Below are 57671 nucleotides of genomic sequence, written 5' to 3'. Positions count from 1 at the left end.
GTGAAAACTCCACCTTACTTTGCTGTGCAAACTTTGCCATCCATGCAATGTTATTATCTAACCGAGTTTGGTAAATACACGCACAAGGCAGACTCACCTGTTGTTTTGCAACACACCAACCACTATGAGCAAGCTCATCACCGTTACCCAAACCTTTATTGCTAGTATCAATACTATTTCTACTGTTCATTACTGATTGCTGCATAACTAAAACTCTTATCTAAAATCATAAAGTTAGACTACAAGCTCACAATTAAGATCAAAAAACCATCAAATGTTAATGTAATTGTTGTTGCATTTTGCTTGAAAGTAATGTTAATTAATAACAAGTAAATAGTCAACACTTGTTATTAATTAACAAGAAATAATAATCAACGTTTAAAAATACAGGATGAGGTATATCAACATGAATATTAAAAACCGTCGCCAAGCCACGCTAAACAGGAGCGTAATAGCAAAAACAGTAGCCACTATTCTTTGTGGGTATACCAGCTTTGGGGTGCTTGCCGCTGATGTAAGTTCAGTTGTAAATGATGAAATAGAAACCATCGAAGTACGTGGTATTGCTGCCAGTAACAAACAAGATATTAACAACAAACGGTTTAGCACTGGGGTAATGGACTCAATTACCGCTGAAGACATTGGTAAACTGCCCGATGTAACGATTGCCGATACGCTGCAGCGTATCCCAGGGATACAAATTCGTCGCTCCGCTGGCGAAGGTTCAACGATTAACGTACGCGGTATGCCGCAAGTAACCACTCTGTTAAATGGTGAGCAGTTTTTAAGTGCGGGTTCAATTACCACTCTGCAACCCGATTTTACCGATGTACCAGCCGCATTACTCTCAGGTATCGACGTGCTTAAATCACCGCAAGCAGATACTCTAGCCGGTGGTATTTCTGGTACATTGGATTTAAAAACACGCAGACCCTTTGACCTTGACCAAGGCACAACGTTTTCACTGACAGGGGAAGCCACTCGCGGTAGTTTATCAGAACAAACTGACCCTAAATTAGTCGCATTTGCCGGTTACAACAACGATAAATTTGGCATTATTGTCACGGCGGCTTATGACGAAAGCACCTTAGCAAATTACCGCAATGGCACCATTTTAACCTCTTCAGAAATACAAAATGAAACCGATCGTGATTTTAACGGTGACGGTGATTTTAACGACAGCTTTTACAGCCAACGTTTTTATGGCGTAATGGACCGTGAGACTGAACGTGATCGCTTAGGCTTAAACACGACTATTCAATATCAAATTACCGACACATTCACGTTTACTGGTGACTTGTTTTATACAAAAATGGATGACGCCGATCGTAAGCAAGGGGTGATGGTTGATAATGCCCGTGGTTCTATATGGGCGTATTCTGATAGCTTTATTTCCCGTTTAGATAATGATCAGGGCGGACAAATATACACAGTCAACGAAGCTAACTTAAAAGTTCGCCGTGTTAGTGCCTACTCTGAGAGTTTAACGAACGATCGTGAATCAACCAACGCCAGCTTTTTATTCGAATACCAAGGTGATGGGCCACTTTCTGGTGAGTTTAGGTATATTCATGGCTCAGCTGAGCGCAGCCATACTGAAAACGTTGCCCATGGCTTTTTGACCTCCGGCGCGCAACATGGTTTACTGAAAAATCATGGCGATGGCATTACCCCTGTTAACCCTAATGGTTACGGCCCAGAAGACGTTGATGTGAGCTTTTCGCGCAGTGGCGAATACCTCACCCTTGGTTTTGCTGAAGGCTTTGGCAATGATATAAGCCAATATAATCTCGTTTCAACCTACTCTGAAAATAACTTTGAAGAAGAGGCCACCCTTGATGTTGCCCGTATCGATGGCCATTATGCCTTTGAGACAGATCACCTACAGAATCTTGATTTTGGTCTGCGAGCATCAAAACGAGACGTAGAGCGCGAAACCTATATTCTCGTTGCACCATTTACCACCGGCGACATTAGCGCAGACGTAATGTGGAAGGATTCAGGTGCCTCATTGGGTGATACCAACGGCGATGGCGAAAATAGCGTTGCAGGTGGTGATTTAACGCTCGGTAAAACCAACTTCTTTAGCGATATGCCTAATGGTTGGGTTAACCAAGTGAATGGTTTAGGCCCAGGTGGAAGTGGACACAGCTTTTACTTAATCGATCCTAAAGTAATGGACGATCCAATGGCATTTCAAAATGCAATTTACCCGGGTAACAAACGCTTAGCTAATCCGTCTCGTACCTATCAAGTAGAAGAGCAAACCCAAACCGCCTATTTTAAAGCTAACTTTGCTGGCGAATTAGGGGATTTAAGTTATACCGCTAATATTGGTGCGCAATACATTAAAACTGAACTCGACATGCTACAAAACCAACTCGGTTCAGCACGCCCCTGCTCCCTATGTACTGCCAGTGAAAAAACCGGTGAAAAGTGGCTAAATAGAGATTATTCAGACTTTTTACCCTCTATGAACTTTAATTTAAATGTCACCGATGACGTGATTTTACGTGCTGGTTACGGCAAGACCATGACCACGCTTGATATTGGAAAGCTTGCCGGTGGTATCAGTGTTGGTCGAACGCGTGCTGGTGACGTACTTGCCGCCGAACTTGGCGTTAGTCCTGATTTATTAGTTGCCGTACAAGGCACACAAAATGGTAACCCTGATCTAGAGCCATGGCGCGCAACTAACTATAACTTATCTGCTGAATGGTATTTTAATGACAGTGGCTTATTAAGTATTTCAGCATTTTTAATGGATATAGAATCCTTTGTTGAAAACGGCATTGTCATGCAAGGTTTACCTGATATTGATGGCGTTACTCGCCGTGAAGTACCAGTAAGTACCGAAATTAATGGCCAAGGTGGTGACATAAAAGGGTTTGAAGTCGTTTATCAGCAAGCATTTGACTTTTTACCGGCACCATTTGATGGCTTAGGGACGTCAGTTAACTTTACTTATGCGCCAAGTGACAGCGCTAACGTTGACGTTTATGGCGAAAGTTTACCAATTCAAGATAATTCAGAGAAATCAGCCAATGCCGTACTTTGGTACGAAAAAGGCCCATTACAACTGCGCCTTGCAGCTAATTACCGTAGCGATCGCTTAGACAGCTTAAGCTCACCAATGGGTGAAGGTGTCATGCCATTTTGGACCGACAGTACTTTATATTTTGATATGTATGCCGGCTATGAGTTTGCAGAGGACATGAGCATCTATACCTCAGTGAGTAATTTAACCGAGGAAAAAGAAGATATTTATGCGCAATGGTCAGATCATGTGATCACTCAAAACATCTTTGAGCGCCGTATAACCTTTGGTATTCGTACTCGCTTTTAATTGTAAATCAATTAGATAGTAACAAATTTGGTACACTTCTGCCCAGGAGATAAAAGCTTAATACAGAATTAGAGTAAGTTTTTATAAACAGCACAGCGCTGTTTTGTCAAATACAAAAACCAGTACTGTTGATAACGCTGTACTGGTTTTTTACTTATCCCTGCTGTTGAATATACTCCAATGCAGTCATTTTTTTATAACTGACATTTGGGTGCATAACATGTGTAGGCTCGGGATCAACCACTTCAATAGGGATATCGTAGCTACGAGAAATATCCAGTGCCATTTGGGTAATATTGACGCTAAACGACGTGCCCATAAATACAATTTTGTCAGCCATAGTCATACGCTTTTGTGCTTCACTAATACGGTAAAGCTCGGTGTAATATTCATCAAATAAAAGTACAAATGGCTTTAACGATTGATTCAGCACAGGCTGGTGGTTTTCAATTTTGAACAACTCTAGTAACGAATGGTGCAAACGGCTTTCGTCTACGTGATCCCAAGGGGTTGTTTGTGGTGTGACATCATCGCCCTGATGATGAAACAGCGTCATTTGATCAAGCCGGCCATGAATGGCAATGTAATTAGCATTCCCTGCTTTGCCGTCTAGGCCATCAATGTTTTGCGTGATTAAGTTTTTATCACTCAGCCAATGATGTACTTCATTAGGGCCATGGTTACGATATGTGGCAAAGCGATGGTAATACCACGATAAAAACTCTTTTGGATTATTTTCATACATTGCGCGAGTGGCCATTTCCATCGGCGTATAATTTTTACTGCCAATGGTCCAAAACCCATCTTCACCACGAAAAGTAGGAATACCACTTGCGGCGCTTACTCCAGCGCCTGTTATATAAAGTGTGTTCATCATAGCTCTTCTACTTTATAGCCAAGCACCTTAGTGGTTACTTGTTGTTGATTATCCATGCCACCAATGCGATATAAGATGCCACCATGCTCAAGTAAACCACGGTGATCCATGCTTGGAGTTTTAAGCGACGAGTGTATTTTCCAACGGTTATTCGCTATATCAAAGCGCCATACGTGGCCGCTTGCGGGTGCAGGCTTACCGTTATAACCCATGCCATTATAGTTGTACGGATTGGCTGAACCACCAAGCATATAAATAGCGCCATTATAACTACTTGCAGCCATACGGTAATGAGCAGTGCCTGTTGGGTGCTCCAAAGTACGCCAATCAATTTTTAATGGATTACTCTCATCAATCGTGCCTTTTAAGCATTGCGCAACCGCGGCAAAGGAGCGGCGTTTATCAGCATTCGCTTGAGTTTTAACGCCATCACAAATAACAATGGTATTGCCACTAATGGCTGCTGCTTGGCCAAATACCGGCTCACCTAAAAACGGCGAGGCTTGCTGCCATGTATCTGTTTGTATGTCGTATACTTGCACTAAATTTACGTTACCATCATTGTGCCAGCCACTCACTAAATAGATATAACGCTGCTGATAGCTCAATGCGACGCTGTCATCCACCGGCACCGGCATATTGGCAAGTTGAGTATAGCGGTCATTTTTTAAATCATAACGATAGACATCTGGGCTAGATATTTCTGTGTGATCACTATTTACTGTATAGCCACCGAACACGTAGGCATATTCACCCAATCCAACCGCGGTGCTCGCTAAACGCCCTTTTGGTTGCAAACTACTAGGGACTGGAGATTTTGCTTGCCATTGTTTATCACCAAGCTTTAAAGCCCATACTTTGTTATGCACGCTGTGGCGATCTTTATTTGCACCTAAGCCCATAAAGCTTAAAAAATACGCTTGTTCATCAACAACAACTTTTGCGACGGCATTATTTGCAACAGGCTCAGGTAAGGCGGGTAAGCTTGCCAAGGCAAGGGAAAAAAGTAGGCTCATAAATATCATTCACTGATCAAGTATTGATTAAGAATAACATTTATGTGCCTTTGGAAAAAACCTTAATAAGCCACACTGATGCGCTGATTAATATGCGCGGCATTTTGCGCTTCATCTATCATAGCAATGGCGTAATCTGTAACCGATATTTTACTCTCACCCTGCTCATTAGTAAAAAACGCATCGCCACCAATACGGTACGAACCTTCACTTGTGCCCGGGTAAATAACCGCCGCAGGGCTTACAAACGTCCATTGCGTAGTTGTTTTTGTCGCCCTGAATATCTCCAAAGCTTCACCTTGTGCAAGTGCCTCAGCTTTATATTCTGCAGGAAAATCAGCTGATGATACTAATGTAACACCAGGTGCTGCCTCTAAACTGCCTGCCCCACCAACCCACAATAAACGAGTACTGCTACCTGACAATGCAGTTAATAAACGCTTGGCCGTTTGCGCTACTAATTCATGATTACCCGCTGCACGTCCGCCAATTGAGGCAATCACTACATCAGCACCAGCAAGTAAAGGGGCTATATCATCATCTGACTGTAAATCGAACGTATTTAGCGTCACGTTTTCAGCGGTTAATTTATCAGGGTTTCTTACAATTGCAGTTACTTGGTGGTCACGAAGTAACGCTTGTTTGGTGAGCTCACCGCCAATCCAACCTGTTGCGCCTAAAATAGTAATATTCATATTTGTATCCTCAAAAAGTATTTATCATCTGACTGAGTAGCAACCTCAGCTGTTGATAATCAGTTTACTTGTTTACTAATTGATGATAAATAAACCTTATAGATACACATTAGTTCACTTTAGGATACTAATGGACAAAATAATTGCAATCCAAAGCTTTGTTGAAGTTGCCCGTTGTGGCAGCTTTACAAAAGCAGCTGACAACTTAGAGCTGAGCCGCTTACAAGTCACCCGCCACGTACAAGACATTGAACAGTGGCTAAGCTTGCGGTTATTTCATCGCACCACACGTCAAGTCAGTTTGACCAATCAAGGCGAAGAAGCACTTGCTTATTGTAAAAAAATACTCAGTACCGTATCGGATTTGCAAAGCAGAGCCCATAGCCATAATAACGAGCTCGTTGGCACAATTAGGGTGGCAGCGCCTATTGGTATTGGGCAAAACATGCTGTTTGATGCAATCGAAGAATTTGTTGCAATGCACCCAAGTACGCAGTTTCAACTGGTGCTCTCTGACAGCTTATCGCAATTGGTCGATGAGCGTGTAGACATTGCTTTACGTTACACTCATCAACCCAATGAACAGCTCATTGCTCGTAAATTAATGTTTATAAATACAGTTATGTGTGCATCTCCTGAGTATTTAAAAAGCAAAGGTGACATCACAACACCGCAAGATTTATTGCAGCATAATTGTTTGCTACACACAGGCAGTGCAACATGGCATATTTTAGGCGAGAATTCGGATGAAAAAATCAGCGTTAAAGGCAATATTAGCGCCAATGATATGTCGGTATTATGCAAGGCTGCAATTAAAGGGATCGGGGTAGTAAATTTGCCTTGTGATTTAGCACAAGAATATTTAAAAACAGCACAATTGATTAAAGTACTGCCTAACTACTCAACCCCAGGAAGCCATTTATGGGCCGTTTATTTATCGCGTAACTATCAACAAAGTTTGGTGAGAGCGTTTATTGATTTTTTAGCCCAGCGTTGGCAACACGATATACTATAAACCTCAGCAGCATTAAACTGCTGAGGCCAATAGGTTTAACGTAGCACGATTAACGGTAACTGCGTATTTTCAATCATTTTCAGTGTGTTACTACCGAGTATTACTTGCCTAAGCTTAGAATGTGCAAAAGCACCAATGACAACCATATCAACAGCATGGTTTTGTTTATAAGCCATGAGTGAATCAAAAATATTGCCTGTTAGATAACTCGCTTCAACCTCAAAGCCATGCTCGACTAACAATGCTTCCGCCGCTTTAAACTTACTATGCTGATCGCTGACATTATTTTTAACCGTCACTAAGTGGCACTTTAAGCCTTGCAGTAACCCGCCTTCAATTATGCGTTGTACCGCTTTGTCTGCTGTTTCTCTACCATCGTAGCAAAGTAAAAAGCTATCAGGTTGTTTAAAGTCTTGATTGGTAATCAACACGGGCGTATGAACTTGACGAATAATATGCTCAATATGCGAGCCCAGCGCTTTAAACGATGTACTGTGACCTTGTCCACAACGGCCAAGTACGATTAACCGAGCATCCGCTTCCAAGTCACAAATGGCATCTGTAATGGTGCCATGGCGCTGCCTGCTTTCAACCAATTCATGGCCTTGTGCAACCGCTCTTTGTGTAGCATGCTCAAGTAACTCTTTGCCTAATTGCAGCGCAAGTTTGCTCTGCTGTTCATCAAGTTCAGTCATTTGCTCAAGCAATGCAGAACGTGCACCAAAGCCAATCGCACCGCTGAGATTCTCATAATGCGCTTTTTGGTCCTTTTCAATAGCGTGTAAAAACACCAACGCCTTAGTTAATTTATTGGCAGCCCAAATGCCCGCATTACACACCGATTGCGTGTAGTTTGAGCCATCAATACAGGTAATTACTTTATTCATTTTTAACTCCTTAATGGCCAGCCATGAGTTTTTCTACTTGCTGTGGATCGTTATGAACGGCAAATTTGTCAACCATAGTCGCGGTCGCCTCACTCATACCGATTATTTCAACTTCAGCGCCTTCACGTCTAAACTTGATCACTACTTTATCTAGTGAAGTAACCGCGGTGATGTCCCAAAAATGCGCATGGCTTAAATCAATCACTACTTTATCAACCACTTCTTTAAAATCAAACGAGGCGAGAAATTGCTCACTTGATGCAAAAAACACCTGACCGATTACATTATATGTACGCTGCTTATCATTTTGCTGAGTTTGCACCACCATAAAGCGGCCAATTTTATTCGCAAAGAATAACGCTGACATCAATACCCCAACAAACACACCTATGGCTAAGTTATGAGTGGCTACAACAACAGCAACCGTTACTATCATCACCAAATTGCTCGATAACGGATTCGTTTTCAGATCCCGTATTGAGCTCCATGAAAAGGTGCCTATTGATACCATGATCATCACAGCAACCAATGCAGCCATGGGGATTTGTTTTAACCATTGGTCTAAAAACACCACCATGAACAATAAAAATACCCCAGCAGTAAAGCAAGATAAACGCCCTCGCCCACCAGATTTAACATTAATAATGGATTGGCCAATCATGGCACAACCTGCCATTCCACCCATTAAACCCGCGCCAATATTAGCGATACCTTGGCCTTTACACTCTTGGTTTTTATCACTCGGCGTATCTGTTAAGTCATCAACAATGGTTGCTGTCATCATCGACTCTAATAAACCAACCACAGCTAAACCTATCGAGTAAGGTAATATTATCCGTAGTGTTTCAAGGTTAAGCGGTACATCTGGCCATAAAAAGATGGGTAATGTATCAGGCAGCTCGCCCATATCGCCAACAGTGCGAATATCCATGCCCATAAACATCGCAAATACGGTAAGTGTCACAATGCACACCAGTGGAGAAGGAATTGATTTACCAATCACAGGTAAGTAAGGGAATAAATAAATGATCCCTAAACCCGCGGCAGTCATAGCATAGACATGCCAAGTCACGTTAGTAATCTCAGGCAATTGCGCCATAAAAATGAGGATTGCCAAGGCATTTACAAACCCTGTTACCACAGAGCGCGATACAAAACGCATTAAGCTACCAAGCTTAATAACTCCCGCCAAAATTTGAATAACCCCGGTCAATAGCGTCGCAGCCAGTAAATATTCAAGGCCATGGTCTTTTACTAACGTCACCATTAATAGAGCCATCGCACCGGTTGCCGCTGAGATCATTCCAGGTCGTCCGCCCACAATGGCAATAATAACCGCAATACAAAATGAGGCATACAAGCCCACTTTAGGGTCAACCCCTGCAATTATAGAAAACGCGATAGCCTCAGGAATTAACGCCAATGCAACCACAATACCCGCAAGTAAATCCCCACGAATGTTAGCAAACCACTCGTGCTTAAATTTTTCGAACATAGAAAACCTTATTTTTTGATATCGAATTTATCAAAAGCTGTGCAACAAACTTCCCACCTAATAACCCGCCAAAACCAAAGGGAGCTTCTTAAGTAAAAATACACACATTAATTAAATTGATAAAATTCGCACAACCATAAATCCATTACTGCAACACATAAACGCAATACATAAATGTAATGACTGAAAATGAAAAGGGTCGTTTAATTTTTTGGATGGTGCATAAGCGCACCTGCTGAAAAACAGTAACTGATAACCACTAAAACATGGCAAAGAAAAGAGGGGAAAACCTAGGGCGGCGTAATGCGCAAAATACATACCTTTAGCAATAATAATTGACGAAATAATAGGTTAATTAATCTGCAAAATCAATTGAAAATATGCTGTTTTGTGCCAGCGAGGTTAAATGCCGACTAAATAATGAGTAATCGTAATTAAACGTTACTCGCTTGCATGCGCTTGAGCTATTTTGTAGTACTCCTATATTACCTGTTCTATATTTAGCTATGTTCTACTAACTGCTCAGTGTATTTAAACAAGTGTTTAAATACGTTTACGCACAATTAATACATGGAGCTACACATGGCTAAAGTACTAATGATCACCGGTGACTTTGTAGAAGACTATGAAAACATGGTGCCATTTCAGGCATTACTCGCAATGGGGCATGAGGTTGATGCTGTCTGCCCTGATAAAAAAGCGGGTGATACAATAACAACGTCAATTCATGATTTTGAAGGCGACCAAACCTATATACCCAAGCCACCTCAAGATGCAGAATTCAGCGTTTCACAGGGGCTTAATATCAAGGCATTACTTTGCAGGAATGGCACTCCCTTTTAAGAAGTAACAACGATGAGAGTAAGTTCCTGTGAAGCGCCCAAAGGGTTGGTTTAAAAGCGATTTATACTGCGTTATTGATTTTAACAATAGAACCACTATTACTTGCAATCAATGCCTTGCCTAAATCGCTTTTAACTCCAACTGAAACTCGCATCTTGAGGTGGTTTGGGTATACAAAAAACGCGGCCATAATTTTGCGCTCAATGCGACATTTGCCGAGCTTAATGTAAATGACTACGATGCACTGTATTTACCCGGTGGTCGTGCCCCTGAGTATTTACGTTTGAACGAAAAAGTAATCGAAATTATTCAGTACTTTGCCAAGGCTGATAAACCTATCGCTTCTATTTGCCACGGCCCACAGTTACTCACAGCAGCTGGAGTCATAGAAGGTAAACAAGTATCTGCCTATCCTGCATGCCAGCCTGAAGTAAAAATGGCCGGTGCAGAATATGTTGAATTACCTATGGATGGCGCAATTACCGATGGTAAATTAGTCACAGCGCCAGCTTGGCCTGCGCATCCTGCCATGCTTAAGCAATTTGTGGCATTATTATAATCTATAATCGCAGCCTCAAGAGGTAACCTATGTGCCAACTATTTATCAATGCCGACAGCCAATTATGGACTTGCCGTACTAAATCTTTACGTATTGATGGGGTGGTTACCTCCATTCGTCTCGAGGAATTCTTTTGGGATATTTTAGCAGAAGTCGCATTTCGCGATCAGATGAGCGTTAATCAAATGATCACTAAACTCTATCTTGAATCTCTAGATGCTGATCATGACATCGGTAACTTCACCTCATTTTTACGGGTCTGCTGTTCGCGTTATTTATCGCTGGTCGCTGACGGTGATCTAGCCAGAGAAGATAACCAAGCCCTCAACGACCTCGATGCTCAAAGTGTGCTTGAGCAAGAACAGCTTCGCGCAGCTCTACGTAAAAGCCGCTTTGGTGTTGATACATCAAAGTCATCTATCAACTAATTTTGTTTGGAAATAGCCATAGCGGCTAATGTAAAAAACCGAAATACGTTAATTATCTAACCCCTGCATCCATAACGTTACCAACTGCTGAGCAGAAATAGCCAAAGCTGGCGCCTCATTATTATGTGCTTTGCTAGTAAAAATTTTCTGCGCGACTTGTCGACCTACACGTTGAGAGGCTGAGACTTTATCTACACGTTGTTGATAAAACGTCATTAAAGCGAGCTCTAAATCATCATGCTTTTCTAAAACCCGAACAAGATGCCAAGCATCTTCAAGCGCCTGACACGCCCCCTGGCCTGAAGTAGGAAAAGGAGCATGAGCCGCATCGCCAATAATAAGCACGTTGTCTTGGTGCCAATATGGCAACCGGTCAATATCGTGTACAAAAATTAACTTGAGTGAATCTTTATTATAAGATTTGAGAACCTGTTGCACCTCAGCTGGCCACGTTGAAAAACGCTGATGCATTTCCTCATACCAATCACAAAGCGGTCGTGTTTTATCAATATCGGCACTCCACCCAGCAGCCCAGTAACAAAGGTCACCTTTGACAGGCACAATACCAAAGCGCTCGCCAGCTGTATGAAAATCATGGATCACATTATCTAAAGTGCCCAGCTTTAACTTGCTAATCGCAATAATATTAATAAATCCCTGATACTGAGGAGTCACTTTTTCAGCATATAAAAATTGTCTTACCACTGAATTCATCCTCCCATCAGCACCCACCACTAAATCAAAATCTTGTTTTAGTTGGGCAATATCTGATACGGTTATTGCGCTGTTAAAATGTATGTTTACCCCTAAATCAGCTAATGTGCGGTCCAGCACACTCATAAGATCACGGCGTAAGATACTGACACTAGAAAAGCCACTCAGCGTGTTTATTTTCGCAATATCAAATTCATTTTGCACTGCGCCATGCTGATCGAACTGACGCATATACACAGGCATACCACCGAGTGCTTGGATCTGTTCATATAAACCCATTTTCTGTAACACAAACATCGCATTAGGCCATAGTGTGACCCCCGCTCCAATCGTCGAAATTTTACTATCGCGCTCAAATAAGCTCACCTGATAGCCTTTTTGTGTAGCAAGAATAGCCAGCGCTACACCACCGATACCCGCACCCACAATAGCAATTCGTTTACCGTTCATATTATTTACCTCAATAATTAACTAAGTAGCCATTATTACTAAGCCATTATTTAAGATAAATAAGCTATAATTGCGTTATCAATCCCATATTTTGAGTTAATTAATGATAGATAAAATCGAACTGCAATGGTTAATCAGCTTTCAATGCGTTTATGAACAATTGAGCTTTAAACTCGCTGCCGAGCAATTGCAATTACCTACATCGAATGTCAGCCGTCATGTTGCGTTATTAGAGCAGCAACTTAATTTAAGGTTATTACAACGTACCACCCGAAAAATGGTGGCAACCACAGCGGGTAAACAGCTTTACCAATCTATCAGCCCACTGATACAGGCAATGGATGATTCGCTAGAAGAGCTATCTTTGCATGGAGAGTCTCTTGCTGGGCACCTTAAAATCATCATGCCTGATCTGCCTTTTTTAGCTGAAATTAGCGCAGAGTTTTGCTCTATTCACCCACAAATACAATTAAGTTGTGATACCCAATTAAACCCTAGTGAAGGGTTGCTAGAAGGGTTTGATTTAGTGCTACGCTTTGGCCGCGGACCATTAGACAATTCAGGCTGGATTGCTAAAGAGCTGCTGCGCTGGCCCAGTTGCATTGTTGGCGCGCCACAACTGATCAGTAATGGACCTGTACCGCACTCGCTCGATGAGTTAGCTAAAGTCCCGTGTATTACGAGTTTATCTGTACTGCAGGGCATGCCTTGGCGCTTTAAACAGCAACAAGCAGCGCACGTAAAATCAAACTTTAAAGTAAACAGTGGCAACATGGCCAAAGCCGCTGCACTCAAAGGGCTAGGCTATGCAATTTTACCCACTCACGCATGCCAAGAACATATAGAAAACGGTTCATTGATCAACATTAAACTCGACCATGAGCCAGAAGATCTGGTGCTATATGCATTCTATGCAGGCAGAAAATACCCGCTAGAAAAGGTAAAAGTTTTTTTAGAATTTTTAAAGTCTAAATGCGCAACACTGCAATAGAATTACGTGATGTACACACAAGCTAAACACGGAAGTATAAAAACAACCTTGGTATATTCTGGGTCGCACCACCCAAAGTAATTGATAATTATTTGCATTCAATTATACATTACCATATAGTTTGCATGTCTCTAATTTATAGCCTACCTCAGGTTAGTCAATTCTTAACAAGGAGTTAAAATGAAAAGCATCGCTACACCTCTTACATTTCTTTTATTGCTTAGCGCAAGTCACCTACAAGCACATGAAATTTGGTTAGAAAAGCATAACAATACGCAGGTTAAATTATTTTTAGGTGAACCTGGAGAGCCGGAATCTGGTGATGAAATTGCAGGTCTAAAAAATACAAAAATCTATATTAATGAAAAAAAAGACTCCTTTCCTATCACACAACATTCAACTCACTGGAGCGCAAATGTTGCACATACTGGCGATATACTTGCTACAGTTGATGACTTATGGCAACCATGGGATCTCGAAGAAGTACCTGTATGGCAATTCTGGAAATCACCTAAACAGCAAGCCGCTAAGTTATTTGCTAAAGCGGGGAGAAATAGTACGCAAAGTAAAGTAGAATTTGAGTTTGTGCCTATAGAGCCACAGAGCAACACGCTTACCCTAACCTATAAAAACTCCCCTGTCGTTGAACATGATGTAACCGTTTTAACGCCAAGTAAGACTAAAATAAAAATGACAACCAACAAAGACGGTCAAATCACAGTAAAAACCGAACAAGTTGGTTTATATGTCGTATCAAGTGATTACCCAGTGAACGGTGAAGCTGTGATTGCTGGCAATAAAGTTGATAGCACTTACAATATTACTAGCGTGACGTTTCAAGCAAACTAATAATAAATAACATCCTAGTAAGCATGAATGTAAGTTAATAGTCTACAGGTTGAGCATAAGCTGCCTGCGCTCAATCTGTAGATATTCGGCTCAGATATTGTCATTAATTTACATTGGGCGGCGGGGCTTGATTACGGATAAATGCGGGTATATCAAAAATATCAGAGGCTTGCGGTTGAGTGATCACTGCTGCCGATTGTTCTGTTTCGCTGCTAGGTGCTTTATCGAAAGGATCAACAACCATCTTCGCGCTTGCCCCTGTCGCTATAATCAATAATTCATAATTGCTGGCTAAATTTTCGATTTTAGACACTCCGCAAATCACCAGCGCATTTGGGCTTACTTGTTGGCGGACCGTGTCGGTGATAAGGTTATAACTGCCCAGTGAAATCTCATCTTTACAATTAACTTGCACAATAACACCCGAGCTAGATGACATATCCACTTGATTAACTAAGGGATTATTAAGGGCACTGTCAAGTGCAGTGGTAAATTCGCCTTCGCTATCACATTTGCCCACGCCTAAAACTGCATCGCCTTGGCAATCCATGATTTTAGCAAAGTCGTTTAAATCAACATTTATCAAACCTTGATAGCACAGCATATCGATCAATGACTTAATTAGTGAGTGTAATATTTGATTGCTGTGTTTAAATGCGTCAAACAAGCCCACATCATTACCTAAAACCTCAATAAGTTGATCGTTTGGAAGCATAATCACCGCATTGGCATGCTCTTTTAGCGTGTTCAACCCTGCTTGTGCAACGTTTGATCTAAGCTGCCCTTCACTGCTAAAAGGCAATGTAGCAACAAATATAATGGGTTTACCTTGCTCACTAGCAAGTTGTGCAATGTAAGGGCTAGCGCCAGTCCCAGTACCGCCACCCAACCCTGTTGCACACAGTATTATATCGCAGCCATTAATGAGCGTTAAAAGCTGCTCTTTACTCTCTTCTGCCGCTTGCAGTCCAACTTTGGGATCGGCCCCTGCACCATAGCCATGAGTGAGCTCTGCACCTATTAGTACTGCTTCATCACTTTGAGTATGCTCAAGCACTACTTTGTCAGTATTAACACTAAATAACTTTGCTTGTTTACTCTCGCGCTGCTCATAAATACTGTTTAACGTATTACAGCCACAACCACCAATGCCAAATACACCAATAGATAAACCATCTTGTTGCTCAATTAGTTGAAACATAACATCTCCTTCATCTTTAAAAGGAGCATAACAAATGGGTGCGTCAAAAATTGACGCGCCCAAGTTAATTAGCGTTATTGATAGTTACTAGCAGCCGCTTTAAGCTTTGTAGTGATTCTTCTCCTAATTTGATCAGGCTTTATCACTTCAAGCCAATGAGCACATTTAAATAGCTCATCGGTTAGCTGCTCTGTATCAATCGTTTGGTAGGTATGTAATACGCTTTTATCGTCAACCTGTTGCTTATCAGTCAGCTCGCCAAGCTCAATAAACCCTTGATTAACCGCCGAATGATTAGGTACTTTTACGACTAACTCAATCGCCTCTTGCTTCATACCTTTATTAATCGCGCTACGTAACGATTTCAATTGCTCAATACTGGGCTCTCGTCGTGTTTTTTGCAGGATATGAACATTGCGAATGCGATAAATCGGCATTTGATAGCATTTATCGTGAAGTGACCCCACCATAAACTGCGCCATTAACACACCGCCTTGTTCAACCAAGTTATAAAAACTCAATTCAGCAAATTTTAACCAATGTGCCTCATCGTACAGCAATCTATAAAGCTCAGCGCTCACTGCACGCTTATGCTTAATCGCATGCTCAATTTGCGCCACTAACTGAGTATCAATATTCACTTTTAACGAAGGTTTAGGCAGGGTTGCAAGCCAATCGGGCACATGACCATTAAAACGCTTAAGCGCCTGCTCCGCTTTAATACGTACAGACTGTTTAACATCGCTCGGTACAGAATCCGGTAGTAACTGCTCCAACAACAAGTAATGCTCCGCCACTTCGCTGCTCATTACTTTTGCGTTACCACCTCGCCACTGCGCATTGATGGACCAGCCATAGGGCTTACTGCGGGTATCTTTTTCAAGACCGAAGCAACCTGCTCGTATAAAGATTGCAGGTCACGTTGGAGCATACGGGTTGAAATATCAAAGCCACGTTCAATCAATTTTTGTTGTAGTTTTTGAGTCGAAAAGCTCTGAGGATTAATTGGAATCAGTTCTAAAACAGAGAGTATTCTGAACGTGCCCATTAGAGACCCTTTCTTTAAAATCATAAGTAATTGCAATAAATGAATAAACTATATTTAGTTATAATTACAACTAAGCAAATATGTACTACAAACTAAAATCGTAATTGATAGGGAATAATTTTAATGCACAGTAAAAGCGTTTTCTCCAATATCGATACCAAAGATCATACCGAAAAAACGTTATTTTTTTGAGGTTTAATTATGAGTATATAAGGGTTTTTTATTGATAATAACAAACGAGCAGTATGGTTAAGAAGGCCGGAATTTTAGTTTCGCAACCTTATTTAACATAAGACCAATCAATAAACTAACCCGTTAGCCTTACATATTTCTCTGCCAGTTCATCGATACTTTCGCGATGATTAGGATCGGGCTTTATACAGTCAATTGGGCACACACTTACACAAGTCGGTTTGTCGTAGTGGCCTACGCATTCAGTGCATTTTACTGGGTCTATTTGGTAAATTTTAGCGCCCATATAAATAGCTTCATTTGGGCACTCTGGGTCACACATATCACAGTTAATGCATTTACTATTTATCAGTAAAGCCACTTTCTAACCTCATTAATTAGAGCTTGTACTTCTAGCACAAAATTACAGCCGCGAATTATGCTTTTATTGCAGTTTTTGGTTATTGATCTGAATCAATATCACATTAAATGTTTTAGCTAGAGCAAGTTAGACTCATTTTTTACTTGCAGTTTTTGTACTAAAAAATCAACCGCGGCTTTTACTTTTGGCACTAAATAGCGTTGTTTTTGATAGAGCAAATACACGGCCATTTCAGCATTTTGACTAATGGTGAGTGGGTGCTCAAAGTTAAGCTCCTGCAACTGGCCAGACTCAAGGTATGAAGCCAGTGCCCAGCGAGTTGACATTAAAATACCTTCCCCGTTGCAGGCCTTTTTTGCCAACCACGAACCATTATTTGAAATTACAACCGCAGGCCCTGAAACATCATGCCATTGATCATTAATATGACATAACCAAGGAGTGGGCCCAAAAGGTGCTTTAAAATAAAGTCCTTTATGTTGTTTTAATTCCATGACATCCGTAGGCGTGCCGTATTTGTTCAAGTAAGCAGGTGAAGCTACAGGAATAAAGCCATTATCCATGAGTTTTATTGCGAGCACTCGCTCATTGGGTGCGTACCCGCCACGAATAGCAATATCTACATCATCACGGCCCAGTGTTGATAACTCATCACTTAAACTGACATCTAATATAATTTCAGGGTATAGCGCGCTGAATTCATCTAGCAATGGGAGCAATATTTTGTCGCCAAAACTTACCATAGAACTGATGGATAAGCGTCCCATTGGGGTTGTTTGATAGCTTCGTACGGTTTCATTACTTTGTGCTAACTGAGCTAAAATTTGCTGCATATCATTATAATATATTTGCCCTACCTCAGTTAATTTCACTAACCGGGTTGAACGCTTTAATAATGTTGCACCTAAGCTTTTTTCTAAATCGGCAACTCGGCGTGATAACGAAGACGGCGGCACCTTAAAAAAATGAGCGGCTTTAGTAAAGCTGCCGGTTTCGACCACTTTACTGAAATAACGAATTGCGCGCAGTTGATCCACATTACTCTCCAAAAATTAACTCATAACACTTTACCTATTATTGTTTAAAAAGCAAAAGTGATTCGCTTTTATCCCTATATATACATAGATAAAAACAAGTAATAATAGTTGTAACTTAAATTTGTAGCGGTTTTATTTAGCTATTAGCGCTCATCATTTTAATAATGGAATGTAACTTATGATCACTTTGCACGGTTTTGCTGCCAGTAACTATTACAACTTAGTTAAACATGTATTGCTATACAAACAGGTTCCATTTGAAGAGCACCTTGTTTATGGGGGCAGTGAAGAGCTGATGGCACTTAACCCTGCAGGTAAAGTGCCTGTTATTACAACACCTGAAGGGCATAATATTTCAGAGTCGAGTGTTATCTGTGATTTTATTGAGCAGGCTTACCCTAGCATTGCGCTCTACCCTGAGGATGCGACTGAACGTGCCGTTGTTAAACAAATAATGAAAGTAGCAGAGTTGTATTTAGAGCTACCAAGTAGACGATTTATACCCTACGCGCTTTCTGGCACAGATATTCCTGATTCAGTTAAAAACGAAGTTCGCCAAGTTTTAAACCGTGGCGTAATGGCGCTACGTCACTTATGTAAATTTTCACCTTGGCTTAGGGGTGAGCAGTTCAGTATGGCCGACATTTATGTGTATTACGTAAATACCATTGTGAATAGCTTTGCAACCAAACAACTTGATTGGGATGTACTTGCTGATATACCTGGAATGAAACAGTGGGAAGAGGCTATGCGCCAATCAGATATTACCCAAGCGGTTGAAGATGCTCGCCAAGCCAATTTGCCCGAGTTTATGCAAAAAGTAACCGCACAAATTCAAGCTGCGCATGCCAGTAAATAACATAGCAACAAGCCTTTAAACTTTCTAAAAGGTTTAACACATTTAATTTTTTGCAGGAGCAAAACTATGTCAAATAACAATATTCAACTTACATCAACTATTAGCGAAGACAATAAACTTACACTGGCATTACACAATATTGAAATACCAACACCGGGTGCCGATGAAGTGGTTATTCGTATTGAAGCAGCACCATTAAATCCATCCGATTTAGGGGTTATGTTTGGCGCTGCCGATATGTCTACGGCAACTCAGTCAGGCACTGAGCAATCGCCGACTATTGTTGCTGATGTACCCGCACAAGCCATGCCTTCATTAGCTAAGCGAGTAGGTAAAGCCATTCCTGTAGGTAATGAAGGAGCCGGAACGGTCATCGCAGCAGGTTCATCAGAGGCAGCTCAAGCACTTATGGGTAAAACAGTGGCTGTTATTGGTGGTGGTACATATCGTCAATATTTATCTGCCAACGTACAAAGCTGCTTAGAGCTTAAAGAAGGAACAACCGCGAAAGAAGGTGCGTCATCTTTTGTAAACCCACTTACAGCACTGGCAATGGTTGAAACAATGCGCGCAGAAGGGCATAAAGCAATTATACATGCGGCTGCGGCATCAAATCTTGGTCAAATGCTTAATCGTATTTGTATTGCAGATGGTATCGATTTAATTAATATCGTACGTAAACCAGAGCAAGAAACGCTATTGCGTAACATGGGTGCCAAATACGTGGTGAACTCAAGTAGTGAAAGCTTCATTGCCGATTTAACAGCTGCAATTATCGAAACAGGTGCCACCATTGCCTTTGATCCTATTGGTGGCGGCCAATTAACAAGTGACATTCTTAATTGTATGGAAGTCGCTGCAGCAAAAGACATGAAAGAACACAGTGTGTATGGCTCTGATACTTTTAAACAAGTGTATATTTATGGCGCATTAGATCGCGGTCCAATTACCCTTAATCGTAATTTTGGTTTTGCGTGGGGCGTAAATGGTTTCTTACTATTTAATGCATTAGGAAAGCTTGGCACAAATACCGTGGTTGCAATGCGTAAACGTATCGCCGATGAAATTACCACCACATTTGCAAGCAATTACACTCACGAGGTGTCATTAACGCAAGCATTGCAGTTACAATCATTAGAAGCTTATTCAAAACAAGCAACGGGTGAAAAATACTTAATTACCCCGCAGCAATAACCTTAATAAAAGCTCACTGTTACTTCATGTAACAGTGAGTATCTAATGCAATCATTAATCCTCACTGATACTATTAAAGACGCGTTAAAAACATAAAGTTTTATTTGATAAGTGGCTCTAATGGCATCTAATTACTCCCTCGACGATTTACGTTATTTTTGTACCATCGTTAAACTCGGAAGCTTTAAACAAGCAGCAGCAAGCTTGGGGGTTTCACTATCAACTTTGAGTCGTAGAGTAAATTTACTCGAGCAATCTTTACAACTTCGGTTACTCAATCGTGATGCTCATCGTGTGACTTTAACTCATAGCGGTGAAACCTATTTCGAACGATACAGTAAAGTATTTAATGAACTTGATGACATCGAGCAAACATTGCGTGACGACAAACATCAAGCAAAAGGTAAAATTAGGATCACAGCCCCTATCTATAGCGGTAAACAATTTTTAAGCGCGTTATTTTGTGATTTTTTATTAAAATACCCAGATATCCAACTAGACCTACGCTTTTCAAATGAGCTTATTGATATCGAAAAGCACGGAATTGATATTGCTTTTAGAGTTAGAAACCCGGCCATCGATAACTGGGTAGTCAGGCAATTAAAGCTGACACGAAATGTACTATGCTGCCATACAAATCAGCCACACAGTCACATTACTCATCCTTCACAATTAGTTAAGGATCCAAAAGTGACCTGCGTAGGTTTAACGCCATGGCAATTAAAAAATCAATTAACGGGTGAACAGTTTAGCTTTGCACCTACTGATCATATAAAGCTACATGTTGACGAAATTCAGATGATGGAAGAAGCCGTAAAATCAGGAGTGGGCATTAGCTACATGCCCGATTATATCGCGCTCCCCTTAATTGAGTCAGGTAAACTAAAGCGTATTTTGCCTGATTGGCATAGTGAAGAGCAGCCGTTTTCAATGCTCTACCGCGATAGAGAACACATCCCCTACCGCGTACGACTATTAATAGAATATGTACTGCAACACTTTTAATGTATGTTGCAGTGATTATTTTCACCACCACAAAGACAAAACTCAGCACAGCAGTGGCTAAAATACAAATTAAAAGCTAAGCCTAAGCACCACAACACCAAGCAGTGCAGCCGTCAATCCAATGATCTCTTGACGGCTAAATGACTCTTTTAAAACAATGCGAGAATAAAGCAAAATAATCAGAATATTCATTCCTGAAATAGCTGAAACTAACCCCGTACTTCCAATCGCGAAGGCTGATATGATAGCCACCATTCCAGCGACATTTGTCAAACCTATGAGTAATCCACACGCAAACGTTTTTGATGCAGACCACCCATTATGTGAGCTTTCGTCTTCATCATGATGTTGTGTACGCTTTAAAAACCAACTCAAAGCAAACAATACACTTCCACAACCAAACATTGAGGTTAAGGTCGCAAATGTATCCGCTTCTAATAAGGTCGACTGCTTGCCCATTAAGTCATTAAACGCAAAAGCTAATGCAGCCAGTAACCCCCACTGCGCACCTTGTAAATTACTCCAAGAAATATCATTCGAGTATCGAATAATATATAAGCCACCAAAAATGATAAAAAAGCCGAACAGCTGAAAGCTCGTAAGTGTTTCTTGCCACAGTAGAAAGGCAAATAAAAGAACAAATAAAGGGGTCAGCCCTGATAAAATACTGATCAATGACGCTTTACCCACTGAAAACCCTTTATGCAAAAACCCATTTGCAGCAAAAGAGCCAGCCCCAAGAGCCAAGCCCACAGCTAAATCAGGCCAGCCATACCATGTTTGGTCAAGAACAAAAGTGCCTATGGTACTGATAACAAAGCCAACAAAAAACACGCCAAACAGCAGTAAATTGCGATTAATCTTTTGTTGAGATGTCCATTGATACATTACCCCCCGCAGACCAAAAAATACGGTGGCGAGCAATGCAAAAATTATCCACATAGTCATTTCCTAACGTTCTGATTGATGAAAATGCGCGGTGAAAAGCATTTCGCCCTATCACATAAGCGCACGTACAAAATAAGACCGCCAGTATAGGGAAATTTTAAATTTTATAAATAAGCATAAATGAAACGCTAGATTCCATAAATAAAATCTACATAATTAATAATTGAATTTAGAACAGATAAAAATCTCAACACGGTGACTCTTAATCAAACTAACCTAACATTAAATAACATACTAATTTTGAGGTTTAACTTACATTACAACATCAAATATAACACACCCCTTGACATTATATTTTTAAGCAATATGATTGCTTAAAACAAAGAGGAAATAATGTTTACTTTAATTTCAAAACTGCAAAAAACAAATCTCACCTTCGACATTTAAGCCGAGTGTATTAATACACTCGGCAGTTTCACTGTATCTATTAAAATCTAAAATTTAGTTTACTTTTTGTGGGGATTACTCCGTGTTTCCTTCGCTGTTCGAGCATAAAAAATTTATCAATCCTAAATTAAAATATAAAATTAATTTAGGGAGCACAGCAATATTATTGCACCCGTTAAAGCTAGCGCATTTGTTACAAAAAGTTGAGTACTCTGAAAGACCTTGGTCTAAGTTCAGTCCACACGTGCAGGTTAATAGTACTGTGGTTATTAGGCACACTGTCACAGGTTATAAATACCGAATTACATTAGTAGCGCCAGAACAACATGGTGTAACTCCAAATGCTGTTTCATTTCATTCTCTTATTGGGATCGCTCTTTTAGGCCATAAAGTAGGTCATATATTTGAGTGTGTTGAAGGTGGGGTTACTCACTGCTGGGAAATAATAGCAATTAATGTTAAGGAGAAAATATAGAATAAATCATTTCAGTTTTTTATTTTAAATTTTTATATATTTGATTGGAGTTATTTATAATGAGTAAAGAAAAACCTAAAAAACAAGCTAAACACAGCTTAAAAGAAAAGCGAAAGCTACGTAAAGAAAAACTAAAAACCCCTGAAAAATAAAACTCAACCTTAATAAAGTCGCAAACTCGGAATTGTAAAATTCCGAGTTTTTTAGCACTTTAAAATAAGTTAAACTTTAGCATTAAATATTATAATAAAATTAAATAACTGAAAATAGTTATACTCTAAATGGGTTACGCGTGTCTTGGTTTTCGTCTAGATTACGCATTAAAATCGCATGCGCTAAATCAATAGTGTCAGGTAATGGAATTTTTACAACGTGGCCTGAGCCTTTAGCATCTGTTATACAATCGCCCTTTTTGTTCTGCATCATTTCAAGAGTAAAACTAACATTCCCTTTTGGCGTCATTAGCTCTAATGAGTGCCCAACACAAAATTTATTTTTTACCTCTATCTCAACTAAACCATCAGCATGTCGCCCTATTACTTCACCAACAAATTGTTGTTTGTCTGATACAGAATGACCGTATTCATAGTTTTGATAATCTTGATGAGCATGACGTTTTAAAAACCCTTCGGTGTAACCGCGATGTGCTAGGCTTTCGAGAGTTTTAAATAGATCAGCATCAAAGGGGTTACCCGCAACGGCATCGTCTATCGCTTTACGGTAAACCTGTGCGGTGCGGGCAACATAATAAAATGACTTAGTGCGGCCTTCTATTTTAAGGCTGTGTACACCCATTTTTGTTAATTGCTCAACATACTGCACTGCGCGAAGGTCTTTTGAGTTCATAATATAAGTGCCATGCTCGTCTTCAAACGCGGGCATATACTCACCTGGGCGGCCTTGCTCTTCAAGCATAAATACGTCGTTACTTGGGCTTCCCTCTCCTAAAGTGGGTTTCACTGTCTTAGGATCTATTTTATGAACCATTTCGCCAGTTTCGTTTTCCGTACCGGGTTTAACGTCATACTCCCAGCGACAGGCATTGGTACACGTGCCTTGGTTAGGGTCGCGTTTATTTATATACCCTGAAAGCAGGCAACGCCCTGAATACGCCATACATAACGCGCCGTGCACAAATACTTCAAGCTCAGTTTCAGGGCATAACTGACGAATTTCAGCGATTTCTTCAAGCGATAACTCGCGCGATAAAATGACTCGTTCAATGCCTTGTTTAGCCCAAAACTTAACGCTTGCAAAGTTTACTGCATTCGCTTGTACTGATAGATGAATAGGCATATCGGGCCATTTTTCACGAACTAGCATGATTAAACCAGGATCCGACATGATCAAAGCATCTGGCTTCATCGCAATCACGGGCTCTATATCACGTAAGTACGATTTTACTTTGGCGTTGTGCGGTGCAATGTTTGAAACCACATAAAACTTTTTATTCAATGCATGGGCTTCATCAATACCTATTTTTAATGTTTCAAGATCAAACTCATTGTTGCGTACGCGCAAACTATAGCGTGGCTGGCCGGCATACACTGCATCAGCTCCGTAAGCAAACGCGTAACGCATATTTTTTAAACTGCCAGCAGGAGAGAGCAACTCTGGTGTAAAAGTATTTGAAGGGGTAATTAACGACATGTGCGCTCCATACATCGAACTGAGTACAAATCAGTTGCATGAGTAATAAAGCGCGGCAGTATAAGGTTAGTTATATTTACCTATGTTGATCAAGATCATAAAACGCGGTTTTCTATTTTAGCTGATTGGCAAATTGGCTTACTGCATCAACCACTAGTTGTGCGCCTTTTTTAATGTCATTCATTACACTACCTGACTCAGTCGATAAATCGAGCCCCTCTTGCGCCTTGCTTTTACCTTGTTCAATGGCCGCGACTGTCGATTGAGTTAAGTTTTGATTTTGTTGAACAACCTCAACAATTTCTTCGGTGGCTTTACTGGTTCTTGAGGCTAATTGACGGACTTCGTCAGCTACAACCGCAAAGCCACGACCTTGCTCACCTGCTCTTGCCGCTTCTATCGCAGCATTTAAGGCGAGTAAATTGGTTTGATCTGCGATACTACTGATACTTTGCACTATACTAGCTATTAATTGTGATTGCTTATCTAAGGCTGATATTTCATCGCCGGCTTGCGCCATTTGCACCGCAAGTACATTCATAACTTTAACCGTTTGCTCAATAACCGCTTCACCTTGTTTGGCCAAGCTTTCTGTTTCTGTTGAAGTGCTATAGGCAATATCGGCTGCTTGTGCAATAGCAAGCTCTCGCTCAACCTGTTCAGTAATCACTGTTGCAAACTTAACTACCTTATATAATTCATTATGTTCATTAAAAATAGGATTATAAGACGCCTCTAACCAAACAGTACGGCCATGTCGATCAACTCTTTTAAAACGGTCGGCGACGTATTCCCCTGCTTTTAGCTGCTGCCAAAATGCAGCATATTCAGCTGAATTAGCTTCCTCAGGCTCACAAAACATGCGATGGTGCTGCCCCAGAATTTCATTTTCTGAGTAACCCATTCCAGCTAAAAAATGCGCATTTGCTTTGAGCACAATGCCATCGGTATTAAACTCAATAACGGCCATAGAGCGATGTAACGCATTTATTAAGTCTTGATGCTCACGAGAAGATTCAATAGTACGAGTAAGCACTGTAGAGTGAAGTGTAAACTCAATTAAAACTTTATTTTCATCAAATATAGGCTGTAAAATACTTCTCAGCCACACCTGTTCACCACTAGCATTTACAAGTTGTAAGGCGCCTACCCAGTGCTCTTGTTTTTCAATTGCATTTTTTAATCCCTTAAAGTGAACAGTATTTCTAGCATTATCAGGTACAAAGTTAAATAATTCTTTATTAATCAGTTGCCCGTGAGAATACCCCAATGCAAGTTCAAAGTTTGTATTTTGATGGCTTATTCTACCTGTGCCGTCAATCTCCAGTACTAGCATCTCCTCATCTAAGCTTTTTTTAACTTGTTGTTGCCTAAATAGCTGACTTTTCATGTCATCAATTTGGCGTTGCAGTGCACGATTAAAAAACATACTTTCATCCTAATAAAGAAAGTTGAACTGGTTGCTACTACTAGCCCAAAAGAATATAAAAACTATAGTTTATACTTATCAAAATGTCTTTCAGACTCAAATAAGCTTTGTAGATTAAAATCAAATGTGACTGAAATAGGTGGCTTCGTTTTCAATCGATCACTACACAATTTACATATAACAAACCTAGAAAAGCTATAATATTAATAAAAAACAAGGGTGTAAAATATATTTACTGACAACAAAATACAAGAATAATTTATTTTTATTTATTATAATTATTACTTTTTAAAAACTTATTTTTTACATCATAAAATTGTCATTGAATCCTTATTTAATAAAATTAGGATTTTTCAACTAAAACGCGTATAATTCGCGCCCGTTAATATTCACACTTTTAATCAAACATTATTGGAGCATAAAGATGGCTTTAGAGCGTACTTTCTCAATCGTAAAACCTGATGCAGTAGCTAAAAACCACATTGGCGCTATCTACAACCGTTTCGAAACTGCTGGCCTTAAAATCGTTGCAGCTAAAATGGTTCACCTTTCACAAGAGAAAGCTGAAGGTTTCTACGCTGAGCACAGCGAGCGTCCTTTCTTTGGTGCTTTAGTTTCTTTCATGACGTCTGGCCCAGTAATGGTTACCGTTCTTGAAGGCGAAAACGCTGTTCTTAAAAACCGCGAAATCATGGGTGCTACTAACCCTGCTGAAGCACTAGCAGGTACTTTACGTGCAGACTACGCTGATAGCATCGACGAAAACGCTGTTCACGGTTCTGACGCTGTTGAATCTGCTGCTCGCGAAATCGCGTATTTCTTCGCTGACGAAGAGCTTTGCCCACGTACTCGTTAATTCGAATGCACTGAGCAAAATAAAAAGGGCTTTCGGGCCCTTTTTTAGTGATTAGCTAAACAATTAACAATGTTTAGCTAATGACTAAACTGGTCGAATTGTGTACAATTCATCCCCGTAAATTTTATCACCACCGTCACTGATTGAGGTTGTTTCATGACCGAGCAAAAAAAGATTAACTTATTAGATTTAAACCGAGATGCAATGCGCGAATTATTTGTATCATTCGGTGAAAAGCCATTTCGTGGCGATCAGGTGATGAAATGGATTTATCATTTTGGCGTTGATAACTTCGACGATATGAGCAACGTAAACAAAAAGCTAAAAGAAAAGCTAAAAAATGAATGCGAAATCGTTGCACCTGAAATTTCAGTACGCCAACAAGCGAGCGATGGCACTATCAAATATGCGCTAGTGCTTGAAGGCGGCCAAGAAGTAGAAGCCGTGTGGATCCCAGAAAAAGAACGTGCAACTTTGTGTGTATCATCACAAGTTGGTTGTGCATTAGAATGTACTTTTTGCTCAACTGCGCAACAAGGCTTTAATCGAAACCTCAAAGTATCTGAAATTATCGGCCAAGTGTGGCGCGTAGCCAAAGATATTGGTCTTGATGGTAATAGTGAAAAACGCCCAGTCACCAACGTTGTGATGATGGGTATGGGCGAGCCGCTACTTAACGTTAAAAATGTAGTCCCGGCGATGGAACTAATGATGGATGATTGGGGTTTTGGTTTATCTAAACGTCGCGTTACATTAAGTACCTCAGGCGTTGTACCTGCGCTTGATTTATTGAAAGAAAAAATCGACGTTGCCTTAGCAATTTCATTGCATGCACCAGATAACGCACTGCGTGACATTTTAGTTCCAATTAATAAAAAGTACCCGATTGAAGAGTTTTTAGCAGCGTGTCGTCGTTATATTGATGGCTCAAAAGCGAATAAAGACGTCACCATTGAATATGTAATGCTCAATGGTGTGAACGACAGTACCGATCAAGCCCACGAACTTGTTAAAACACTAAAAGGCACACCGTCTAAAGTGAACCTTATTCCGTTTAACCCATTTCCAGGTAATGAATACACTCGTTCAAGTAATAGCCGTATCGACCGTTTCTCTAAGGTACTGCAAGCTGGCGGCATTACGTGTATTGTGCGCCGTACTCGAGGGGACGATATCGACGCAGCATGCGGCCAGTTAGCTGGCGATGTTGTAGACCGTACCAAACGTATGGCGAAGAAGAAGATGCGTGATGAAAACGCAATATCGGTAAATATCCAACAAGCTTAAACGCCAAAAGCGCTTGTGTTTAATGCATTTAATTATAAAAAATTGATGCAACACAAGTGCTTTTCGGTAAGATAGGCGAATATGGATAATAATAAGAGATAAGGTAATGCGATCTTTACTTGCTGTAACGGCCAGTGTCATAGCGCTTAGTGGCTGTGTGACTGAAAACAGTTACGAAGGCAATGACAAGCCTGTTGTTGAAAATAAAATTAATAATACCGGGGCAGCTCGCACTCGCATTGCACTGGCATTAGAATATTTAAATACAGGTAACAGCTCGCAAGCAAAATATAACCTTGAACGAGCCGCTGCATTTGCTCCCGACCTCCCTGAAGTACACTACTCTTTTGCATATTATTATCAACAAGTAGGCGAAAATACGCTTGCCGACAACGCTTATCAAAAAGCAATAAAAATAGACCCAAATGACCCTAATACCCGTAATAATTATGGGGTGTTTTTATGTGGTATAAATGAATATGATCGCGCCACTGAGCAATTATTAAAAGCAATCGAAATACCAAGCTATATTCGCGTTGCCGAAAGTTACGAAAACCTTGCTTTATGTGCCATTGAGTTTGATGACTTTGATAATGCTGAGAGTTACTTTAGATCAGCGATAAATCATAGCTCAATGCGTGCTTCACCTTTAATTGGCTTGTCTGCTTTATACTACGCAAAAAGTGATTTACACCGAGCTCAAGAAGTACTCAAACGCTTTGAAAAATCAGGACAAGTATCGTCTCGCTCTTTATTTTTAAGCTATTTAATTGAGCAGCGCATGGGGCATATTGAAAAAGCCGAAACTACCGCAGCAACAATTCTACAAACATACCCAACGTCTAACGAGGCAGTATTAATTCGCGAACAACAATTTAAGCGAAGTGAGTTTGAAATACTGCGTTTGCAATACCGTCAAGCAAAGTTAGATGAGCTAAAAGCTGACAGCCCACAGGGGGTTGTAAGCTCAGAACCTAAAATCCGTATTGTAAAAAAGAAAAAAGCGCCAGTAGCCAAGGCGCAAACAATAAATAATCAAACTGCGGCTATGAGCACTACACTACCTGTAGTAAACGAGCAAATTACCTCAAGCAGCGCAGATGTAGCTGCAAGCATAGTCGCGAGTAGTTCAGCCCAGCAGCAAACTCAGCCTGAAGTCTCACAGCCACAGGCATCAGTGACTGAAACTGCGGCTAATATCCCTGCTGCTATTGATATATCTGCAGCCAAGGTCGATACCAACGCGGTGCTAGGCGCGTTGACAGTCGCAAGCGCGTCACAAAGCACAGTAAAACCTCCAGCTAAAAATAAAAGTGAAGTAAATGATACTAAAGCGGTAATGTCAGCTTTAGCTATCACGCCTGCTACTGAGCCAAATGTTAGCGCGAGTACCAAGCCCACGACAGGGTTTTACACCTCAGAAGTTAAAACCCTAAACGTGTCGGCAACACCCGTGCCCACGGTACATTTGGCAACGCCCAAAAAAGAGGCTCAAAACACGCTACCCGCAACACAACAAGAACCTAAAGACGGTGTTAAGATAGTGTCGTTTGGCTCACCGAACGCAGATACAAAGCCCGTTCAGAGTAATACATCAGCGACCTCATTTTCATCAAGCAGCAGGCAGTTAAACGAAGGTGAAAAAGTAGTATTCTATCAGCCGACCAAAAATACCGCTGTTTTTGCAAATCAAAATAGTCGCTATGCCACAGTGCCAGATGTAGAATTTAGTGATAATAGCTCGCTCAACCAAGCACCTATGCTTAATCCACAACTCCCACAGCTGACGACGCCGTACCATGTTTTACAAGATGGTGAAAACCTCTTTAGCATTTCAGTGCGATACAATGTTAAACTACAAAAATTACTCCAATGGAATGGACTAAGAGAATCTGATCGGGTGGTCAACGGGACGAAGATTTACCTTAATGACCCCAATATTTATTATAAAATAAACGCGGGCGATACTTTATACAGTATTGCCACTGAGCGTCGCTTGTTAATTGTTCAGTTAATGCGATGGAATAAATTAAGCCCAGATGTCGCACTCAAACCTGGGCATAGACTATTACTAGTGGACCCTGAATCATACGCATTATGAATGATGAAAATACAGAATCAGCAGAGCTAAGCCTTGGCCAAACTTTAAAGCAAGGCCGAGAAGCTGCGAATGTTAGCCTTGAACAGCTAGCAAAAAAGTTAAAGTTATCGGTGTTGCAATTACAACGTCTAGAAAATGACGAACACCATTTATTAGGCCCCGCCACATTTGTTAAAGGTTATACTAAAAGTTATTGTCGGGAATTTAATTTAGATACAGCAGCAATTATGGCTGCGTTTCCTGAATCACAGGAAACACTCAAAAAAACTAAAATGCAGAGCTTTTCTAAACGCACAGAAAAAGAAGCACATGATAGTCGATTAATGCTCGTCAGTTATGCCATTTTAGCGGTTGTTATTGGCTCTTCAGCGTTATGGTGGTGGCAAAACTCAACGCCATTAAATGAGCAAGTTGTTACTCAGTCTTTATCTGGCTTTAATGACAACGACAACAGCATTGAAAGTGCCGCGCCGGAGACTGCAAATCTTGTCACTGAAAATCAAGAAGAATTAGCTGGCCCAGATGAACTAGTTAATGAAACCGAGCTTGATGCGCAGCCACAAGAATCCTTGTCAGAGCCGCAAGTATCAGAGCAAACACCCGCTGTGAGTGAAATTGCAATCGAGCCCGCTAATATAGAGCAGGCTCAACCTGAGAATGCAGGATTAAGTACGATTGTTATGCATTTTAACGAAGAAAGCTGGGTCGAAATTCATGATGGTGACGGTGAAAAAGTAGCTTTTGGTGTAAAAAAAGCAGGCTATGAAATGACTGTCACTGGCAAAGCGCCTTTTTCAGTAGTATTAGGAAAACACCAAGCTGTTGAGGTAAACCTCAATGGCGAAAGCGTCGATATTTCGCATTTTCCCAAAAACCGTTTAGCAAAATTTAATTTACCGTTAGCAGAGTAGTCGCGATGTTCTCAGAATCTCCAATTAAACGCAGAAAATCAACCCGAATTAATGTCGGTAATGTTCCGGTTGGTGACGGTGCACCAATAGCCGTGCAATCAATGACCAACACCGATACCATGGATGTTGATGCAACCGTGGCACAAATTCAAGCAATACAAGATGCTGGGGCTGATATTGTTCGCGTATCGGTGCCAACTATGGACGCAGCCGAAGCGTTCAAAAGCATCAAAGAACAAGTCACTATCCCACTGGTAACCGATATTCACTTTGATTACCGGATTGCACTTAAAGTGGCACAATACGGCGCAGATTGTTTGCGTATCAACCCGGGTAATATCGGCAGCGAAGAGCGTATTCGCGCCGTAGTAGACTCTGCCCGTGAGCACAACATTCCGATTCGTATCGGGGTAAATGGCGGCTCACTTGAACGTGATTTACAAGAAAAATACGGCGAGCCAACCCCAGAAGCATTGCTTGAATCAGCGATGCGCCACGTTGAAATTTTACAACGTTTGGACTTTGATCAATTTAAAATATCGGTAAAGGCGTCTGATGTATTTTTAGCCGTTGGCGCATATCGCCTGCTTGCTAAAGAAATCGACCAACCTTTGCACTTAGGTATTACTGAAGCTGGCGGCATGCGTTCAGGCTCAGTAAAATCGGCGGTGGGTCTTGGTATGCTACTCGCTGAGGGTATTGGTGATACATTACGTGTGTCACTAGCAGCAGATCCAGTACAAGAAATAAAAGTGGGCTTTGATATCTTAAAGTCATTACGTATACGCTCTCGCGGTATTAACTTTATTGCATGCCCGAGCTGCTCGCGCCAAGAGTTTGATGTAGTAAGCACCATGAATCAGCTAGAAGAGCGTCTTGAAGATATTATTGAGCCGGTTTCAGTTTCAGTCATCGGCTGCGTGGTAAATGGCCCAGGCGAAGCGTTAGTGAGTGATATTGGTTTAGCAGGTGCAAACCGCCGCTCTGGGCTTTATATCAATGGCGAACGTCAAAAGGCACGTATCGACAATAATAATATTGTTGAACAGCTTGAAGGCTACGTTCGTGATTTTATCGCCAAAAAAGAGCAGCAAACTCCGATTGACATAAAAATCGTCGAATAAAGTTAATATAGTCGGCAAACTGGGTGGTTTGCCGCACGCATGCCAGCTATAATAGCGGGTCAATTTTTAGCATTTTTGTTGTGGCGGTTCTGTGCCACAAATACAGTTTTAGGATTTATCAGTGGCAAAACAAATTCAGGCAATACGTGGAATGAACGATTGTCTGCCGGGCGATACCCAAGTTTGGCAGAAAGTAGAAAATATCTTACGCGAGACAGTATCATCGTTCGGTTATCAAGAAATCCGTTTTCCAATTGTAGAATCAACCGACCTTTTTAAACGCTCTATTGGTGAAGTCACTGATATTGTGGAAAAAGAAATGTACACTTTTGCTGATCATAATGGCGACAGCTTAACCCTTCGCCCTGAAGGCACCGCTGTTTGTGTGCGTGCTGGCAACCAGAACGGTTTACTGTATAACCAAGAGCAACGCCTTTGGTATATGGGCCCAATGTTTCGTCACGAACGCCCACAAAAAGGTCGTTACCGTCAATTTCATCAATTTGGTTTAGAAACATTTGGCATTGCAACAGCCGACATCGACGCAGAAGTTATTTTACTGACTGCACAACTATGGCAGCAATTTGGTATCAGTGAGCATGTTCGCTTAGAACTTAATTCACTGGGCTCAAACGAAGCTCGTGCACAATATCGCGAAGCACTGATCAGCTATTTAGAGCAGCATGTTGATGTACTTGATGAAGATTCAAAACGCCGCATGCATTCAAACCCACTGCGCGTTTTAGACAGCAAAAACCCAGACGTACAAGCCATTTTAGTTGATGCGCCGAAACTGTCTGAGCATTTAGATGCTGAATCAAAAGAACATTTTGCAAATTTATGTGAACGTTTAGACGCAGCTGGCGTCATATACACGGTTAATGAACGACTTGTACGTGGCCTTGACTACTATAACCGCACTGTATTTGAGTGGGTTACAGACAGCTTGGGCGCGCAAGGTACAGTGTGTGCCGGTGGCCGTTATGATGGTTTAGTTGAACAACTGGGTGGTAAATCATCTCCCGCTGTTGGCTTTGCTATGGGCCTTGAACGTTTAGTGTTACTGTTACAAGCTTTAGAATGTGTAGGTGACATTCGCCGCAGTGCTGATGTATATTTGGCTGCAATGGGCGATAAAGCCAGCATGCAAGCACCGATAATCGCGGCTAAATTACGCGCTGACGTACCAGGGTTAAGAGTAATGGTACATGCAGGCGGTGGTAACTTTAAAAAACAACTAAAACGTGCAGATAAAAGCGATGCCGTTGTTGCACTGATTATCGGTGAAGACGAATTAGAACAAGGCGTAGTGACTGTAAAATATTTACGTGAGCGTAAAGAACAAGTCACCTTAGAATTAGAACAAGTTAAAACGCTTTTAGCTGAGCTAGTACAAAGCTAAAACACTCGAGGTAAGAATGGATATTTATTCAACAGAAGAACAACAAGCAGAAGCAATTAAACGATTTTTCCGTGAAAATGGCGTATCTCTAGCACTCGGCATAGTGATCGGTTTAGGTGGCCTTTATGGTTGGAAAGCGTATAACCAAAATCAAATCACGACCGCTGAAAGTGCCTCTGATGCCTACACTACACTGGTTGAAAGTGGTGAAGTATTAGGTGCAGCAGATACCTTTATCGACGAAAATAAAGACACAAATTACAGTGTATTAGCCGCATTTGTTGCAGCCAAAGAAGCCGTAGAGAAAGACCAACTTGATGTTGCCAGTGAGAAATTAAGCTGGATTGTTGCTAACGTAAACAATGGCGACCTTAAAGCCACAGCAACAACGCGCTTAGCGCGCGTACAATTTGCTCAACAGCAATATGATAAAGCACTCAATACTTTAAGTGCGCCTCTTGAAGATACATTTGCAGCAACAGTGTCTGAAATCAAAGGTGATATTCACTTTGCACAAGGTAACACAGACCAAGCACGTACTGCCTATCAAGCAGCAGCGGATGCTGGCGGTCTTGAAAATAACCCATTATTGCAAATCAAACTTGATGACCTAGCAGTAACTAGCCCAGCGGCATAAGGGGTTACAATGAAAAAGTTAACAGCGGCAAGTATCGCACTTTGTATGGCAACCCTAATGGGTTGTTCATCTAGTGATGATGAAGAAGAACTAGTATTGCCTGAAATCGTTAATCAATTTGAGACTGACGTAGTTTGGCAAGAAAGCATCGGTAACGGCGTTGAACATTACTTCTCGCGCTTAACACCTGCTATTTATAAAGATCGTGTTTTTGTAGCCAGTCGTGATGGCGATATTGAAGCGCTATCTCTTGAAAATGGTGACACGATCTGGGAAACCGACATTCGTGAAAACTCAACGTTTTGGCCATGGGAAGCTGATATCAGCGCTAAATTATCCGGTGGTATTTTACAAGCCTATGGTAAACTATTCATTGGTTCAGAGCACGGCTACCTAGTTGCCCTTGACCGTGATACAGGTGACATTGCTTGGCGTAAAAAAGTGCCCGGTGAGGTACTTGCATCGCCAGCAGCCGGTGATGGGTTAATTTTTGTAAACCTAGGCTCAGGTAAACTATTAGCACTTCACCCGGATACTGGCGAAGAACGCTGGAGTCATGAACAAGAAGTACCGCCTTTAACCTTACGTGGGCAAAGCTCGCCAACAGTTGCTAACGGTGGTGTATTAATTGGCCTTGAAACAGGTAAATTAAGCGTATTAATTTCTGATAGCGGTTACTCTGCGTGGAGCGCTGAAATCGCAACACCAAAAGGTTCATCAGAATTTGAGCGCTTGGTTGATGTAGATACACGTCCAGTAGTTAGCGGCCCATATGCTTACGCTATTGCCTATAATGGTAACTTAGCAGCCGTTGATATTCGTTCAGGTAATGTTGTCTGGAAACGTGAATACAGCAGCTATCGTGAAATTTCGATGGATGTGCAAACCATTTATGTCGTTGATAGTGACGGTGTTGTTTACGCATTAGATAAAACCTCTGGCATTGAACGCTGGAGTCAACCAGCCCTTCGTGGTTGGTATTTAACAGGGCCTGCGGTAGCAGGGAATTATTTAGCCTTAGGTGACCAAGAAGGTAACTTACACTGGTTAAATAAAGAATCAGGCGAACTTGTATCGCGTGAAGACTTCGACAGTTCAGGCTTTTTTATTGAGCCAATTGTTGCAGACGACAAACTGATTTTATACACCCGAGATGGTGAAGTTAGCGCGGTAAATATACCTAACTAACTTGCTAATACTAAATGTATTTTTATAAGGCTTCGCACTGCGAAGCCTTTTGTTGTTTTTTAAAGAGGTAGTTTATGCTTCCCGTGATCGCTCTAGTTGGGCGACCCAATGTGGGCAAATCCACATTATTTAACCGTTTAACACGTACTCGTGATGCACTCGTTGCCGATTTTCCAGGCTTAACACGAGATAGAAAATATGGCCAAGCTAATTACGATGGCTATGAATTTATCGTGGTAGACACGGGTGGTATTGATGGCTCTGAAGAAGGCATTGAAACCGAAATGGCCGATCAATCGTTACTCGCGATCGAAGAAGCTGATATCGTTTTATTCTTAGTTGATGCGCGTGTTGGTATGACGGTTGCTGATCAAGCAATCGCTAATCACTTACGTAAGCAAGAAAAGAAAAGCTTTGTTGTTGCCAATAAAACTGACGGTATTGATGCCGACTCAAACTGTGCTGAGTTTTATCAACTATCATTAGGCGAAGTACATCATATTGCTGCGGCACATGGTCGTGGTATCACTTTGCTACTTGAACAAACGTTGCAGCCTGTTATTGCTCAGCTTAGTGCTGAGAATGATGACGGCACTGACAGTGACGACGAGCTCGTTGATTTATATTCAGAAGAAGACGGTGAAACAGATCAGCAAGCATTCGCTGATAAACCTGTAAAGCTAGCAATTATTGGTCGCCCCAACGTTGGTAAGTCAACACTGACTAACCGCATACTGGGTGAAGAACGTGTTATTGTTTATGATATGCCAGGTACAACCCGCGACTCCATTTACATACCGATGACTCGTAACGATAAAGAATATGTGCTAATCGACACTGCCGGTGTGCGTAAGCGTAAAAAGGTAAGTGATGTCGTTGAAAAGTTTTCTGTGATCAAAACCTTGCAAGCAATTGAAGACTCTAATGTGGTCTTGATTGTAGTTGATGCGCGTGAAGGAATTTCAGATCAAGATTTAAGCTTACTCGGCTTTGCACTTAACTCAGGTCGTTCATTAGTGATTGCCGTAAACAAATGGGATGGCCTTGATGATTATGTGAAAGATCGCATTAAATCAGAGCTTGATCGCCGCTTGGGCTTTATCGACTTTGCACGCTTACACTTTATCTCTGCACTGCATGGTACAGGTGTTGGTCACTTATTTGAATCAATTGACGAAGCATACGAGTCTGCAACTAAACGTATTAGTACAGCTATGCTACGCCGTATCATGGACATGGCACAAGCCGATCACCAGCCGCCTCTTGTACGTGGCCGTCGTGTTAAGCTTAAATATGCCCATGCAGGTGGTTATAACCCACCGCGTATCGTAATTCACGGTAACCAAGTTCACGACTTACCAGATAGCTATAAACGCTACTTGATGAACTACTACCGTAAAGCATTAAAAATCATGGGCACACCAATCAAAATTGAATTTAGAGAAGGTGATAACCCATTTGCAGGGCGTACTAACAAAGTAACGCTTTCACAAAAACGTAAGATCCGCGCGTTTAGTAAAGAAAACCGTAATAAATGATATAGCTGTAAGCTGTAAGCTGTAAGCTGTAAGCTGTGATAATTGAACCTTGTAGAGTACGTCTCTACAAGGTTTTTTTATGGCTTACTATAACTCTGCCCACCATTTCATTTTGATTACGATGAGAATGAAAGATGTGGCCCTCTGGCGGGGTGAGCTGTAATGGCATTTAAAAATGCCTCTAGTGCTTTCATTTCTTCTGCGGTTAGTGATAACGGCTTTAAAATGGATGATGTTTCAGGAAAAAACACATCACTCTTGTCATTAGGGATCCTAACGCCACCTACATTATAAATATTGATGACACCTGCCATACTTGCAAATAAACCATTGTGCATCCACGGTTTAGTATTCATCACCCCACGTAAACTAGGTGTTTTGAACTTACCTACATCATCAGGCATACCAGTAATATTAAATAACCCAAGATCTTCATACTCTCTTTTATAGTAAGTCAGGCCAATATTATGAAATTTATTATCTGAAAAAAGTGCGCCTGAATGACAGTTTATACACCGTGCTTTGGTTCTAAATAAGTGCATCCCCCACAACGCTTGATCACTTAATTGTTTAGCATAAAAAGCCTTTTTCTCTTCGTCTTCTTGCGCTATTGCATGCATAAAATAATCAAAATCTGAATTACGCGAACGAATAGTCCGTTGAAAAGTCGCTAACGCTTTTGCTACATCATTAACCTCAACTATGTTTTTACCAAATACGTCATTGAATTTACTTTTATAGTTCGCGTTAATATTTAATCTTAGCGCTAGCTCAAACAGCGAAAAATTCATTTCGTTACTATCTTGTATTGGCATTAATGCTTGTTGCTCTAATGAGCTTGCTCTGCCATCCCAGAATAAACTTTCCCATAGCGCTGCATTTTCAATACTGGGTGCATTGCGTTTACCAAAACGGCGACTGTGACCAAACGAAACTTCACGACCATCAGCCCACCCTAAATCTCTATCATGACAACTCGCACACGCTATATGCTTCGATTCCGATAAAATAGGATCGTGAAATAGTGCTTCCCCTAAGCGCATTTTAGCCACTGAGAAAGGGTTTGATTTAGGAAATATGATATCTGGTAATAAACCAATCTCATTATGCGCAATACCGGGGTCTAAAAAAGGCTTTGGCCACTCATCACTAGGTTGAAGGTATTGCTCACGTAGAGACTCAAAGTTAACTGGCTGAGCACTTAAATTAAATGCCCAGCTTATTAATACAACTAAAAATAAATGAAAGGGTTTAAACATTACTTAATTTTTTCTAAGGAGAAAGTTTTACCATCAGCTGCAACAAGCTTTTTGGCTTCTTCAATGTGTAATTCATTTATATCTATACACATATCTTCGCGTTTTTTTCTTGCCGACAATAATAATGCTGGATCAGAAATAAACCGCTCTATTTTAATTGCATGGGTGTCAGCGTCTGCGTTATAACATAGCTGCGTAGCCGTAAGGGTTAATACAAGTAGTGCTGTCATAATAGTTTCCTGTTAATAATCTAAATTAATGCCTAACCAAAAGCGCCGTCCAAGCTCAACACCTGTTGTATTAGGGCTAACTTGATAGGTACGCTCGTTTAAAATGTTTTCACCTTCAAAACTTAAAGTCATTGTGTAATCACGTGCTGCTACTAACGAGTATTTAACGCTACCGCTTAGTAACCAAAAGCTAGGTCGCTTTTCTATTCGGTACACGGGGTATTCTTTTCTATTTGGTGCACAACCATCGCAGATAGAAGTAGCTTCATTGACTGATTTTGTGGTGCCTGTTGCGTAAACCACATCTTGCGCACCATTAAAGCGCGCATAAGCAGATAACTGCCAATTACCAAAATCGCCACCCCAACTTAAATTAGCAATTATTGGACGGTTAAAATCTTGTTTTTCAAGCTCCATATCATGGCGAGTAATTAAGTGATAAGTATCGTTCACACTTCGACTACTCAACTCATAATCATCAGATCTTAAATAAACTAGTTCATTATCGTCATACGAAAAATTTAAGAAGTAATCGTTGCTGTTAATATAAGTGCGCGTTTCGCCATCGAATTGTTCAGCGCTTGTGGTATTACTTGCGTGCGATACGTTAAACTCAATATGTTGATTATCGTATGTTGCCATCCACGAAAGGCTATAACGTTGATACTCGCTACTGCCTGAGTTAGCCCCATATAATATTGCTTCACCTAGGTCATTGGTTCCTCTAACGCGATTTATGCTGTCTTGTTGATCACGATACAGCCACTTTAACTCAAGCGTTCCACCGAACAGTTGATGTCGATAAGCAGCTGTGAGTTCATCACTAAACGGGGTTTCTAAATCATTATAAACATAGCGATAACCCCTGTTCGCAAGTGAAGCTTGCCACTGCTGAGGCCGGTGCTGATAAATAGCCCTCACTTCACTGTGGGTTGGGAGCATCGCTTCATTTAATTTATAATTAATTGCATCACTTGCGTAATAGCGATTTGCACCAAGTACAATTTTGCTATCCCCTTCAAACAGCGAAACTGTGCCTCGTAAACGTGGTGCTAAATTATGATTAGTAAAAAAGTCATTATAATCGTACCTAAAACCCAATGTTACTGAGTAATTTTGCCACTCAAGTTGATTCTCAAGATAGGCTGAAAATACATTTACTTGCGCTTTTGCTTTAGCTTTGGGTGTTACTTGGCGACTTTGAAAATATTGCCCGGTTTGTTGAATATTACTTTGGTACAGTAAAAAATCGTCACTGTTTTGCAGGTCAAGTGGACGCCCAAGCTCTTCTTCAAGATCAGCGATAGAACTATAAAGCTGTGTTTCTACGCAATCAAACTGATACCCTGCGCAATCAATCATTGGGGAGATAATTGACCCGTTATACACTATGGCATCTTCTAAACGATCAAATACAGATGTTTGCTGCTCTAGTGCATAACCTATTGAAAGAATATAATCACCGTCCAATACTTTTGCTAAAGGGATTTCAAAATCTTGTTTAGCGCTTAGAGTTTCCTGGATTTTCTTAATATCACCAAAACCACCTTCAAGACTGTTTATCGACCCATCATATTCGCCCCAACTTTTACCTGCTGTATTTAACCAGGTATACCATGCTGAATTCGCGTTTTTAGAGTTTTCACTGCTGCGCCAACTTAATTGAGAGTTAATATAGCCCCAACTTCTATCAGCTTGCCAAGTAAGTGCCGCATTTGTGCCACCACCTTCAATGGTATAATCGCTATTACGCGCGTTAACATCAAAATAATCACCTTCGTAAGGCGCATATAAATAGCTCAGGGAAATATCATCATTCGCTGTCAAAGCATAATCAAACTTAATAAAACCATCGTAGTTTATTTGTTCTTGTAACCTTAGTGTACCTAGCTGCTCTAAGCTTTCTTGTGACTCAAGATATTGAAACTGCGCCACAACACCGAGCTTATCGGTAACTGGCGCTGAAATATACGTGCTAAAATCACGTTTTTGGAACACTGCATTCTCTAAAGTGTCCGAGCCATCAAAATCAGGTGAATAATAATTATGATACTCAACCCAATCATCCGCTGTTTGCCGATAACTAATTCCAAACGATAGTTTATCAAGCGCTTTTCGAGTTTGTGCTTGTACTAAACCACCATTAAAATTGCCGTATTTGGCAGGAATATTGCTATCATAAACCTCTATGCTTTCAATTAGGTCAAGGTTTAAAAATACCTCTTGGCTGTGGCCTGCAACATCTTGGAGTAAATTTCTATCGGTGTTACCTGCAACATTGTTTAAGTTTGAGTTATTCGAAACACCATCAATGAGATAAGCACTAGCACGGCCATCAGCTCCTGCAATAGATACTTCAGCAGGTTTAATATTGCTTACTTGATCAGCCGTATACGCAGACTCTCCATATTGCACGCCGGGTAAAACACCTAAAAGATCATTTAAATTACCATTACCAAAGCGATAATCTTTAATTAGCTTACGATCTAACGTATATACCCCCTTAGCTCCCATAGAGATAGGGTTTAACTTTTCGCCCTTAACCTCTATAACTTCAATATTTTTAACACAATGAGAATCTTGATCATTACACGTTTCATAACGACTTTTGGTAACTTCTTTCTCATCACTTGGCGTTTGCTGTGCAATAATAGGCATAGTGAGCGCAAAGCTAACGATGCCTAGGGTAGAATTTATAAAACTCATTACTGACGTGTCTTATCTAATGGGTAAGCATCGGTTAAATCATCAACACCATCGTTATCACTATCTAAATCAAGTTCAATAGCAGACTCTTCAATCATTTGCTCACTCGCATACGGTAAAAAGAAATTTGCTTTACCGTCGTTATCTGTATCTACGGTGGCAATGTTATCCCCCGTAAACGCATCAAACTGGCTTAGGGACTCAATCACAGAAGTCAAAATTGAGTCGTGCTCAACCACTCCAAGTGAATCTTTGTCTTTTAGCTCAATTGCACTATCAAATTGTCCAATTGCCAAGTATTGTTCAGCAAACTGTGGATAATATTGTAATTGTGTTTGTAGTGAAGCTTCATCTAAACGAGTGATATTCCATTTCACTAAATCTGCCCATAAAGTTGTCGCCTCTTCACGAAGCTGCTGGTAATTATCAATTTTCCCAGCTTGTCTAAGCAATAATCTATAGTAGGACTCAAAGCGATAATCATCTTTTGTAGTGGTTGCTTCAAAATAGTCTTGTGTCACTGAAAACTGATATTCACTGCTTACCAACGACTCTATTTCTTTAATTAGTTCTACATATTCAGTGTAATGAGTCAGCGCTGTTGCATACTCACCGCCGTAGGCAAAAGCAGCAGCCAGTTTACCTGAGTCTATTAATTTTTGCGTAATTTGACTGTCATCGTATGCTGTAATAAAGCTCTGCGCTTTTTCAACTAGCGGGTTTACAAATTCTGCTTGTCCAAATAAATAATGGTATTTAATCAAATCAATACTTGAATCAACAATCTTGTCAGCGGTTACATCTGTACCACTGACTTGCCCATATTTTTGCAACGAAATTTCACGGCACACCGTTAAGGTTGATACAGCTTGATCGATGTACTTTTGCTTATCCGTAAAGTTGATTATAGTTGATAGCTGATCCAGAATAAGCTGACACCCCGTGACACCAGTAACAAATGCTTGTTTAGCTATATTTTGCGCTAAGTATTTTTCAGAGCTTAAAACGCTTAAACCCTCTGCGATGTATTTTGCTGCATCTGCGTAACGTCCTTGCTCAATCAAAATTGCAGAACCACCTGGGTTAGAACTATTAAAAGACGTAATTGTTGTAAATAAATTTCTTAAATCACTCTCATCTTTTTGTGCAATAATTAGCGCTAAACTTTCATCTGCATCTTCAATACTACGCACATATGCAAATAAACGTGCTTCCTCTGCATCTTCTTTAGCCAAATCATAGTAAAAACTACCTTTGTCAAACTTACTTAATAGCACTGCTTCTATATCTATATCGGGGTAAAGCGTGACCAAATGCTTGGCGTAGTCTACTAGTCCAAAAGGGTACTCGGTAAGGGTAACTTGCGCATATTCATCTGCTTCTCGAGGGTATGCATCATCGTAATCAACAACGCCATTTAAGGCTAATGCGTCCGCTATTGCATTTTTTGCGTCATTTATTTCATTTAATGTTATGTAGCTTTCTACAACATTAGCTAATGCTACAAGGCGTATACTGTAATATTTTTCCCCTTCATTGCCATTTCTGTCGTTCGACACATAGCTGTAACCTATTTTATTAGCTAATGTATATAGTCTATCCACCATATCTTTAGCATACTGAAAATCTTGCTCAGTACGGGTTTCAAGCCAAATATTTATTACATCTTCAACCGTATTTCTAAATTCAAAAAATAATCGCAGCGCTTGAGTAGTCTGTTCTTCATCAAGGGCTGAGCTTAATAAAATATCTAGAATATTATAGCTTTGTAGTGCAAGTGTTGGCTCACCCGCGTTTAGGTATGACTCAGCTAAAGAGTAGAAAAAGTCCTGGTCGTCTGCTGTAAATGCCGAAATACCTTTGGTCGCAATATAGGCAGAGTATAAGTTACTTGCCTCTAATCTAAGCTCATTCGCTCTTTCAAGTTTACCTAATAAAGTGTATTGATTCGCAACATTAACAAGTGCTAAAGCGCGTATTTCATCACGAATAATGCTGTCTTGTGTAATTAAACGCTCTGTCTCGTTCTCTAACCCTGCCTCTGCGTACCCTATTGCCAAAGCTGAGTTTACTTCACCAATATTAATATCATTTTGTAATGTAGTAGTAAGCTGCTCCGAGCGCTTTAAGTGTGATTGTTCTGACGCGTAATAATAATAAGCACGATCAGCATTAGTCGATAAATTAGCCGATATGTCGAGTGTTTTACTTACAATACCACCGTTTCCATCATCAACAGTTAGTTCAAAGTTATCAACTGCATTGGTCAAAGCAGTCGGCGTATAGGTAATTTCACCCGTGTCTGAATTAAGCGTAAGCTCACCATTAACGGCTTGCTTTGAAATTGTATATTTAAGTGTATCTGCATCGATATCTGTGGCTGTTACTGTTCCAACTTTTGTCTCGCCGCCACTAACCTGAACTTTATCTATACTAATAACAGGGTCATCATTTACTGCTAACACGTTGATTGATACTGTTGTTGTTGCTGAGTCTTTGCCATCAGACACCATCACTTGAAACGCGTCAGCGCCGTTAAAGTTGCTATCTGGTAAATACGTCACCTCGCCGGTGCTGGTATTAACATTCACGCTACCATTACTCGCAGCATTCGCTAAAGAGTAACTAAGTTGATCATTGTTAGTGTCTGTTGCACTTACAGTTAATGTCAGGTTCGAATCTTCATTCAAAGATGCAGAGTACACTGCCTGAGAAAATTGCGGTGCGGAGTTTGATTCTGACCCTGAGCCGCCACACCCACTTAGAATTATTGTACTTATTGCTATAGATAAAAATTTTAATTTCATGTCAATCCCCTGTTAATTTGCCGCAGATCCTAATGCAACTCATTATCATTTTCAATAGCAATTTGAGTATTAATTCTAATTTTTTATTTTTGCTGAAATAATTTATTAAAATAGCATCAGTGAACTATGGTTAATGTATAGCGATGATTTTTGGAATGACATGCAATTTATTACTAGCGTTATCTATGTCGATAACGTGGAAGAAACATTGGACTTTTATTATCAAGCGTTTGGTTTTATTACTTTTTCGTTAAGCGATAATGCGGAATACGGTGAGTTGTCTACTGGTAATGTAAAAATAGCCTTTGCTAATCACCCCTATGCGCAAGCGCATTTTAAACAAGGGTATATTCGCGCACATCCAAAACAACCGGCGCTTGGTTTTGAGTTACGTTTTAACTGCACTAATCTAAGTGAAAGCTATGATAAAGCCGTACTCGCAGGAGCTGAACCACTTTGCCCACCGAACCAAAAAGGCTCACAAACCTATGCCTATGTGCGCGCTATTGAAGGCACTTTGATTTGCCTCTATCAAAACTAAGCTTACGATATTCATTGAAATAACACGAAACTTTAACTTAGTATACATATTAGAAACACAGATTTGTCATCAAACTTCCTTATCTTAGCGGTAATTTAAATAAGGAGATAATGATGAATACTTTACTACTTACAATGATGCTATTAAGTCCAAATAACACCGCGCTCGAAAACGAAATAAAGCAACAAACAGCCCACGCGGTCTCTGTTATCCAGCTAGAAAACAAAGCGCAAATTAAAAAACAGATCGCCAATACGCTTGAATCAATGGAGCTAAGATTGCCAGTTGTGATTGATGAGCAAACAATGGCAAAAAATGCATCGCCTGCTACGCAACTTAGCCAAGACTAAGCTTCGTAGCTTTATTTATACTTCTCTTAAATTACTCACCAGACAAGGCTTTTTCAATTAATGGTACTAACGGCGCAGGAAGAGTTATATTACCGGCCAATACAAAATCGTGCGCCTGAGGCGACATTTTTTGCCATGTGCGCTGTAAAATACCAATCCATTTTTGCTCGTCGTAATCAGGTTTTGATTGCGCAAAGGCCAGCATGTAATGCTCAATAAATACTAAACTTGCAATATCTTCAACTAACTGACTATCAGGATTACGTTTTATCTGTTTTTTAGCAACCGCATTGTATACTCTCTCACATGCTTGCTCTTTATACCCTGCTTGCTGCATTAGCTCAACAACTCGACCTGCATGGAACTCATACAGCGCACTGCGCCACTGATGATACCCTTGTTTATTCATAGGAAAGTCACTACGTGGTGATCTCCACCGTTCAATATGTTGACCACGAACCACAATGTGCATTAGCTCATCGGCCTCTGGCGCAAAACGACTTAGCATCTGCGTCATACGCTGGGCATAAATATATTCTTTAGCCTGCTTTTGGTCATCCACTAGTTCATAATTAGGGTCTTGGTTATTTGCTTTATCTATTGATGTAATAACTTGCTCAAACATGACGGACTCTTATTTTTTTATTAATAGCATTATTTTAATCAGCCTGAAAACAGATAGCCAGCTGAATAACGTTAATTACAATAACCCGCTCTGTAATTAAAGCCCTCTGCGATGTGACTCCGTGAACTGAACACACTAAAACCTAAATAACCTGAACTCTGGATAATAAATCTATCTCCAGCGGCTACTTTCAACGCTAACTGCGTTGAATTTACATGCAATAGGCCAGCTATTGACGCGTAAATTCGCCTTGTTATCGCTAAAAGTCTCCGGCTGGAGACTAATAAATATATTTGTGATTTAGTATCAATACTTTAGTACATCTCTTAACCAGAGTTCAGGTTAAATACATACCTTAACTTATAGCCGCATCAAATAATACATAATTGACTTTATCAACAAATATAAATATAGTTGACTAAATCATCTAAATAACGATTTAACTCAATCCAATTAAGATATGAGCAAAGGCTATCAACAATTTTACACTTCAGGGCAGTCTCAGATGGCCAAAACTTTATCTATTACACAAAGCTCTAACGATGAAAAAACACCTGTTATTTACAAAATCATAGTAGTATTTAGTATTTTGCTGACAATTGGCGGAACATTAACTGGCGTGATGACATACATGAATGTCGGCTTTAACGACGCATTCTATACAAATTGGTTAACTTCTTTTATTGCTGCTGTCACCATTATGATACCGGTCGGTGTAGTAATGATGGCTTTGTTAACCAAGCTGATCAATAAGTTGATGCCAATGGCAAGTAAACTTAAAAAAGACCTCTTAATTGGGGGATGTATGGCCATCATAATGGAATCTGTTATGTCATTTGCTACTGCCTTTAACAACATTGGGTTTAATGATTTTAATCAGTTCACCCAAGGTTGGTTGCAGGGTTTTCTTGCTGCATTACCCATCGGCTTAACAATGATGTTGATTATGACAATGACGCTTAAACCTAAAATTGAACAATTTATGAAAAGCTAAATACCTAGGTCATTACAAACACTAAGCGCTGTTATTATTTTTTAACAGCACTTGGGTTAATTAAATCTTTAACAAGTGATTGTTTAGGCTTTTCGACCATCCGAGCCACTTCTTCTCCTTTATCCAACACTATGATAGTTGACGTATATTGCAAATTATATTGCTCTGCAATGCCTTGTGGATCACGTTTATCGTACCCTACAGCGACAAGTTGTAAGCTGTTAACTTTTACGTTAGATTGATCCAGTAGCTTAAGTAAACGTGGTACTTCACGCTGACTATCGTGACACCACGTCCCAAACAATACTAAAATATCTTTTCCAGCAAGAGTTTGCATCGCTTTTTCATCTGCGGTTGTTGGGCTGAAACTTTCATATTCACTAGCAAATTTTGGATATTCATTGAGTAAATCAACTCCGCTAATATGACCGGTAAATGGCTTATTATCAGCCGCTAACGCCATAAAAGAGAGTAAACAAAGTGATAAGAGCAGTGTTATTCGTTTAAACATTACGATCTCTATAATTTATTTTTATCTGACTATACCCAAATCTGCGCGTATTACGAATGCTTTTGCACTGAGAAAATCACTAATCCTTAAATTGCGCGCTTAAATATGGCTTTTAGAGTAAACGATTCGTGGTTCATCTGCTTATAGTTACTATCTTCAGCCTGATGCTCAAATTTTTGAAACTGTTTTTTATTTCACTATACCGCTCAGGCCATGCTTCTTTAGCAATACTGCGCATAACATCAAATAATTCATCTTTAATATAAGGTTGATAGTCAGCCTTCATAAGTGAAATCTCTTATTGCTGTATTGTAGATGTGGACTTCCCATAGTTTACTAGACCATTACATACTCTATAGGTCGGCTTTGAGCGATAACCGGTCAGTCAATAATATATTGTCTCAAGTCATTGTCTGTTCCTCCCCTTGATTAATACATTAGCTTCCTAGCACTGTCAGGGTGGCATACTGCGGTTTATTGGTGCTTGAGCCTTTATTAACCCTAACTTTCGCTTGCGACATGCATTAGCTAAAAAGCCATAGTGGCGAATGCGCATAAACCCTTTCGGCAGTACATATTGTAAGTAGCGCCGTAAAAATTCATCACAGTTCAGAGTCATTACTTTATCGCGATTGTTATCTGCATAATCGCGATATTTAAAGCTCACTGTTTCCTCAGTCGCTGACACTAATCGCGATTCTGACATCACGCCTTTTCGGGTATAACGAGCAAGGTAGCTAACTAGCTTTTCACTGTACGTTAAACACTGTCTAGTGAAAGCTGGGAAGTCCAGATCCCTTCTGGCACTCAGGCGTAATTCGGCAAAGAGCGAGAAGTAGAGGGTCTCTCTAACAATCTTTTGGACATATCCTAATTAGAATTTTCGCGCTAAATGTGAGAAGGCAAGTTAACAAAACTATTCTATATTGACCACTTGGATCTACATTTGGTTTTTAAATGACTCATTATTCAGCTCTAACCTCAATGCTTGCGCATCATAGACACCACCATTTGGCTTTATACCTTTACCAAGAGTAATGGTAAGATGTGTTGTAACAGTTCGCTCAGCAAAAGCTGGTTCATACCCAGTATGCGTTGTTTGACTCGTACAACTTAATAAACCACAACGAGTTGTTTGCTCAGTATGTCTAGAACCATTGTGCAGAGAACGCTGAGTTTGGTTAATTTCTACTGTTTTTTCTATCACGCTAAACCAGTCGTAACCTTTATCAAACGTCAGTTTAGCAGCTTGCTGCATGGTTAGTTCGAGCGCTTTGTGTTTTGAGCTATGACGAGTTTGATAATGAAGTTCATATTTATCCTCGCCAAGCTGAGTTGTTGTCAAACCACGGATACTGCTTTCATTAGCGTGTTGAGAGCTTGTACAGCCAGTTATAACAAAGATCAGTAAGGTGAATAGTACGTTTTTCATGTTGCCTCGCTTATTGCCATTGTTGATTGCGTGCTTGTTGTTCAGCTGTTCGGTCAAGTGGTAGGCCTTGAATATGCTCATCAATAAAGCTATCTAGGGCAGGCACTTTACTTGCTAGGCTGTAATCTTGGCTGGTTATCACCTGCTGATTACCCGATACACTAAGTTGCCAGCTACCTTGATGTTTACACGCAATATGGGTTTGCTGAGTTTTATGACTGTATAGAGTAAATTGGCGGCAATAATCGCCATTATTATTAACGAAACTAAGCTCAGCTGTTAGTGTTCTAGCTAGGTCAATACGTGTATTGTCACCACTGAGCTGTTGCTCAAGTGCTTGTGCAATGGGTTGCTCTAACCCTTGTTGTTGAGAAAGACTCGCAATTGCTACTGTAAATAGCACGGCAATACTTGCGGCAATCGCCATATGTTTGCGCCCTGCACGTTTGAATTGCTGCCATTTTGAAAGTGAAACAATATTAGCATTATTATGTTTTTCAAGTGTTTGAGATAACTCGTCAGACAATGGTATAGCATCAATTTGCTCGGCATGCTGTTTCACTACTGAGTCAACCTCGCAGAGTTCGGCAAGGCGCATTGCCAGTTGCTCATCTTCAGCAATGGCGTTACGTACAACCTCCATTTCAGCTGCAGGTAATTCGTTATCCAAAAAAGCGCTCAAGGTCTGGTCATTAATCTTCATGCGTTTTCCTTGGTAAAATCAGGCTTAATCAATCGATAAAGCGCAGCTCTGGCTCGTGATAGTTTACTCATTACGGTCCCCACGGGTATATCGAGGGTGTGTGCCACGTCTTTATAGGCCATGCCTTGTACGGCGACCAACGAGACAATTGCTCGTTGCTCATCGGGTAATGAAGTCAGTGCTTTATTGACTCTGTCTAACGTTTCTTGAGTTGTGTAACTATGCTGTTGGTCATCGCATACGCCCTCTTGCAGTTCTGTGTTTTGTACTGCTTTTAAGCGAACTTTTTGCGAACGGTATTCGTCAATCCATACATTGCGACACACTTTAAACGCCCACTTTAATGGCTCTATGTCATCGGGAATGCCTTTTGATAAAAGTTTTTCTACTGTTATTTGTACAATATCATCGGCATCGGCTTGGTTACCTGTAAGCGAAAATGCGAATCGTCTTAGCGCAGGTAATAAACTGGTTACTGTATTTGTCATATGTTCCCTTTATTGATTAGGGTGAAGGCTGATTAACAAAACAACTCATGAATGGTTCAGCCAACTCACACTACTATAATGGGCAAGTAAAAATTATATTCCAAATATATGAAATTTTTTTTTATATTAAACGTTATAGTCATACCTAAACTAAATGAAAAGTCTCTGAAATATGAAATTGAAAGCATTTATTTTGAGTAGCTTGTTGTTGTCTTCAAGTAACTTATCAGCGGCAATTATGAAGCCAATTAATGGTGTTATTAATCAAGTTGAACCAGTTATTGAACAACTCAAGCCTAACATAAGACAACCTGGAGATGATTTACGCAAACTTGAATTAATTGATAGCGCAGCCAATTTAAGCACGGGATTACCCGTTAGACTGCCCATAGTAAATAAATTAAACGAGCCCGTATTCGTTGAGGTTGAAGTGGAACAGGGTTTTCGCGCGGTTGAAAGGCAGTGGGTGATATTGGCTGAACAACATCATCAGGCTAAGCTTGCCCAGATCGGTGCGCAAATAGTGAACCACAAACAATATGAAGGGTTAGGACTCTCCTTAGTGAGTTTTGTTGTTCCGCCAAGCTATGACTCTAAAACAAAGTTGCAAGCGTTACTCTCACTTGATGAGTCAGCGTTACTTGATAGAAACCATATTTACCAAGCACAAATGAGAGCTCAGCAAGGCTCTTTGACTAAGCCGCGCAAACCTTGGTGCGAGATCCCAGTAAAGGTCGGTATGATTGATAGCGCGGTTGATATGGAGCACCCTGGTTTTGCTGCAGCTCAGATAAAAACACAATCATTTTTACCAAACCAGTTGGCATCTCCAAGCCAGCACGGTACGGCTATTGCTGGCGTAATGGTTGGTAAGCATGCACAGTTAACCCCGCGATTAACCCAAGCTACTTTATACAGTGCAGCGGTGTTTTATCGTCAATCTGATTTATCGCAAGGGGCAACGTTAGCAGCGATTGTTGATGCATTGAACTGGCTGGTATCCAGTGGCGTGCCCGTTATAAATATGAGTTTTACCGGCCCTGATAATGCTATTTTAGCTGCGGCTATTGATGCCACCACTGCTAAGCAAGTAACCTTAGTGGCTGCTGCAGGCAATGAAGGGCCTGCAGCTCGACCCCTTTATCCTGCGGCATATAAAAACGTCATTGCGGTGTCTGCGGTAAATAAAGAAGGGGCTATTTATCGTTGGGCAAATCAAGGTGATTACATTGATTTTACAGCGTTAGGTGTGAGTGTATTGACCTTGCAAGCTGGGGAGGGACTTGGTCGTGAGTCGGGCACATCTATGGCTGCGCCGCATATTTCAGCAGCGGCTGCGTGTTTAGCTGCTAAGTCTAAAGCCACCCCAGAAAGTATTTACGGGCAATTAGAACAACTTGCAAAAGACTTAGGAGAGCCAGGCAAAGATGCTGTGTTTGGCTATGGTTTGATTGATTAAAAGGTCGCTTTTAACGATACCGAAGCAATACTTTGAGTATAAGTGTTAGCAGCCAATTTTGATTGGTAGTCGCCGAACTCGGCTTCGGTGATAACACTGAGTGAGTCAAACAAGGCTAACTGCCAAAATGCCTGTATAACACTGCGCTTCTCATCTCTTGAAGCCTCACCTTCAGTGTCAGTGAGTGGTTGCTGAGCCAGTTCTTGATAATCTTTATCTTGATAGCGCCAGCCTATACCGGCCTTATTTTTTAGCTTAAATACATTGAAGCTGTGACTTAGACGTGTATTGAATGACCAACCTTGAAAATTAAATTGCTCAGCCGCGGCATCTTCTTTATCTAAGCTTGCCCCCAACATCAGCATGGTCGCCCCTTGGTTAACAAAATAATATAGGTTGGCATCTAGGCCTAAGCCGTCTGCATCGCGAATCGACTGGGTGGCAAATTGTTTGTCAGCAGTGCGAATCGCGGTACGTAAGTAAGTGGTCGGGTTGAGGTAGTGACCGATATACAGGCTTGCTTGATTTAAAGTTAAGAAGGTTTGCTGTTCAACTTTTGCAGACGCCCCGTCATATCGGATCCCGAAATCAGTGTTCGATAGTGTATATTTTGTGTCTAGACTGTATTGATGCAATGCCAAGTCATATTGATCTAATTCATGGTAATTTGTTTGCTGGTATTGATAGCTGGGTGTGAACTTAAGGTTATCGGTGGCGTTTAGTTCAGCATTGAGACCCGATGCAAGCCTTGTTCCAGTGTCACTTTGTGAAGAAATAACATCCAGATCTTTAATGGTTAAGTCTGAATTTGTGGTTAAGCCAACCTCTGCATTAGCATTAAAGGTGGCATTTGCAGCGAGTAGCTGAATGCTTGCCGTTAAAGTACTTAACGCTATGAGTGCGTTGAATGTTCGCATTTTAACCTCCTCAAGGTGCGCCGGGTAAACCCGGCACGCTATTTTATTAAAGACCTAAATTCAGACTGTTTTGAATGTTACTAACAACTTCGGTGGTCGTTGCCGCAGTAACTTGTTCAGCAACCTGCTGATTAACGCTGCTGCTAACAGTTGATGAAATGGTTTGCTGAACACTACTTTGTACAGAACCCACTGTTGCTTGCTGCATGTTGCTTGCAAGCGCTGATTGCACACTATTACTGAGCAGCGATGCTTGACTTATGCTCAGCCCATTTACATCACTCAACGCAGTTTGTGTTAATACAGCTGTTTCTTGGTTCAGTTGACTTTGCACAGAGCTGGCTTCGTTTTCAGCTGTGTTTGAGGTTGTTGTATTGCTAACTAACGTTGTTGCAGCCTCTGACATAGGTTGTCCTGTTAGGCTTACTACATTCGTGGTATCTGATACAGCAGATATAGAATTAGCTAAAGCAAACTCTGACGGTGCTTGTGTAGCCTGATCATTACTGCTTTGGGCCGCTGCTTGAGAGTTTGCATTAGCATTATCGCTATTTTCGGTACTCGCTGACAGTGATGGTTCTGACGTTGAAGCTGAGCCTGAAACTTGGCTAGATAGCATCACATTTGCATTGGTGCCCACGGTTTGATTTGAGTCTGTAGAAACCTGACTATAATTAGCCGCTTGTTGTTCGCTTGCAACTGACAGTTGTGCGTTTGTGGCTGATGAAGCCGCTGAAAATCCTGTTGCAGTTACCACACAGATTGCAATTAATGATTGTTTAAAGTTTGTCATTGTCTTTTCCTCTTTTTGCCATTTGACATAGAGGTAACGGATCAAAGATAAACTTATTCCAAAAAATTCAATTTTAAGATAATTAGAAATGTAGCACTATTGCTCTACGTAGCATATGACTATGCTGTTTAAAAATATCCAAGCCTACTGCAAGCTAAGTTTTTAATAAAGTCATGTGCTTGTTCTTACTTCTATCGATGACTCACTTTAGGGCATAAATGAGTTAGCGGAACGTCCGATTTGGAGAATTGAGCAAATAACACTAGAATACAGTGACCGTCTCTTTTCACTCAAATCTGCCCCATAAACTTTAAAGTCCTAAGTACTATAGTTACAAAATCCCGCATAAATGCAAATCGCTACCCATGCTGTATTAATTGCAAAAAAAAGATATAGTATTGATTCAGAGTTTACGGGTTCATGTATCAAGTTATTGGTAGCTCAACACGCTGATTCTAAACCCTATCAGAAAAACCCAAATAGGGAACGTTAGCACCTTCTCTGTACACCTTGCTACATATGGCTCTGCATTCCAGCCTTGTAAGAAACCATTCCAGTTTTGGAACAGAAAATTCACTAAGTGAACTATCTCGATAAACTATGTTTATTTATACAACAGTCATAATTCTGCAATCTAAGTAATGGATAATTTCTATCCGATTTAACTTATTATCAAAGACGACAGAAATAAATGAGCGATCCACTAGTGCGATTAAACTTTGCACTGCAATCAATTGAAGAACCGCTTTCAGCAGCTATGGCACATACAATGGCATACGATACCTTGCATTTATTTGCCAATGATCAGCATGAAGTCCGTCTTGTTTGTGTATTACCTGAGGATGCTAATGAAGGTGACATTATTTCGTTGAACGCAACACACTTACTTGCTCGTGATGCTCGTTACTGTGTGGAGCATATTTTATCTCTTGAAAATATTGAAATTGGCCACGTTAGTTTAGTGTTATCGCATATTGGTTTTCGTGATGACAGTAATGAGTATGTTTTACAGCTAATGTTGCATGGGCTTCATGCCACTCTCAAAGACAGTGCTGAATTTGATGTGATTATAACCCCTCATGAAAGTGGTTTCTTAGCGCCGATTATAACAAACGCAACCGGCACTAAAAGTCATTCATTACGCCACTATTTCACTCATTTTAGCAGCTCAATTTTATCGTTCTTTTAAGCTAATCTGCAAAGCTAATTTTACCCATAGTCACATTTGGAATACCTTGCTCAGGATTACCAAAACGATTTTTTCCGCCTGCGAGGCATTCATTAGCAAGGATGGCAAATAACACAGCTTCTTTTGCGTCGGGGTCAATACCTAATGAGTGGGTATTTTTAATCTCAACTAACTTAGGACAAAGCGCCAAAATATGCTGCATTAATAAAGGATTATGAATTCCACCGCCGCTGGCATAAACCATTACATCATCTAACTTTTTACTACAGTCATTAATCGCATTAGCTATTACCTGCGCCGAAAAGCGATTCAATGTGGCCATTATATCTTCATGTGTTAGGTCAGTAGTACCGCTTGCTTGCTGCGCATCAGCTAAATATTGCAAGTTAAATACTTCGGGCCCTGTTGTTTTTGGAAAGGACAAATCAAAAAATTCGTTATCGCACAGTTGGTCTAATAATGGTTGATTTATATCGCCTTGACTTGCGACTTGACTGTCTTTGTCATAGTGAAGCGGTTGAAAATAACGCTGAATATAGGCATCCATAATAGTATTACCCGGGCCAATATCTGAACTAAATACAGCGCTGGGATCTGCACTTTTAGGCAAATAGGTTAAATTAGCAATACCGCCCATATTAAGTAATATGCGATTTTCGTTGGTGCTGGTAAAAAATAAGTAGTCGCCATATACCGCAAGGGGTGCCCCTTCCCCACCAGCCGCTATATGCTTTTGTCTAAAATCACCAATGGTAGTGATACCTGTTGTAACAGCTAAATGGTCACTATCACCAATTTGTAAAGTTGCATCACCAAAATTATTACGCCCATGTTGGCTTTTTGGGCAGTGGTAAATAGTTTGGCCATGACTGGCGATCACATCAATATCACCTGCGTCGATTTTCCATTTAGCTAAACATTGATTGACCATAGTACCGTGCAGTATACCCACCCAAGGGTGTAATAGCGTGACTAATTCTAGATCGCATTCGCGCTTTGCAAAAACTTCTTTTATTTTATTTTTATAATCAGCATCATAGTCAACAGTATCAAATGCTAGCAGCTCTATCTTAGTGTTCATGCCTTGACCCGATACCTTGCATAAAGCAACATCAAGCCCATCTAATGATGTGCCACTCATCAGACCTATTATTAATTTGTGTTGTTTTTTTGCACTGGTGTAAAGTTGCTGTATATGTTGATGCATAGAATTCACCTTATAAATCAATCTATTAATTAACAATGGGATATCCGGCCTATAGGAATACTTTATACCTTACAAAACAAAAAATAAAGAATAATTATTTGCAATGATCGATAAAATGCTTTAAAACTAGGCAATCACATTAAATGTGCCGACAATGACAACAACCTATAATAGCAAACATAATGACGGGAATGATAATGAAACACTGTAACTCTAAATCCTTACGCCCACTCATGTTACTTTCACCTATTGCTCTGGCCCTAGGAGCAACAAGCCCCACTTTATTAGCACAAGAACAACCTTCAGTGCAGAAAAAGCCTGAAGTGATCACTGTAACGGGCTCTCGAATTCAACGCACTGAGTTGGTTTCAAGCAGTCCTGTTGTGAGTGTGGATGAAGAACAAATTCACCTTGACCGTGCAGTCAATGTTGAAGATATTACAGCAAAACTGCCACAAGCAGCCGCGGGCGCGAATAGTACAGGTGCAACCGTGGGTGATTCATTTGGCTCTTCTACGATAGATCTACGTGGCCTTGGTCAAAACCGAACGCTAGTGTTAATTGATGGTACACGTGCAGTCCCTTTTAGTTTTCGTAACTCTGTTGATGTAAACACCATTCCTGCAGGACTCATTAAACGAGTTGATGTACTTACAGGTGGCGCAGCAGCCGTATATGGTGCTGATGCAGTAGCGGGAGTCGTGAACTTTGTACTTGATGATGATTTTACAGGGGCCGAGTTTTCAAGTAGCTACGAAAGCGCAGATGGCGGTAATGAAAAGCTCAACTTTGAAGCAATTTTTGGCGGTGATATCGCCGATGGTAGCGGCCATGTAACCGGCTATGTTGGCTATTCTGAGCGTAAAGAACTATTGGCTGGTGAACGAGACTGGGCACTTGAGAATAGTACAGCCATGATCAACAGCGGTGGCTATTATACTGACGTTGCATCGGGCAACAGCCTTGCAATAGACGATGCAGGCCAAGTCGTGACTGATCGACAAACCAGTGATTACACCGCTGATCGTTACCTAACTCAACCAATGGAACGATTGTCAGCTGGTTTACTATTTGATGTTGATGTAGCCGACAGTGCTATAGCTTATGGTCGCGCTATGTATTCAAAAGTCACTGTAAATGGTGCAGGTGCAAGTGGGCAAACACCTATTTTTGTTAATGAGCAAGTGACCCTCACTCAAGATAACCAATATATCCCTGATGAACTGCGCCAACAACTGACGTTTGACGATCAAGGTAATGCATTAGTTAATGTTGATAGAAACCTAAACCTAGGCGTTCAAAATACCGAAGCTGTGCGCGATTCACTGCAATTTCAATTAGGCATTAAAGGCGATATAAACGACTATTTACGTTACGATATTTATGGCCAATATGGCCAAACTGACGAAGTAGCCACGCTCTATAACAATGCTTATAAAGTTGATAGTAGCGGTAATAGCCGTTTTGGTAGTATGGCTAACAGCATGGATATTTTTGATCCTAACTTAGATTTAAGCGACTTTAGCGACCCTCTGCTCTATACCACGAGAGAGCGTACTCAAAGTGTATTTGCGGCTACCTTATCAGGCGATTCAAGCGCCCTTTTTGAACTACCAGCGGGTTATATAGACTTTGCGATTGGTTATGAATACCGTAAAGAAACCGGAAAACAAACCCCGGGAGACGCATTTAGAAACGGCACTAGCTTTGCCTCTGTTAGCGCATTTGATATGGATGCCTGGTTTGACAGCAGTGAGTTCTATGCTGAAATACTGGTGCCAATATTGGTCGATATGCCATTTGCTAAAGAGCTTAGTTTCGAAGGTGCATACCGTATTTCGGATTATTCAAATACAGAAGCCGAAGACACCTACAAACTTGGTATTAACTGGGCAATTAACGATGATATTCGTGTACGTGCAAATAGGCTAACCGCATTTAGAGCGCCGAACTTAGGTGAGTTTGCCAGTCCAGTTTCATCACTTTCGCTTGCATTATTTGATCAAAATAGCGACCAATTTGTACCACGTTTGGCAGGGCGTTACGACGGTGACCCATGTTTACTTGGTACGGGTGACGCAGCTCAATGTGCAGCATTTGGCGCACCTGCTACAGGCACTGAGTTTGACACCAGTACCGCAGCATACACTTACGGTGGCAACCCTGATATTAAGCCAGAGCAAGCTGAATCGGATACATTAGGCGTTGTTTATACACCTAGCTATATTGAAGGCTTTGATTTATCGCTTGATTACTACAGTATTCGAGTAACCGATGCAGTTAGCCAAATACAGCCTGGTGCTGCATTACAAAGCTGCTATGTTGACGATCCGAATCCAAATAACCCGCTTTGTGGCGCGGTATTACGCGATCCCAACACAGGCTTTATCAGCACAGCCATTGTTAATGACTTTAACCTTGCCGCCATTGAGCAAGCTGGTGTAGATTTAGCAGCAAATTATGTA

General features: G+C 40.7%; 52 protein-coding genes and 2 pseudogenes (2 of these 54 only partly in view). 26 read left to right on the top strand and 28 right to left on the bottom strand.

Going from position 1 to position 57671, the window contains the following annotated elements; genetic code table 11:
* Positions 1–205, bottom strand: partial view of an amino acid deaminase gene (locus tag AAEU30_RS01440; protein ID WP_421958963.1) — the 5' portion only. Its footprint begins 1043 nt before the window's first position; 205 of the gene's 1248 nt are visible here — the first part of the coding sequence; the start codon lies at positions 203–205; its stop codon lies off the left edge, out of view.
* Between the two features lie 201 nt (positions 206–406).
* Between AAEU30_RS01440 and AAEU30_RS01435 the strand changes: the two genes are divergently transcribed.
* Positions 407–3346 carry a TonB-dependent receptor gene (locus AAEU30_RS01435; protein ID WP_421958962.1) on the top strand — a complete coding sequence of 980 codons (2940 nt, stop codon included), beginning with the start codon at positions 407–409 and terminating at the stop codon, positions 3344–3346.
* Between the two features lie 154 nt (positions 3347–3500).
* Here the strand turns inward: AAEU30_RS01435 and AAEU30_RS01430 are convergent, their stop codons facing one another.
* From AAEU30_RS01430 to AAEU30_RS01420, 3 genes are all read right to left on the bottom strand, one after another.
* Positions 3501–4220, bottom strand: a complete 720-nt coding sequence (locus AAEU30_RS01430; protein WP_421959036.1) for an SIR2 family NAD-dependent protein deacylase — start codon at positions 4218–4220, stop codon at positions 3501–3503.
* Entirely contained in the window at positions 4220–5239 is a 1020-nt protein-coding gene (locus AAEU30_RS01425) for a Kelch repeat-containing protein (protein ID WP_421958961.1), read from the bottom strand. Before AAEU30_RS01425 ends, AAEU30_RS01430 begins: the two co-directional genes overlap by 1 nt.
* Before the next feature lie 62 nt (positions 5240–5301).
* Positions 5302–5934, bottom strand: coding sequence for an NAD(P)-dependent oxidoreductase (locus tag AAEU30_RS01420; RefSeq protein WP_421958960.1), 633 nt, complete (start codon positions 5932–5934; stop codon positions 5302–5304).
* 130 nt (positions 5935–6064) lie between these two features.
* Here AAEU30_RS01420 and AAEU30_RS01415 point away from each other — a divergent pair, with 130 nt between their 5' ends.
* Positions 6065–6949 (top strand): LysR family transcriptional regulator, encoded by an 885-nt coding sequence (locus AAEU30_RS01415; protein WP_421958959.1) that lies wholly within the window; start codon positions 6065–6067, stop codon positions 6947–6949.
* Positions 6950–6984: 35 nt separating this feature from the next.
* On the opposite strand, the gene AAEU30_RS01410 is transcribed toward AAEU30_RS01415, so the two are convergent.
* Both AAEU30_RS01410 and AAEU30_RS01405 read right to left on the bottom strand, forming a co-directional pair.
* Complete coding sequence (locus tag AAEU30_RS01410; RefSeq protein WP_421958958.1) at positions 6985–7836, bottom strand: universal stress protein; 852 nt, start codon at positions 7834–7836, stop codon at positions 6985–6987.
* Positions 7837–7846: 10 nt separating this feature from the next.
* Entirely contained in the window at positions 7847–9331 is a 1485-nt protein-coding gene (locus AAEU30_RS01405) for a SulP family inorganic anion transporter (protein WP_421958957.1), read from the bottom strand.
* 582 nt (positions 9332–9913) lie between these two features.
* On the opposite strand from AAEU30_RS01405, the gene AAEU30_RS01400 reads away from it, so the two are divergent.
* From AAEU30_RS01400 to AAEU30_RS01390, 3 genes and pseudogenes are all read left to right on the top strand, one after another.
* Positions 9914–10174 (top strand): type 1 glutamine amidotransferase family protein, encoded by a 261-nt coding sequence (locus tag AAEU30_RS01400; RefSeq protein WP_421958956.1) that lies wholly within the window; start codon positions 9914–9916, stop codon positions 10172–10174.
* A 175-nt stretch (positions 10175–10349) separates the two neighbouring features.
* Positions 10350–10733, top strand: a pseudogene (locus AAEU30_RS01395) (DJ-1/PfpI/YhbO family deglycase/protease); the annotation flags it as partial.
* A 29-nt stretch (positions 10734–10762) separates the two neighbouring features.
* Positions 10763–11161 (top strand): ribbon-helix-helix domain-containing protein, encoded by a 399-nt coding sequence (locus AAEU30_RS01390; protein ID WP_421958955.1) that lies wholly within the window; start codon positions 10763–10765, stop codon positions 11159–11161.
* Between the two features lie 48 nt (positions 11162–11209).
* Here the strand turns inward: AAEU30_RS01390 and AAEU30_RS01385 are convergent, their stop codons facing one another.
* Positions 11210–12325, bottom strand: a complete 1116-nt coding sequence (locus tag AAEU30_RS01385; RefSeq protein ID WP_421958954.1) for an FAD-dependent monooxygenase — start codon at positions 12323–12325, stop codon at positions 11210–11212.
* A gap of 103 nt (positions 12326–12428) precedes the next feature.
* Here AAEU30_RS01385 and AAEU30_RS01380 point away from each other — a divergent pair, with 103 nt between their 5' ends.
* Together AAEU30_RS01380 and AAEU30_RS01375 are read left to right on the top strand one after the other, a co-directional pair.
* Positions 12429–13316 (top strand): LysR family transcriptional regulator, encoded by an 888-nt coding sequence (locus AAEU30_RS01380; RefSeq protein WP_421958953.1) that lies wholly within the window; start codon positions 12429–12431, stop codon positions 13314–13316.
* Between the two features lie 180 nt (positions 13317–13496).
* Entirely contained in the window at positions 13497–14165 is a 669-nt protein-coding gene (locus AAEU30_RS01375) for a hypothetical protein (protein ID WP_421958952.1), read from the top strand.
* 103 nt (positions 14166–14268) lie between these two features.
* On the opposite strand, the gene AAEU30_RS01370 is transcribed toward AAEU30_RS01375, so the two are convergent.
* The 5 genes from AAEU30_RS01370 to AAEU30_RS01350 form a co-directional block, all read right to left on the bottom strand.
* On the bottom strand, positions 14269–15366 hold the full coding sequence (locus tag AAEU30_RS01370; RefSeq protein WP_421958951.1) for a cell division protein FtsZ: 1098 nt from the start codon (positions 15364–15366) through the stop codon (positions 14269–14271).
* Between the two features lie 74 nt (positions 15367–15440).
* Positions 15441–16175: a WYL domain-containing protein gene (locus AAEU30_RS01365; protein WP_421958950.1), complete on the bottom strand. Its 735-nt coding sequence runs from the start codon at positions 16173–16175 to the stop codon at positions 15441–15443.
* A complete protein-coding gene (locus AAEU30_RS01360) occupies positions 16175–16414 on the bottom strand; it encodes a YfbU family protein (RefSeq protein WP_421958949.1) in 240 nt (79 codons plus the stop codon). Before AAEU30_RS01360 ends, AAEU30_RS01365 begins: the two co-directional genes overlap by 1 nt.
* A gap of 307 nt (positions 16415–16721) precedes the next feature.
* On the bottom strand, positions 16722–16967 hold the full coding sequence (locus AAEU30_RS01355) for a YfhL family 4Fe-4S dicluster ferredoxin (protein WP_421958948.1): 246 nt from the start codon (positions 16965–16967) through the stop codon (positions 16722–16724).
* Between the two features lie 116 nt (positions 16968–17083).
* Complete coding sequence (locus tag AAEU30_RS01350; protein ID WP_421958947.1) at positions 17084–18004, bottom strand: LysR family transcriptional regulator; 921 nt, start codon at positions 18002–18004, stop codon at positions 17084–17086.
* A 178-nt stretch (positions 18005–18182) separates the two neighbouring features.
* Here AAEU30_RS01350 and AAEU30_RS01345 point away from each other — a divergent pair, with 178 nt between their 5' ends.
* The 3 genes from AAEU30_RS01345 (at position 18183) to AAEU30_RS01335 (ending at position 21062) form a co-directional block, all read left to right on the top strand.
* Positions 18183–18863, top strand: coding sequence for a glutathione S-transferase family protein (locus AAEU30_RS01345; protein ID WP_421958946.1), 681 nt, complete (start codon positions 18183–18185; stop codon positions 18861–18863).
* Positions 18864–18929: 66 nt separating this feature from the next.
* The gene (locus tag AAEU30_RS01340) at positions 18930–20057 is read left to right on the top strand and encodes a zinc-binding dehydrogenase (RefSeq protein WP_421958945.1); all 1128 of its coding nucleotides are present in this window, start codon (positions 18930–18932) and stop codon (positions 20055–20057) included.
* Positions 20058–20177: 120 nt separating this feature from the next.
* A complete protein-coding gene (locus tag AAEU30_RS01335; protein ID WP_421958944.1) occupies positions 20178–21062 on the top strand; it encodes a LysR family transcriptional regulator in 885 nt (294 codons plus the stop codon).
* A gap of 69 nt (positions 21063–21131) precedes the next feature.
* Here the strand turns inward: AAEU30_RS01335 and AAEU30_RS01330 are convergent, their stop codons facing one another.
* A complete protein-coding gene (locus AAEU30_RS01330) occupies positions 21132–22004 on the bottom strand; it encodes an EamA family transporter (RefSeq protein ID WP_421958943.1) in 873 nt (290 codons plus the stop codon).
* Between the two features lie 475 nt (positions 22005–22479).
* On the opposite strand from AAEU30_RS01330, the gene AAEU30_RS01325 reads away from it, so the two are divergent.
* Entirely contained in the window at positions 22480–22872 is a 393-nt protein-coding gene (locus tag AAEU30_RS01325; protein WP_421958942.1) for a GreA/GreB family elongation factor, read from the top strand.
* 270 nt (positions 22873–23142) lie between these two features.
* Here AAEU30_RS01325 and trhP read toward each other — a convergent pair whose 3' ends face one another.
* Both trhP and AAEU30_RS01315 read right to left on the bottom strand, forming a co-directional pair.
* Complete coding sequence (gene trhP, locus AAEU30_RS01320; protein ID WP_421958941.1) at positions 23143–24522, bottom strand: prephenate-dependent tRNA uridine(34) hydroxylase TrhP; 1380 nt, start codon at positions 24520–24522, stop codon at positions 23143–23145.
* Positions 24523–24634: 112 nt separating this feature from the next.
* Positions 24635–25951: a methyl-accepting chemotaxis protein gene (locus tag AAEU30_RS01315; protein ID WP_421958940.1), complete on the bottom strand. Its 1317-nt coding sequence runs from the start codon at positions 25949–25951 to the stop codon at positions 24635–24637.
* A gap of 424 nt (positions 25952–26375) precedes the next feature.
* On the opposite strand from AAEU30_RS01315, the gene ndk reads away from it, so the two are divergent.
* From ndk to der, 9 genes are all read left to right on the top strand, one after another.
* Positions 26376–26807, top strand: coding sequence for a nucleoside-diphosphate kinase (gene ndk / locus AAEU30_RS01310; RefSeq protein ID WP_008111339.1), 432 nt, complete (start codon positions 26376–26378; stop codon positions 26805–26807).
* Positions 26808–26963: 156 nt separating this feature from the next.
* Positions 26964–28094 carry a dual-specificity RNA methyltransferase RlmN gene (gene rlmN / locus AAEU30_RS01305; RefSeq protein ID WP_087534318.1) on the top strand — a complete coding sequence of 377 codons (1131 nt, stop codon included), beginning with the start codon at positions 26964–26966 and terminating at the stop codon, positions 28092–28094.
* Between the two features lie 106 nt (positions 28095–28200).
* Positions 28201–30195, top strand: coding sequence for a type IV pilus biogenesis/stability protein PilW (gene pilW, locus AAEU30_RS01300; RefSeq protein WP_421958939.1), 1995 nt, complete (start codon positions 28201–28203; stop codon positions 30193–30195).
* Positions 30192–31106: a RodZ domain-containing protein gene (locus tag AAEU30_RS01295; protein ID WP_421958938.1), complete on the top strand. Its 915-nt coding sequence runs from the start codon at positions 30192–30194 to the stop codon at positions 31104–31106. The genes pilW and AAEU30_RS01295 overlap by 4 nt, the downstream gene beginning before the upstream one ends.
* A 5-nt stretch (positions 31107–31111) precedes the next feature.
* Positions 31112–32230 (top strand): flavodoxin-dependent (E)-4-hydroxy-3-methylbut-2-enyl-diphosphate synthase, encoded by a 1119-nt coding sequence (gene ispG / locus AAEU30_RS01290; protein ID WP_421958937.1) that lies wholly within the window; start codon positions 31112–31114, stop codon positions 32228–32230.
* 121 nt (positions 32231–32351) lie between these two features.
* On the top strand, positions 32352–33632 hold the full coding sequence (gene hisS, locus AAEU30_RS01285; RefSeq protein ID WP_421958936.1) for a histidine--tRNA ligase: 1281 nt from the start codon (positions 32352–32354) through the stop codon (positions 33630–33632).
* A 16-nt stretch (positions 33633–33648) separates the two neighbouring features.
* Positions 33649–34269 carry a YfgM family protein gene (locus AAEU30_RS01280; protein WP_421958935.1) on the top strand — a complete coding sequence of 207 codons (621 nt, stop codon included), beginning with the start codon at positions 33649–33651 and terminating at the stop codon, positions 34267–34269.
* 9 nt (positions 34270–34278) lie between these two features.
* Positions 34279–35457, top strand: coding sequence for an outer membrane protein assembly factor BamB (bamB, locus tag AAEU30_RS01275; RefSeq protein ID WP_421958934.1), 1179 nt, complete (start codon positions 34279–34281; stop codon positions 35455–35457).
* A gap of 74 nt (positions 35458–35531) precedes the next feature.
* Positions 35532–36995 carry a ribosome biogenesis GTPase Der gene (gene der, locus AAEU30_RS01270; RefSeq protein WP_087534311.1) on the top strand — a complete coding sequence of 488 codons (1464 nt, stop codon included), beginning with the start codon at positions 35532–35534 and terminating at the stop codon, positions 36993–36995.
* 116 nt (positions 36996–37111) lie between these two features.
* On the opposite strand, the gene AAEU30_RS01265 is transcribed toward der, so the two are convergent.
* The 4 genes from AAEU30_RS01265 to AAEU30_RS01250 are packed head-to-tail and all read right to left on the bottom strand — an operon-like array spanning position 37112 to position 43997.
* On the bottom strand, positions 37112–38254 hold the full coding sequence (locus tag AAEU30_RS01265) for a cytochrome-c peroxidase (protein ID WP_421958933.1): 1143 nt from the start codon (positions 38252–38254) through the stop codon (positions 37112–37114).
* Positions 38254–38484, bottom strand: coding sequence for a hypothetical protein (locus AAEU30_RS01260; RefSeq protein WP_421958932.1), 231 nt, complete (start codon positions 38482–38484; stop codon positions 38254–38256). Before AAEU30_RS01260 ends, AAEU30_RS01265 begins: the two co-directional genes overlap by 1 nt.
* Before the next feature lie 12 nt (positions 38485–38496).
* Positions 38497–41190 carry a TonB-dependent receptor plug domain-containing protein gene (locus AAEU30_RS01255; protein WP_421958931.1) on the bottom strand — a complete coding sequence of 898 codons (2694 nt, stop codon included), beginning with the start codon at positions 41188–41190 and terminating at the stop codon, positions 38497–38499.
* Positions 41190–43997, bottom strand: coding sequence for a cadherin-like domain-containing protein (locus AAEU30_RS01250; RefSeq protein ID WP_421958930.1), 2808 nt, complete (start codon positions 43995–43997; stop codon positions 41190–41192). The genes AAEU30_RS01255 and AAEU30_RS01250 overlap by 1 nt, the downstream gene beginning before the upstream one ends.
* Positions 43998–44157: 160 nt before the next feature.
* Here AAEU30_RS01250 and AAEU30_RS01245 point away from each other — a divergent pair, with 160 nt between their 5' ends.
* Together AAEU30_RS01245 and AAEU30_RS01240 are read left to right on the top strand one after the other, a co-directional pair.
* On the top strand, positions 44158–44538 hold the full coding sequence (locus AAEU30_RS01245; protein WP_421958929.1) for a VOC family protein: 381 nt from the start codon (positions 44158–44160) through the stop codon (positions 44536–44538).
* 110 nt (positions 44539–44648) lie between these two features.
* Entirely contained in the window at positions 44649–44888 is a 240-nt protein-coding gene (locus AAEU30_RS01240; RefSeq protein ID WP_421958928.1) for a hypothetical protein, read from the top strand.
* A gap of 31 nt (positions 44889–44919) precedes the next feature.
* On the opposite strand, the gene AAEU30_RS01235 is transcribed toward AAEU30_RS01240, so the two are convergent.
* Positions 44920–45513 (bottom strand): DUF4202 domain-containing protein, encoded by a 594-nt coding sequence (locus tag AAEU30_RS01235; RefSeq protein WP_421958927.1) that lies wholly within the window; start codon positions 45511–45513, stop codon positions 44920–44922.
* 505 nt (positions 45514–46018) lie between these two features.
* Here AAEU30_RS01235 and AAEU30_RS01230 point away from each other — a divergent pair.
* A complete protein-coding gene (locus AAEU30_RS01230; protein ID WP_421958926.1) occupies positions 46019–46507 on the top strand; it encodes a DUF2798 domain-containing protein in 489 nt (162 codons plus the stop codon).
* A gap of 34 nt (positions 46508–46541) precedes the next feature.
* On the opposite strand, the gene AAEU30_RS01225 is transcribed toward AAEU30_RS01230, so the two are convergent.
* The 5 genes and pseudogenes from AAEU30_RS01225 to AAEU30_RS01205 form a co-directional block, all read right to left on the bottom strand.
* Positions 46542–47018 (bottom strand): TlpA family protein disulfide reductase, encoded by a 477-nt coding sequence (locus tag AAEU30_RS01225; protein WP_421958925.1) that lies wholly within the window; start codon positions 47016–47018, stop codon positions 46542–46544.
* 484 nt (positions 47019–47502) lie between these two features.
* Positions 47503–47874 (bottom strand): annotated as a pseudogene (locus AAEU30_RS01220) (transposase); the annotation flags it as partial.
* An 84-nt stretch (positions 47875–47958) separates the two neighbouring features.
* A complete protein-coding gene (locus AAEU30_RS01215; protein ID WP_421958924.1) occupies positions 47959–48450 on the bottom strand; it encodes a CC0125/CC1285 family lipoprotein in 492 nt (163 codons plus the stop codon).
* A gap of 10 nt (positions 48451–48460) precedes the next feature.
* Complete coding sequence (locus tag AAEU30_RS01210) at positions 48461–49153, bottom strand: RT0821/Lpp0805 family surface protein (RefSeq protein ID WP_421958923.1); 693 nt, start codon at positions 49151–49153, stop codon at positions 48461–48463.
* Positions 49150–49641, bottom strand: a complete 492-nt coding sequence (locus AAEU30_RS01205; protein WP_421958922.1) for an RNA polymerase sigma factor — start codon at positions 49639–49641, stop codon at positions 49150–49152. Before AAEU30_RS01205 ends, AAEU30_RS01210 begins: the two co-directional genes overlap by 4 nt.
* A 172-nt stretch (positions 49642–49813) precedes the next feature.
* Here AAEU30_RS01205 and AAEU30_RS01200 point away from each other — a divergent pair, with 172 nt between their 5' ends.
* Positions 49814–51100, top strand: coding sequence for a S8 family serine peptidase (locus tag AAEU30_RS01200; protein WP_421958921.1), 1287 nt, complete (start codon positions 49814–49816; stop codon positions 51098–51100).
* On the opposite strand, the gene AAEU30_RS01195 is transcribed toward AAEU30_RS01200, so the two are convergent.
* Together AAEU30_RS01195 and AAEU30_RS01190 are read right to left on the bottom strand one after the other, a co-directional pair.
* Positions 51097–52017, bottom strand: a complete 921-nt coding sequence (locus AAEU30_RS01195) for a hypothetical protein (RefSeq protein ID WP_421958920.1) — start codon at positions 52015–52017, stop codon at positions 51097–51099. The genes AAEU30_RS01200 and AAEU30_RS01195 overlap by 4 nt on opposite strands.
* 46 nt (positions 52018–52063) lie before the next feature.
* Positions 52064–52810 (bottom strand): hypothetical protein, encoded by a 747-nt coding sequence (locus AAEU30_RS01190; RefSeq protein WP_421958919.1) that lies wholly within the window; start codon positions 52808–52810, stop codon positions 52064–52066.
* Positions 52811–53501: 691 nt separating this feature from the next.
* Here AAEU30_RS01190 and AAEU30_RS01185 point away from each other — a divergent pair.
* A complete protein-coding gene (locus AAEU30_RS01185; protein ID WP_421958918.1) occupies positions 53502–53999 on the top strand; it encodes a hypothetical protein in 498 nt (165 codons plus the stop codon).
* 1 nt (position 54000) lies between these two features.
* Here the strand turns inward: AAEU30_RS01185 and AAEU30_RS01180 are convergent, their stop codons facing one another.
* Entirely contained in the window at positions 54001–55206 is a 1206-nt protein-coding gene (locus AAEU30_RS01180) for an anhydro-N-acetylmuramic acid kinase (protein ID WP_421958917.1), read from the bottom strand.
* A 233-nt stretch (positions 55207–55439) separates the two neighbouring features.
* Here AAEU30_RS01180 and AAEU30_RS01175 point away from each other — a divergent pair, with 233 nt between their 5' ends.
* Positions 55440–57671: the 5' portion of a TonB-dependent receptor domain-containing protein gene (locus AAEU30_RS01175; protein ID WP_421959035.1), read on the top strand. It continues 471 nt past the right edge of the window; only the first 2232 of its 2703 coding nucleotides appear in the window; its start codon is at positions 55440–55442; its stop codon lies off the right edge, out of view.

It is taken from the genome of Pseudoalteromonas mucoides, from assembly GCF_049257175.1.
Classification (GTDB): Bacteria; Pseudomonadota; Gammaproteobacteria; order Enterobacterales; family Alteromonadaceae; genus Pseudoalteromonas.
The sequence above is the reverse complement of the archived record's forward strand: the minus strand, read 5'-3'. Positions and strand labels throughout refer to the sequence as shown.

Excerpts from the sequence above, each read along its gene's own strand:
- AAEU30_RS01430 (WP_421959036.1), bottom strand. The coding sequence starts at position 4,220 with ATGAACACACTTTATATAACAGGCGCTGGAGTAAGCGCCGCAAGTGGT.
- AAEU30_RS01375 (WP_421958952.1), top strand. The coding sequence starts at position 13,497 with ATGAAAAGCATCGCTACACCTCTTACATTTCTTTTATTGCTTAGCGCA.
- AAEU30_RS01225 (WP_421958925.1), bottom strand. The coding sequence starts at position 47,018 with ATGTTTAAACGAATAACACTGCTCTTATCACTTTGTTTACTCTCTTTT.
- AAEU30_RS01205 (WP_421958922.1), bottom strand. The coding sequence starts at position 49,641 with ATGACAAATACAGTAACCAGTTTATTACCTGCGCTAAGACGATTCGCA.
- AAEU30_RS01230 (WP_421958926.1), top strand. The coding sequence starts at position 46,019 with ATGGCCAAAACTTTATCTATTACACAAAGCTCTAACGATGAAAAAACA.
- AAEU30_RS01380 (WP_421958953.1), top strand. The coding sequence starts at position 12,429 with ATGATAGATAAAATCGAACTGCAATGGTTAATCAGCTTTCAATGCGTT.
- AAEU30_RS01255 (WP_421958931.1), bottom strand. The coding sequence starts at position 41,190 with ATGAGTTTTATAAATTCTACCCTAGGCATCGTTAGCTTTGCGCTCACT.
- AAEU30_RS01200 (WP_421958921.1), top strand. The coding sequence starts at position 49,814 with ATGAAATTGAAAGCATTTATTTTGAGTAGCTTGTTGTTGTCTTCAAGT.
- ndk (WP_008111339.1), top strand. The coding sequence starts at position 26,376 with ATGGCTTTAGAGCGTACTTTCTCAATCGTAAAACCTGATGCAGTAGCT.
- AAEU30_RS01190 (WP_421958919.1), bottom strand. The coding sequence starts at position 52,810 with ATGACAAACTTTAAACAATCATTAATTGCAATCTGTGTGGTAACTGCA.
- AAEU30_RS01210 (WP_421958923.1), bottom strand. The coding sequence starts at position 49,153 with ATGAAGATTAATGACCAGACCTTGAGCGCTTTTTTGGATAACGAATTA.
- AAEU30_RS01180 (WP_421958917.1), bottom strand. The coding sequence starts at position 55,206 with ATGCATCAACATATACAGCAACTTTACACCAGTGCAAAAAAACAACAC.
- AAEU30_RS01385 (WP_421958954.1), bottom strand. The coding sequence starts at position 12,325 with ATGAACGGTAAACGAATTGCTATTGTGGGTGCGGGTATCGGTGGTGTA.
- AAEU30_RS01435 (WP_421958962.1), top strand. The coding sequence starts at position 407 with ATGAATATTAAAAACCGTCGCCAAGCCACGCTAAACAGGAGCGTAATA.
- AAEU30_RS01390 (WP_421958955.1), top strand. The coding sequence starts at position 10,763 with ATGTGCCAACTATTTATCAATGCCGACAGCCAATTATGGACTTGCCGT.
- AAEU30_RS01215 (WP_421958924.1), bottom strand. The coding sequence starts at position 48,450 with ATGAAAAACGTACTATTCACCTTACTGATCTTTGTTATAACTGGCTGT.
- AAEU30_RS01410 (WP_421958958.1), bottom strand. The coding sequence starts at position 7,836 with ATGAATAAAGTAATTACCTGTATTGATGGCTCAAACTACACGCAATCG.
- AAEU30_RS01260 (WP_421958932.1), bottom strand. The coding sequence starts at position 38,484 with ATGACAGCACTACTTGTATTAACCCTTACGGCTACGCAGCTATGTTAT.
- AAEU30_RS01415 (WP_421958959.1), top strand. The coding sequence starts at position 6,065 with ATGGACAAAATAATTGCAATCCAAAGCTTTGTTGAAGTTGCCCGTTGT.
- AAEU30_RS01340 (WP_421958945.1), top strand. The coding sequence starts at position 18,930 with ATGTCAAATAACAATATTCAACTTACATCAACTATTAGCGAAGACAAT.
- AAEU30_RS01185 (WP_421958918.1), top strand. The coding sequence starts at position 53,502 with ATGAGCGATCCACTAGTGCGATTAAACTTTGCACTGCAATCAATTGAA.
- AAEU30_RS01365 (WP_421958950.1), bottom strand. The coding sequence starts at position 16,175 with ATGAGCAGCGAAGTGGCGGAGCATTACTTGTTGTTGGAGCAGTTACTA.
- AAEU30_RS01360 (WP_421958949.1), bottom strand. The coding sequence starts at position 16,414 with ATGGGCACGTTCAGAATACTCTCTGTTTTAGAACTGATTCCAATTAAT.
- AAEU30_RS01195 (WP_421958920.1), bottom strand. The coding sequence starts at position 52,017 with ATGCGAACATTCAACGCACTCATAGCGTTAAGTACTTTAACGGCAAGC.
- AAEU30_RS01235 (WP_421958927.1), bottom strand. The coding sequence starts at position 45,513 with ATGTTTGAGCAAGTTATTACATCAATAGATAAAGCAAATAACCAAGAC.
- AAEU30_RS01425 (WP_421958961.1), bottom strand. The coding sequence starts at position 5,239 with ATGAGCCTACTTTTTTCCCTTGCCTTGGCAAGCTTACCCGCCTTACCT.
- rlmN (WP_087534318.1), top strand. The coding sequence starts at position 26,964 with ATGACCGAGCAAAAAAAGATTAACTTATTAGATTTAAACCGAGATGCA.
- AAEU30_RS01265 (WP_421958933.1), bottom strand. The coding sequence starts at position 38,254 with ATGTTTAAACCCTTTCATTTATTTTTAGTTGTATTAATAAGCTGGGCA.
- trhP (WP_421958941.1), bottom strand. The coding sequence starts at position 24,522 with ATGTCGTTAATTACCCCTTCAAATACTTTTACACCAGAGTTGCTCTCT.
- der (WP_087534311.1), top strand. The coding sequence starts at position 35,532 with ATGCTTCCCGTGATCGCTCTAGTTGGGCGACCCAATGTGGGCAAATCC.
- AAEU30_RS01245 (WP_421958929.1), top strand. The coding sequence starts at position 44,158 with ATGCAATTTATTACTAGCGTTATCTATGTCGATAACGTGGAAGAAACA.
- AAEU30_RS01420 (WP_421958960.1), bottom strand. The coding sequence starts at position 5,934 with ATGAATATTACTATTTTAGGCGCAACAGGTTGGATTGGCGGTGAGCTC.
- AAEU30_RS01250 (WP_421958930.1), bottom strand. The coding sequence starts at position 43,997 with ATGAAATTAAAATTTTTATCTATAGCAATAAGTACAATAATTCTAAGT.
- pilW (WP_421958939.1), top strand. The coding sequence starts at position 28,201 with ATGCGATCTTTACTTGCTGTAACGGCCAGTGTCATAGCGCTTAGTGGC.
- AAEU30_RS01400 (WP_421958956.1), top strand. The coding sequence starts at position 9,914 with ATGGCTAAAGTACTAATGATCACCGGTGACTTTGTAGAAGACTATGAA.
- AAEU30_RS01335 (WP_421958944.1), top strand. The coding sequence starts at position 20,178 with ATGGCATCTAATTACTCCCTCGACGATTTACGTTATTTTTGTACCATC.
- AAEU30_RS01370 (WP_421958951.1), bottom strand. The coding sequence starts at position 15,366 with ATGTTTCAACTAATTGAGCAACAAGATGGTTTATCTATTGGTGTATTT.
- AAEU30_RS01405 (WP_421958957.1), bottom strand. The coding sequence starts at position 9,331 with ATGTTCGAAAAATTTAAGCACGAGTGGTTTGCTAACATTCGTGGGGAT.
- ispG (WP_421958937.1), top strand. The coding sequence starts at position 31,112 with ATGTTCTCAGAATCTCCAATTAAACGCAGAAAATCAACCCGAATTAAT.
- AAEU30_RS01295 (WP_421958938.1), top strand. The coding sequence starts at position 30,192 with ATGAATGATGAAAATACAGAATCAGCAGAGCTAAGCCTTGGCCAAACT.
- AAEU30_RS01330 (WP_421958943.1), bottom strand. The coding sequence starts at position 22,004 with ATGTGGATAATTTTTGCATTGCTCGCCACCGTATTTTTTGGTCTGCGG.
- AAEU30_RS01345 (WP_421958946.1), top strand. The coding sequence starts at position 18,183 with ATGATCACTTTGCACGGTTTTGCTGCCAGTAACTATTACAACTTAGTT.
- AAEU30_RS01280 (WP_421958935.1), top strand. The coding sequence starts at position 33,649 with ATGGATATTTATTCAACAGAAGAACAACAAGCAGAAGCAATTAAACGA.
- bamB (WP_421958934.1), top strand. The coding sequence starts at position 34,279 with ATGAAAAAGTTAACAGCGGCAAGTATCGCACTTTGTATGGCAACCCTA.
- AAEU30_RS01315 (WP_421958940.1), bottom strand. The coding sequence starts at position 25,951 with ATGTTTTTTAATCGTGCACTGCAACGCCAAATTGATGACATGAAAAGT.
- AAEU30_RS01240 (WP_421958928.1), top strand. The coding sequence starts at position 44,649 with ATGATGAATACTTTACTACTTACAATGATGCTATTAAGTCCAAATAAC.